Consider the following 55,737-nt stretch of genomic DNA (forward strand, 5'->3'; position numbering starts at 1 on the left):
TGGTCGTCCTTGCAAACGGCCAGACAAACCACCCCCACCCCCCCCCCCCCCCCCCCCCCCCCCCCCCCCCCCCCCCCCCCCCCCCCCCCCCCCCCCACCCCGCTCGTGCTACGCCTGGCCGTCCGCGAGTTCGGTCAGCCGGAGACGCCGGGAGCGGGCCATAGGACCGCAGCCGCTGGAACGCCTCGTCAGCCGCGATCCCGGCGCGCTCGGCGAGTGCTCCTTTGGCCTGTTCGATGACCACTCGGCTGTGCAGGGCGTTCTGCAGCTGGGCTTCGTGGAGAACGTCGCCGACAAGACCGGCATCCTCGACCACCGGGTCCAGGGCGACCTCGACCGCTTCAAGAAGTTCGTCGAGGTCCGCGACGGCCAGGAGACCGGCGCCTGGCGCGGTGACGTCGATCGCCCCGCCCAGCGCCGATCACTCCCCCCGGAGCGCCGGCGCGGGGCATCGCTCCCGGCAAAGCGGGTACTCCTCAGTCATGACAGACGAAAATCATGGTGCCGACCGCCCACAGCCGCCCGAACCCGATCCCGAACCCCGGACTTTGGACCGCGGCCTGGCCCCGCAGTCGGAGGCCCCAGAGATCACCTCGACCCACCCTCTCGACCGCGGACTCGCCCCACCTGACGACGAAGAGTGAGCGGCCGGGCGCGGCTCATCGGCGGGCAGCGAGCTCACGGCCGGTGCGGAAGAACCGGACGACGGCGTCCACACCACCGAGCTCGGCCGTCGTCCGGGTCGCCCCGAAGGCCATGTTCCAGAACTCACCCCGGCGGGGCTCGAAGGGCCCGACGTAGGCGTAGGGCTCGGCGACGTGCTGGTCGCCGGGCGAGACGCCGTAGTTCACCTGGTCGAGGGTGATCGCGACGTCGAAGTGTTCCGGCCACAGGATCGGCGTGCTGCCGGGCGCGAACTCACGGAGCGCGGTCCCCGGCGGCGAACGCCGCCACCAGCGTCTTCACCGCCTCCGCGTCGAGAGCCATCACCTCGCCCGTCCGCCCGCCCGGACCGCCGCCGTACACCCCGGCGGGCTCGCCGGCCTCGACGAATTCGTCGAGCTCGTCACGGCGTTCCTCGACGACGCTCTCGACTCCGCCACCGAAGCCCGCTTCATCGAGCACCTCGCCCTGTGCGAAGGCTGCGAGCGCTACCTCGACCAGTTCCGCACGACCATCGACGAGCTGGGCCGCCTGCCCGCGGAGACCCTCTCCCCCGAAACGCGTGCGGCCGTCCTCGGCGCTTTCCGCGACTGGCACACCTCCTGACGGACGTCGTCACGGTCTTGCGCCCTGGCTCTCGCGCTGTACTGTACAGGTATGAACAGGCTTGGACAGGTTCACTTCGGGAAGCGGGACCGGCTGATCGCCGAGCTCGCCGGGCAGATCCGCTCGGGCCGGCTCGCGCACGGGGCGCGGCTGCCCGGCGAAGTCGAGCTGGCCGGGCAGTACCAGGTCAGCCGGGGCACCGTGCGGAGCGCGCTGTCCGAGCTGCAGCGGCGGGATCTCATCGCCACCCGGAGCGGGATCGGCTCGTTCGTCACCTTCGACGGCGTCGAGCTGGACCAGTCCGTCGGCTGGGCGACCGCCCTCGCCGGGTCGGGCTTCGCCATCGGCACCGAGCTGCTCGGCATCGAGCGGGTCGCGGACGCCGCGCTGACCGAGCGGTTCGCCGTACCGGAGTTCGTGGCCGTGCGCCGGTTGCGCCGGGACCGGGAAGCCGGCCCCGTGTCCTACGAGGTCGCGCTCGTGCCCGCCACCGGCACGCTTGCCGACCTGCCCGAGCGCGGTTTGGTGCGCGGCTCGCTCACCGCCACCCTCACCGACGCCGGCCTCGTCGCCACCGGCGGTGACCAGTGGCTCGGCGCCGAACCGCTCGCCTCCGACGCCGCCGCGCTGCTGGAGCGTCCCGCGGGCACGCTCTTCCTGCTCGCCACGCGCACGAGCACCGACGCGAACGGCGGGCTGGTCGAACACGTCGTGAGCCTGCTCGACCCGGCCCGGTTCCGCTTCCACCTGGGCTTCGGTGACCGGTGACCACCCGCGACCGCGCCCTCGGCGCCTTCACCGGACTCGCCCTCGGCGACGCGCTCGGCATGCCCACCCAGTCGTTCTCCCCGGCGCAGATCGCCGCCCACTACGGCGTGGTCGACACCCTGCTCGACGCCGTGCCCGAACAGCCGATCGCGCCGAACCTGCCCGCCGGCACGATCACCGACGACACCGAGCAGGCCGTCCTGGTCGCCGGGCTGCTGCTCGACGGCCACGGCCGGATCGACCCGCACGTCTTCGCGAAGGCGCTGCTGGACTGGGAAGCCGACATGATCCGGCGCGAACTGTCCGACCTGCTCGGGCCGTCCACCAAACGCGCCCTGCAGCTGCTGGAGTCGGGCACCCCGCCGGAGCGGGCCGGCCGGTTCGGCACCACCAACGGCGCGGCCATGCGCGTCACGCCGATAGCCATCGCCACTCCGCCGGAGCTCGGCTCGCTGCTCGACGCCGTCGTCGCAGCCAGCGAGCTGACGCACAACACGAGTCTCGGCATCGGTGGTGCCGCCGCGGTCGCCGCCGCCGTGTCGGCCGGCATCGACGGCGCGGCCCTGCCGCAGGCGCTGGACTTCGCCGAAGAAGCCGCGGCCGCGGCGGCGCCGCGAGGCCACTGGAGCGCCGGCGGCGAGATCGCCGCGCGGATCCGGTGGGCCCGGCGCTGGGTGCGCGGGATGGACGCCGACGAGCTGACCGCCGCCGTCACCGGCGTGATCGGCACCTCGGTCGCCGCCCAGGAGTCCGTCGTCGCGGCCTTCGCGATCGCCGAAGCGCTGGGCGACCGGCCAGAGAAAGCGCTTACCTTCGCCGCTGGCGTAGGCGGCGACACCGACACCGTCGCCGCCATGTGCGGGGCGATCCTCGGCGCCCGGCACGGCCTGGCCGGACTCCCGGCCGACCTCGTCGAAATCGTGCGGAAAGTCAACCGCCTGGACCTCGAACCCGTCGTCGACGGGCTGCTCGACCTGCGCAACTCGGCCCAAAGGAGTCGCCGATGACCACCACCGAAACACCCGCCGAAACCGACGGAGCCCTGGAAACCCGCGGGATCGAGCCCGTACCCGAAGCCGAACGCACCGGCCACCCCATGCAGCTGTTCTGGGTCTGGTTCGCGGCGAACATCTCGATCCTCGGCCTGCCGCTGGGCGCGACGCTCGTCGCTGTCTGGCACCTCGCGTTCTGGCAGGCCGCGATCGTCGCCCTGCTCGGCGCGGTCGGCTCGTTCGCGATCGTCGGCGCCGTCTCCATCGCCGGCCGCCGCGGCGGCGCGCCCGGGCTGACGCTTTCCCGCGCGGTCTTCGGGGTACGCGGCAACGCGGGCCCGACCGTGGTCTCGCTGATTTCCCGGCTGGGCTGGGAAACCGTCAACACGACGACGGCCGCGTTCGCACTGCTGTCCTTGTGCGCCATCGTGTTCGGCACCGATTCCCGGGCCAAGTCGGTCCCCGTGCTCACGATCGCCTGCATCGCGGTCTTCGTCGTGTGCACCGTGATCGTGTCCGGGCTCGGGCACCGCGTCCTCGTGGCCGTCCAGCGCTGGGCGACCTGGATCTTCGGGGCACTCAACATCGTCGTCGGCACCGCGCTGGTGACCACTGTGGACTGGCACGCGGTCGGCTCGGCGTCGCCGGCCTCGCTCGGCGCGATGATCGCCGGGATCGGCACGATCGCGGCGGGCACCGGCATCGGCTGGGCCAACGCGTCGGCGGACATGTCGCGCTACCAGCACCCGGCCGTGCGCGCCGGCTCCCTCGTCGCCTCCGCCGCCGTCGGCGCCGGAATTCCCCTGGTGTTGCTCATCTCGCTGGGCAGCCTGCTGTCGGCGGGCGACCCGGCGCTGGCGCAGGCCGGTGACCCGGTCGCCGCGATCCGGGCGATGCTGCCGGCCTGGATGGCGGTGCCGTACCTGATCGCCGCGTTCGGCGGGCTGCTGCTGTCGAACCACCTGTCGGTGTACTCGGCCGGGTTGACCACGCTGACCCTCGGCGTCCGGATCAAGCGCGTCTACGCCGTTGTCGTCGACGTCGTGGTGACCACCGCGGGCGCGATCTACTTCATGCTGGTCGCCGACAACTTCTACGACCCGTTCATCGCGTTCATCAGCCTGCTGGCCGTGCCGATCACCGCGTGGGTCGGCGTGTTCGTCACCGACATGACGCGCCGCCGGACCTACGACCCGGACGCCCTGATGGACATGCGCCGCACCAGCCGTTACTGGTACCGCGGCGGGGTCGAGCCGCGGGCGCTCGGGGCGTGGGCCGTGGCCATCGTAGTGGGCTACCAGTTCACGACCGCGGGCTCGGGCGACGACGTCTGGTTCACCGGGCTCTTCGCCGGCAGCTGGCCCGGCCAGAACGGTCTCGGCTGGGTGATCACCTTCGTCGTCGCCGCCGGCCTCTACGGCCTGTCCGGCGGCGCGCGGCGCGGAGCCGGCCGATGACCGGACGGCTGGTCCACACAGGACAGGTCGTCGTGGACCTGGTCATGCGCGTCCCGGCCCTGCCCGCGCCCGGTGGCGACGTCCTGGCCGCGGACACCGCGCTCCACGCGGGCGGCGGCTTCAACGTCATGGCCGCCGCCGCCCGCTCGGGTGCGCGGGTCGTCTACGCCGGGGCGCACGGCACGGGCCGGTTCGGCGACCAGGCGCGAGCCGCACTCGCCGGCGCGGGCGTCGAAGTCGTCCAGCCGGTCACCGCCGAGGTGGACACCGGCGTGTGCGTGGTGCTCGTCGACGACTCCGGCGAGCGGACGTTCGTGACCGCCACCGGCGCGGAAGGCAGGCTGCCACCGGACGGGTTGTCCGGCGTGCGGACGACCGCGGAAGACCTGGTTTACGTCACCGGCTACAGCCTCGCGCACGAGTCGAACCGGGCCGCGCTGCGCCAGTGGCTGCCCGGTCTCGACGGGCCGCGCGTGCTGTTCGACCCCGGACCACTGGCCGCCGATGCCGGCGATCTCGCCGCGGTCCTCCCCAGCGTGGACATCCTGTCCGCCAACCTGGCCGAGGCCCGCGCGCTCAGCGGCGAGACCGACGCCCGCGCGGCGGCGAAGGCGCTCGCGTCCCGGCTCCCGGCCGATGCGGCGGTCATCGTGCGCAACGGCGCGGACGGCTGCGTGCTCGCCCAGGACGGCACGGTCACGGTGGTACCGGGCTTCCCGGTCACTCCGGTGGACACCAACGGCGCCGGTGACGCCCACTGCGGCGTCCTCGCCGCCGCGCTGCTGACCGGCGCGGACCTGACCACCGCGGCGACCCGGGCGAACGCGGCCGCGGCGTTGTCGGTGCTCGAGCCCGGTCCGGCCACCGCGCCCCCGGCCGAGCGGATCGACCGGTTCCTCGCCTCGGCGCGCAGATGAACAACGCGGTCACCTGAAACAGCGGCTCGCGGTGCCGGGGAGGCGGCCACCCGGATGCGACGCGAGTCACCTCGAGCGAGTTCAATAGCGGTCACACCCTGACCGCTATTTGGGGCACAGTCAGGTCAGTCGCTCGCACTAACCGCAGGAGGATCCCATGGCCGTCAGCACGCTCACCCACCTCAACTTCACCGGCAACGCCCGCGCGGCGCTGGAGTTCTACCAGACCGTGTTCGGCGGCCAACTGATGATCATGGAGCACGGCGCCCAGCTCGGGGACGGCGTTGACGGCCGCGACACCGGCTACGTGCCGATGGCCGCCGACCACCCCGACGCCGACCGTGTCGCCTTCGGCATGGTGGTCGCCGAAAACGGCTTCCGCATCGCCGCCTACGACGTCCTCGGCACCGCCGGCACGGACGCGACCGGAGGCATCGCCGCGCCGGCCGGCCCGGCTTCACCGCGCACCGGCGGAGTCACCCACACCGAGCCGTTCTTCGTGCTGCTCAACGGCGACTCCCTCGACGAGCTGACCCCGCTGTGGCAAGGACTGTCCCAGGACGGCACCGTGATCGCGGAGCTCGGCCCCGCGCCGTTCGCGCCGGTCTACGGCATGGTCACCGACCGGCTCGGCGTCACCTGGGTCTTCGGTCTCACCCAGGGTGGCTGATCCGGGTCCGGCCGACGCGCCGCGGTAACACCTTCGGGTGACTTGTCGCCGGTCGGGTGGGAGAAGCCCGTTCGGGTGGGCATTCCCTTCCGTTGCGACTTCGCGCGGCGAGAGAGGTGCCCATGTTTCCCGAGGACGAACGGCGCGCGCTCGAGCGGATCGAAGCCGAGCTCTCGGCCACCGATCCCGCCCTCGCCGACCGGTTCTGCCGGCGACCCGACCGGTGGCGGTGGTTCTTCGTGCTGCTCGCGGTCACCGGCGTGTGCGCGCTCGTCGTGGGAGTCCTCGTGGGCAGCGGAAGCCTGACGGTCGTGGGGATCGTGACCATCGGCGTGCTCGCCATCGAGCACTTCTCCCGGCGGCCCGGCAAGCCTGACGGGTGACCTCGGACCCCCACTCCACCGGCGATGAGGTTCAGGCTTCGAACCCCGCCGGCGGCCGCACCACCCGCGCGGCGCCTGGTTCGCTCCTCCGGGTGGGTAGCGCTGACCAACCGGCGCGGCATCGGCGTCCTGGTGAGCGGCGAGCCGCTGCTGGAGGTCAACGCCTCGCTGGGGTGCACAGACGCATGACGAATACAAGTTGTTCGCCGACCGCGACCTCGCCATGACGGCAGGCCGGGCGGTTAGGCGGGCCGGCTGGTCAGCTCCGCGGCACCGAAGGAGACGTCGAAGCGGTCGCACCAGATGCTCACGCTGGTGTAGCCGGCCAGGTCGGTGCCCGCCGGCAGGGCGTAGTTCTGGTTCCCCTTGTTGCCCTTGAGCTTGCCGGCGTCGAGGTGCTTGCCGTCGTCGAAGACGTCCCAGCCGTCCTTGCCCGGCCGCACCGGCGCATCGGTGAGCCAGACGTGGACGTCGGGGCCGCTGCTGGTGGCGAGGTCTTCCAGGCGCAGCACGAGTGATCCGTCGGCCGCGCGCAACACGCGGACCGTCCCGGTGGTCCGGTGCTCGTGACTGATCAGCGTGCCGGCCGCGACCTCGACCGGCGAGGCCGCCGATTCCTTGACAGGCGCAGCAGGCTGCGACACCGGCGCGGCGGCCGGAAGGCTTTCCTGCACCGTCTCGTCCACCCAGAGCCGCCACGGCTGGAACCAGTACAGGCCCGCCGCGACCGCGACCAGGCCCGTCACCAGGAGGCCGATCAGCCAGGGCCGGGCGCGCCGGCGGGTCGTGCCGTTCATCTCGTTCTCCTCCGTCGTCAGCGATGACCTATTCAACGGGACGAATCGCCCACATGTGCGCCGGCGCGCGGTTACCGATCTCTTACGGACGCCCCGGGAACACGCGGTCGATCGACGTGCCGGTCAGCTCATCCAGCCAGCACGCGCCGACTGAGCCGCAGCGCGTTCGTGGTGGGCCTCCGCTCGGCGGATCGCCGCGAACGACTCCTCCACCAATCTCGTCCACTGTGGAGTGTGGCGCGGATGGCGCCGTGCTTCGCCCCGCGCTTCGGCGGCCGCAGCGAGCTCCTGGTACGCCATCGCGTGGTAGTCGGCGACGTCGGCGAGACACCGCTGCAGCTTGCCCCGGCACAGACCGTCGGGCTCGGCACCGGTTTCCAGCTCGACCGCCAGGCCGCGGTGTGCCCCCGCCGCTTCCCGGACCCGTTCCGCGTCCAGGCGCAGCCTGCGGACCTCCGGGAGCTCCGCGGTCGCAGAGGTCTCGTTCACCGCTACGTCGGTCGTCATGCCGTGGTCACCTTCCTTCCGGTTCGCTCGGATTTCACCCTGACACGAGAAGGAGGACTCCCAACTGACAACTGCCTTACGATCGCGTCAGCCTGACAAACTATTCGTCTATGCAACAATTTGACTGCTGATAGGATGCGGAAGATGCCGACGCGAGTACTGCTCGTCGAAGACGACGCCATGATCAGCGAAGCCCTGAGCCTCGCCCTGGAAGACGAAGACTTCGCGGTCACCACCGCGGCCACCGGCGAAGACGGCTTGGAGCTGCTGGAGACGACCACCGCCGACGTCGTCCTGCTCGACCTCATGCTGCCCGGCATCGACGGGCTCACCGTCTGCCGCGCCGTCCGCGAGCGCGGCGACCTGCCGATCATCGTGATCACCGCCCGGACCGACACCCAGGACGTAATCGCCGGGCTCGAGGCCGGCGCCGACGACTACGTCACCAAACCGCTCGTGGCGGGCGAGCTCGCGGCCCGTATCCGTGCCCTCCTGCGCCGGGCGACGCCGGACCGTCCGGCCCGCTTCACCCTCGGCGACCTCGAAATCCGGCCGGACGAGGAAGCCGTCCACCGCGACGGCGTCCCCGTGCACCTGACGCGCACCGAGTTCCGGCTGCTGGCCGAGCTCGCCGCGGCCGAGGGCAAGGTCGTCACCCGCGAGCAGCTGCTGCAGCGGGTGTGGGGGCACGACTACATCGGCGACACGCGGCTGCTCGACGTCCACATCAGACGGCTGCGCCGCAAGGTCGAGCCCGACCCCGACTCCCCCACTCTGGTGCTGACCGTGCGGGGCAGCGGCTACCGCATCACCTCCGAGCCGTGATCCGCCGGCTTTCGCTGCGCTGGCGGGTCGCGGCCGCGTTCGGCATCGGCCTCGCGCTGGTGATGACCGTCCTCGCGGTGGCGACCTGGAACCTGACCACCGGTTACATGCTCGACCAGCGCGAACAGAGTGTCACCCGCCAGTCGGAGGTCAACGTCCGCCTCGTGATCACCGCGCTGACCGAGCACGCCGACGACCTCGACGAACTGCTCACCGGCCTGGCGACCGGCCCGGACTCGTCGATCCTGCTGTCCCGCCCGGCCGGCTGGCTCACCAGCGGCCGTCAGGTCGATCCGAGCGTGGTCCCCGCCCGCCTGCTCGACGAAGCCCACCGCGGGGTGTCCGCCCGGCAGCGGTTCACCGCCGACGGAATCCCCGTGCTGGGCGTCGCAACACCGGTCGGCCCGGACAGCGTCTACGTCGAGCTGTACCCGCTGCTGGAGCTGGATCGCACCTTCCGCTACCTGAGCACCCTGCTCGTCGCCGGCACCGTCGCGGCCGCGCTCTTCGGGGTCGGGCTCGGCGCCTGGTCCGCGCGCCGGGCGTTGCGCCCGTTGACCGCCCTGACGGCCGCCGCGTCCCGCGTCGCACGAGGAGACCTCGCGGCCCGGCTGCCCGACCAGTCCGACCCCGACCTGGCGCCGCTCGCCGCGAGCTTCAACACGACTGCCGGGCAGCTGGAACAGCGCGTGCGCCGGGACGCGCGGTTCGCCTCCGACGTCTCCCACGAACTGCGCTCCCCCCTGACCACCATGGTCAACGTGACCGAGGTGCTCGAAAGACGGCAGGACGCCATGCCCCCGACGGCGCAACGCGCACTGCGGCTGCTGAGAGCGGAACTGCGGCGGTTCCAGCGCATGGTCGTCGACCTGCTCGAGATCTCACGAGCCGACCAGGACGAGGCCGACAGCGCCGTCGAGCTGGTCGACCTCGGCGAGCTCGTCCGCAACGTCGTCGAGAGCAGACCCGCTTCCGCAGTGCGCATCGAGACCGATCCCGCCACGCCGCTGGTCTCGGCCGACCGGCGCCGGATCGACCGGGTCGTCGCCAACCTGCTCGACAACGCCGGCCACTACGGCGGCGGTGCGGTCGCCGTCACCGTCCACCGCCACGAGGGCCGCGCCCGGATCACCGTCGACGACGCCGGCAGCGGAGTCCCGCCGGCCCTGCGCGAACGGATCTTCGAACGGTTCGCGCGCGGCCTGCGCGCCGCCGGCCGCGACCAGCACACCGGCAGCGGCCTCGGGCTGGCCATCGTGGCCGACCACGTGCACCGCCACGGCGGCCGGGTCTGGGTCGAAGGCCGCCCCGGCGGCGGTGCCCGCTTCGTCGTCGAACTCCCGGAGGCCACGACATGAGGACCGCCCTGGCACTGCTGATCGCGGTGTGCGTCGCGGGCTGCGGGGTCACCACCGAAGACGAGCCGGAACCCATCACGACCCCGGTGCCGACCGCCACCCCGACCGTGACGAGCAGGGCCGCCCCGCCGACGCCGTGCCCGCCCGAATCGTCAGCCAGTCGTCAGGTGCAGCCATCGCCGACGCCCACACAATGAGGGCATGACCGTCCAAAGCCACCAGGCCGACCCCATCACCGACGAGGTCAGCACCTGGCTGACCGGTGAGTTCGCCTCGCTGCTGCCCGCGGCCGACATCACCGCGATCGTCCGGTCGGCCCGCACCGACCTCGAAGGCCAGATCGTGCCCGAAGCGATGGGCGAGATGCTGCACCGGCTGGCCCGGTTCCGCGTCCTGCGCACGCTCGAGCACGCATGACCGCCTACCGCCAGCACTGCCCGGTCGCCTCCGCGGCCGAGGTGCTCGGGCAGTCGTGGACCCTGCTCGTGGTCCGCGAACTGCTGCACGGCAACAGCCGCAGCAACGAGATCGCCCGGGGTGTGCCGGGCATGTCGTCCGCGCTGCTGGCCCGCCGGCTCAAACAGCTCGCCGAAGCCGGCGTGGTGACGCGGCTGTCGTCCACGGGCGAAGGACGGTTCACCCTCACCTCGGCCGGCCGCGCCCTCGCGCCGGTGATCGAGCAGCTGGGTCAGTGGGGCCGCCGCTGGATGCCGCCACCCCGCAGCGGTGACCTGAAGCCGAACCTGCTGCTGCTCGACATCTGCCGAGGCATCGATCCCGCCCGGCTCCCCCGGCAACCGGTCTCCCTGCACCTGAGGTTCGCCGAAACCCCGCCACCCCGCTGGTGGTGGCTGGTCCTGTCCCCGGAAGGGGCTTTGCCCACCGATACGGATCCGCGGCTGCCCACGGCGGCCCGGATCGACTGCACGGTGTCCGCCCTCGCCGGGGTCTGGCTCGGCCATCGGACCTGGCGGGACGCACTGGCCGACCGTGCGATCCGGTTCGACGGAACCCGCGAAGCGGTCCGGAACACGATCGCCTGGCTCGGCCGCAACCGCTTCACCGATCCTGCGGCAATTGTTTCTTCAGTAAACAGAACGGTGAAGCAACAGTTTGACTGAACCAGACAAGGCCGGAATCCGTGTTCCCGGGAAGACACCGAACTCCCCGGAGACTCACGATGAAGACCCGGAAGTCATGGATCGTCCTGTGCGCCCTCGCGGCCACGGCGTGTGCCCCACCCAACGCCCAGGTCGTCACAGCTCCCCAAGTCCCGGCGGTGACCGGTCAAGCGGCAGCGTCGGCCCCCGCGACACTGACCGAGGGCAACCTCACCTCGACGCCGTTCGGGCCGGTCAGCCCGGCCGGGAAGAAGCTGCTCACCCTCGTGCAGCAGACCAGCCTCCGCGAAATCACCACGTCGACGTGGGCCGAGCAGCGCTCGGCCAACCCGGCGGTGCAGGAGGTCGCCCGGGTGATCATCACCCAGCACAAGGACCTCGAATCCCGGGACACCGACATCAGCACCCGGACGGGGCTGGCCGTTCCCACCGAGCCCGCTCCCGACATGCAGGCCGGGATCGACCGCATGCGCGGCGAGTTCGGGGACGAGTTCGACCGGGACTACGTGAACACCCTGCGCAAGGCGCACGCCGAGGCGCTGATCCTGGTGTCCACGGTGCGCGCCGACACGCGCAACTCCCTGGTCCGCCCGTTCGCCGACCTGGCGGGCGGCTACATCAAGACCCACATCAACCTGCTCGAGAAGACCGGCGACGTCGACTACGCCCAGCTTCCGGTGCCGGGCCTGTGATCCACGCATTTTTGCCGCGTGCACCAGTTGACTCCTCTCTGCCGGTCGTCCCGCTCACCCGGGCCGGACGGAGCGACCAGGCAGATCGTGGAACCACGGCGCGGCTGATCGGCGGGTCCGGGCCGACGTCGGGCACACTGGTGGGTATGCCTCGCAGCTCCCCTGCCCTCGACGCGACGGACGTCGACGCTGTCACCGACGCCGTGCTGACCGCGTCCCGCCTGCTGGTGGCCGTCTCGGCCCGCTCGATCGCCGCCGCCGGCGACGCGATCACGCTGCCGCAGTTCCGGCTGCTGGTGGTCCTGCAGACGCGGGGACCGTTGAAGCACGCCGATCTCGCGGACTACCTGCAGGTGACCCCGTCGACCGCAAGCCGGATGGTCGATCGCCTGGTCACCGTCGGCATGGTCGACCGGCAGCACAGCACCGTCTCCCGGCGGGAGATCGTGCTGGCCCTGACCCGCGAGGGCACGAAGGTGGTCCGCCAGGTGACCGCGCGCCGACGCAAGGAGATCGCGAAGATCGTCGCCCGGATGCCGGACGAGGCCCGGCACGGCCTGGTCGACAGCCTCACCGCGTTCGCCGAGGCCGGCGGCGAGCCTCCCGCGTCGGCCGTCGCCCCCGAAGCCGTCTGGACCTGACCGCGGTCACCGGAACCGCGGCGCGGTCAGGCCGACGGCGTAGCCGGACAGCAACTCGATCAGTCCTGGTCCGTCACCCGGCAGGGCCGGGGCCGGCGCCGCGATCACCTTCGTCCCGAGCCGGGCGACCACCGCCGACGGGTGGTGGACCGTGTTCTCCAGGCAGACTTTCCAGCCACGCCCGGCCGACCAGATCAGCATGAGGTCGCGCTCGGGGTGGTCGGCGCAGCGTTCCTGGAGCGCGAGGTAGGCCGCGGGGCGGTCACCCTTTCCCGGCCGGCGAGCCGGCTCCGGCGACAATTGCCGCGAGAAACATTTGCGGCAGGCTACTCACCGAAGAAGTGCGTTGCGGCGATGGCGGTGTTCACGACGCCGCCGCCGGGGTGAGTGCGGAGAGCACCGCCTGGTGGGTGAGCCACCCCGTCAGCCGGTGGTCGTCGTCGAGGACCGGCAGACCGGTGCCGGGCGCGTTGGTCAGGGCGGTCAGGGCATCGGCGAGAGACGTTTCGCACGTCACCAGCGGTGGCAGTTCGGCCAGGTCCCCCACCGTGCCGTCGTGGTCGTCGCCCAGCGCCTCGGCCACAGCCTGCGCCGTGACACAGCCTTGGTAACGGCCGTCGCCGTCGACGACGGGCAGGATTCCGTGCCCGGACACCGCGAGCGCGTGCGCGGCCCGCTCCAGCGGGATGTCCGCGGCCAGCGGCTCGGGCAGCGGCTCGGCGACCGCGTCGACGGTCGTCGTGGCCAGCCTGCGCTCCTGCGGGTGCCGGTCCAGGTCGACACCGCGGCGACGCAGCTTGAGCGTGTAGATCGTGTCCCGCGACAACGTCCGGCTCGTCACCGTGGCGATGACGATCGCCGTGAGCATCGGCAGGATGATCGTGTACTGCCCGGTCAGCTCGAACAGCACGATCACCGCGGTGATCGGCGCCCGGGCCGCTCCCGCGAACGCGGCCCCCATCCCGATCAGCCCGTAGACACCCGGCGACGCGGTCAGCGACGGCAGCCACGCGTGCACCACGATCCCGAACGCCGTGCCGCCCATCGCGCCGATGAACAGCGACGGCGCGAACACCCCACCCGAACCGCCGATCCCGATCGTCAAGCTCGTCGCGACGATCTTGCCCACCAGCAACAACAGCAGGAACCCGATCAGGTACTTGCCTTCGACGGCGTTCTGCAGCACCGGGTAGCCGACTCCGTACATCTGCGGTAGCACCAGCAGCAACCCGCCGAGGAACACACCGCCGACGGCCGGACGCAGCCACTCCGGCCCGCGCCACACCCAGTCGCAGAAGTCCTCGATCCAGTACAGGACCCGCGTGAACAGGACCCCGCACGCACCCACGACGACCCCGAGCACGACGAACAGCAGGTATTCCACCGGGTTGCGCAGGGTGAACGGGGGCAGGTCGAGGAACGGGGTGTTCCCGAACGCCGCCCGGCCGACGACGCTCGCGGTCACGCTCGCGAGCACCACCGCGCCGAACGACTCGGCGGCGAAGTCGCGCAGGATCAGCTCCATCGCGAAGAACGGGCCCGCCAGCGGCGCGTTGAACGTCGCCGCGATCCCGCCCGCGGCACCGCACGCGACGAGCACCCGCAACCGAGACTCCGGCAGGCGCGTCACCCGGCCGAGCGTCGAGCCCAGCGCCGAGCCGATCTGCACGATCGGGCCCTCCCGCCCGACCGACCCACCGGAACCGATGGTCAGCGCCGACGCCAGGGCCTTCACGGCACTCACCTGCGCCGGGATCCGGCCGCCGCGTTCGGCGACCGCGTACATGACCTCGGGCACGCCGTGACCGCGGGCTTCCGGCGCGAACTTGTACACCAGCGGCCCGTAGACCAACCCGGCGACCACCGGCGCCAGCAGCAGGAACCACGGCCCCAGCTCGGGGAACCACGGGTGCGCGGCGCGGCCGGCATCGGCGTAGTCGGCGTGGCCGGAGAACAGGTGGGTGAACGTCGTGATCAGCCATCGGAACACGATCGCGCCCAGTCCCGCGCCGGCGCCGATGAGCACAGCGAGACCGACCAGGCCGGACCGGCTCTCCCGCAGCCACCTCCCGACCGGCTGCCGGACCGGAACCGGGACCCGCCTGACCGACACGCTGTTACCTGAAGACACTATTGCATTATGCAACACTTGCTTCAGTCACACGACAGGACCCCCGGAGCGGCGAGCCCACGACGGGATCGGTGACGGCCACGCGGGCGAGCTCGTAACCCCGCCACCATGTCGCTTCCGCTCGGGCCGGAGCCTTTCGGCACCTCGGGTCCGCGCCCCGACCCCCATGGCGCGGTCCTCGCTCACGCCTGCCGCGCCGGATCCGCCGGCGCCCGGAGCCCACTGCTCAGTGGCTCTCCCGGGACCCGACGATTTCCTTGCGTTCCTCAGCTGAGGACGAAGTAGCGCAGCCAGAGGTAGGGCGCGGCGATCAGCACGGTCAGCAGCGTCACCTGTGCACCCTTGCGGGTGAACTCCCAGAACGAGATCGGGCTCCCGGACCGCGCCGCGATGCCGAGCATCACCACGTTGGCGCTCGCGCCGATCGCCGTCATGTTGCCGCCGAAGTCCGCGCCCAGTGCCAGCGACCACCAGAGCGCCTCCGAGTGCCCGGGGTCCGAGATGTCCTGGGTGAGTGCGAGGACGAGCGGGCTCATGGTGGCCACATAAGGGATGTTGTCGATCACGCCGGACAGCAGCGTGGAGACCACCAGGATCAGCATCACCGCGAAGAGCGCGTTGCCGCCGGTGGCGTCGGCCGCGAGCTTGGCCAGGTTCCCGATGACCCCGGTCTTGACCAGCGCGCCGATCATCACGAACAGCCCGGCGAAGAACAGCAGCGTCTCCCACTCCACCCCGGCGAGGTAGTCCTTCGGTTCGGCCCGCGAAATCAGCACGAGGATGCCGGCGCCCAGGAGGGCCACCACGGACGGCTCGAGGGGGAACACCGAGTGCCCGACGAACCCGGCGAACACCGCGAGCAGCACGACACCGCACTTGACCAGCAGCCCCCGGTCCCGGATCGCCTCCCGCTCGTTCAGCCGCATCACGTCGGCCACCCGCGCCGGATCCACGGCGAACGAGCCGCGGAACACCCAGCGCAGCGCCGCCGTGAACGCGAGGACCTCGATGGCCACGATCGGCGCGAGGTTGAGCAGGAAGTCGTTGAACGACAGGCCCGCGCGGCTGCCGATGATGATGTTCGGCGGGTCCCCGATCAGCGTCGCGGCGCCGCCGATGTTCGACGCCAGCACCTCGGCGATGAGGAACGGGACGGGCTTGATGTCCAGCCGGTCGCAGACCAGCAGCGTCACCGGGGCGATGAGCAGCACCGTCGTGACGTTGTCCAGGAACGCCGAGGCGATCGCGGTGATCAGCACCAGCAAGACCATGATCCGCAGCGGCGAGCCCTTGGCCCGCTTGGCCGCCCAGATCGCCAGGAACTCGAAAACGCCGGTCCGGCGCAGCACACCGACGATGATCATCATCCCGAACAGCAGGAAGACGACGTCCCAGTCGATCCCGGTGTCGTGGGAGTAGAACGCGTCCTCGGCGCCGGTCACCCCGAACGCCAGCACCACCCCGGCGCCGGCCAGCGCCGCCACCATCTTCGGGATCTTTTCGGTGGCGATGAAGACGTAGGCGACCACGAAGACCGCGATGGCGACCACGGCGGTCATCGGACCACCGCCGTGGTCAGCGGGGGGTGAGCGCCAGCTCCAGCAGCCGCGACGCCGAGATCACGCCGAGCAGCCTCTTGTCCTCCATGACCGCGACCAGCGGGCAGCGCAGGCGGGCCATGATCGCCGCGACCTCCACGATCGTGTCGTCGCCCTGCACCCGGGGCAGCTCCGCCGGCTTCTCCGGCAGCAACGCCCGGACCGTCTTGCCGCCCAGCTTGTCCGCCGCCCGGTCGGCCATCGACTCGTCCAGCACCCCGGCCAGCGACGGGTCGTCCTGCACGTACCGGGGCACCAGGAACTGCACGACCTGCGACGCGGGCAGGATCGAACACGGGCAACCCGACGCATCGGTCACCACGATGCCCGGCAGCCGCTGCTCGGCCAGCAGCTTCGCCGCGGCGAGCGCATCCGAGTCGACGTCCACGACCGGGTACTCCTCGGCCATCTCCACAGCGTGCATCAGCCCAGCGTACGGCGCGTGGACCGGGTTCGTACGGCACCGTCCGGCGCTCCTGTCGATTTCTTGACGGCCGGTGGAGTGCGAGCGCCATGGAGTTCCGTCCTCGAGCCGGGTCCTCCGCCCGCACCGGGCGAAGGGCCGACCAGACTTCCCGGCACACCTGGCCGTAAAGATGCCGCATGGACGTCTCGGGGGCAAACCGGGGCCGGCAGGACGACCACCATCCGGATGCTGCGCCAGGCGGATCGGGCCGTCAGGAGAACGGGGAACGGCCGACGGAGTTCCCGACGGCGCCGGGCGCCGGCGGGGGGTCGTCGATGACGTTGACGTAGCGGTACGCCTGGTAGTTGCCGTTCGCGTGGCTGTCGAGGGTGGCGTCGTTGATGTTGGCCGTGGCGCGCTTCACCGGGGTCGCGCCGAACGAGTAGTACTCGAAGTTCCCCTTGTCGTCGAGCCACTTGTGGAACAGCAGGACGTGTTCGGTGGTCGAGTTCAGGATGTCCCCGGCCTGGAGCTCGGAGCGGTCGATCTTCTCGCCGTAGTAGGGCAGCGTGTAGGTGCTCGCGCTCCAGCTCAGGTGCCAGGCCATCGAGACGTACCCGGAGCAGTCGCGGCGGTAGACGCGCCCGTCACCCGGCCCGGGTGAGAAACCGTTGTCACCGGGGGCGAAGTTGTCCGGGTCGTAGTACGGCCCGGGCTTGTGGTCGACCCAGTACTGCGCCCGGGCGATGATCTCCGACCGGGTGATCTTGACCTCGTTCTCGGGGTCGCACTTGTTGCCGTCCGCCTTCTGGCAGTCCAGGCCGGTGCGGTCGACCTGGTTCACCGGGTCGTTCGCGGCGTAGGCGTACCGGTTGAGGCCGACGGTGGCCTCGCCGTCGATGGTGGGGTCGGGCGAGATGAACCGGCCGAGCTGCGGGTCGTAGTAGCGGGCGTTGAGGTACACCAGCCCGGTCGTGTCCTGGCGTTCGGCGATGAAGCCGCGCGCCTCGAAGGGCAGCGTCCCGCCGGCCGACAGGACCTCGCCGAACGGCCGGTACTTCTTGCGGTGGACCTCCACCCCGGCCGCGTCGGTCTCGGCCTGCACCGAGCCCTGGATGTCGGTGTGCACCCAGTACTTCGTCCCGCCGTCGACCCGGGCCACCGGCGTGCCCTCGATCGAGACGTACTTGGTGGTCGTGCCGGCGGTGACGTTCACCTCGTAGTCGACGCCGAGGTAGCGGCGGGTGACCCCGCCCTCGACCGTCTGGAGGCGGGTGTCGTCGGCGTCGTAGGTGTAGGTCGACATGACCCCGCCCTTGACGACCGAAGCGAGCAGCCCGTCACCGTTCCAGGCGAGGGTGCGGCCGGCGCCGGAGATCATGTTGCCCGCCGCGTCGTAGGTGTAGGTGCTCCCCCCGGCGGTGGTCACCGCGTGCGGGCGCGCCGGATCGTAGGCGTAGGCACCGGTCCGGGAGTTCGACGCGATGTTGCCGGCCGCGTCGTAGGCCAGGGACTGGTTGTTCGCCGGGGCGGCGTCGTCGGTCGCGCTGGTGAGCCGGCCGCCGTCGTCGTAGGTGTAGGTCCAGCTCTCGTCGGGGAACGGGCTGGTGACCTTCGTGATGTTGCCGCTCGCGTCGCGGGTGAACTCGTTGTCCTGGACGACGTTCGCGCCCGACTTCGTCTCGATGCCGGTGAGCCAGCCGCGTTCCGGGTCGTGTGGGCGGGTGGTCGTGGTGCCGTTGGCGTTGACGATGGCGGTCACCTTGCCGTCGGCGTTGTAGGTCGCCGAGGTGACGTAGCCGGGGATCGCCGTGAGCCGGCCCGCGCTGTCGTAGCGCAACGGCGCCGCCGCGGTCCCCTGCGTGTCCCCGTCGGGGTAGGTGGTCCACAGCTTGCGGTCGCCCGCGTCGAAGCCGTACCGGAACTCGTAGCTCGTGCCGCCCACGGTCCGCACGGTTTTGACGGTGTGGCCGAGGACGTCGTAGTCGAACGTCCGGGTGCCGGCCGCGTCGGTGTTCGCGGTGACCTTGCCGACGTTGGCATAGCCCGCGCGGACCTGGTCGTAGGTCCAGGACACCGTCGCCGCGGACGCGGTGCCCGCGTTGGTGGTCTTGGTGGTTTTGCGCCCCAGCTTGTCGTTGGTGAACGTCGTGCGCTGGTTGTTCGCGTCGGTCTGCGCGACCGCGCGGCCGGCGTCGTCCCACTCGTAGGTGGTGACGCCCTTGTCCGGGTCCGCCACCTTCGTCTGCCGCCCGAACGAGTCGGTGGTGTAGGTGATGACGGCCCCGGCCGGATCGGTGGACTTCGCGAGGTTGCCCCGCAGGTCGTAGACGTACCGCGCGATCGCGGGCTTGCCGCCGGCCGTCTCCTGGCGCTCGGCGCGCTTGCCGTAGGCGTCCAGGCGGTCGGTCGTGGCGTGGCCGTTCTCGTCGGTGCTGGTGGTCGACCACGGGGCGTAGCTCGTGGTCTGGACCGCACCATCCGGCAGCGTGGTCCTGGTCGCCCGGTCGAGCCCGTCATAGGCGGTGAGCGTCGGGTACGTCACCGGCTGCGCGGTGCCCGCCACCCAGTAATAGGGCGCGGTCTTCGACGCGACCTGGCCACGGGCGTTGTACGCCGAGTCGACGTGGATATCACCGGTCGCCGCGTCCGGGCCCTTCGCCACGGTGCGGTACGGGCGCTGCAGGCCGTCAACGTAGCGGCGGCTCCACCGCGGCGCGTTCGTCCCGTCCGCGGCCGGTGTCTCGACCTGCTCGTACTGCTTGGCCGGATCGCCGACGTCCACCCACTGGTGGCGTTCGAACTTGCCGCTGGGCTGAGTGGTTTCGGCCGCCCGGCACAGCGCGTCGTAGGTCACCGTGGTCGCCTGCCGGTTGAGGTCGTCCACCCGGGTCGGCGTGCCGCAGACGGGATCCCACGTCGCGCCGACCGTCTGGGAGAGCGCGTTGGTCTCCACGGTCTGGAACACGTGGTACGCCGGGTCGTAACCGAGCGTGGTGCGCCCGCCGAGCGCGTCGATCTCCGCGGTGAGGTTGCCCCACGCGTCGTACTCCTTGCCGGTCCCGACGAACGCGTCCCGGGTCGACAGCCACTGCGCCGACGACGTCGCGTAACCGGCCGCGGGAGCCTGGTCCCACGCCGCGCCGTCGTACCCGGTGCGGGTCTCGGTGAGCTTCGTCCCGCCCGCGCCGGCACCCGCGACGACCTTGACCGAGGCCGGCTTGTTCACGATGTAGGCGGCCGTGTTGGGCACGAACATGGTCACCGTCGTGCGTTCGTCACCCGCCTGCTCGTCGTCGCCGTTCTCGATCTGGGTCACCACTTCGCCGTAGGCGTTGTACGCCCGGCTCGTGGAGGTGCGCTTGCAGTCCGCGCCGGGGCAGACCGCGCTCTTGCCGGTGTAGGCGGTTTCCGTCGTGCCGGTCGGCAGCACCGTCCTCGGCACGGTCGTGCCGTTGGTGGCGTAGTCGGTGGCCGTCGAGCTCAGCAGCGAGCCGTCGCCACCGTGGTTCTCGACGCGCTCCGGCCGGCCGATCGCGGCGAGGTCCTGGCGGAACGTCGTGTCGGCGTACGGGCACTGCGTCTCGCCCGCGTTGCAGGGCTTGGTTTCCCGCTGCGTGCGGAACCCGAGGAACGTGCGCTCCGGGTGGTTGTAGGCCCCGCCGGAGTAGCTGTAGTTCGTGGTCGCGGCGCCGCCCGGGCCGGGGTTGTCGGTCACCGCGGACACCGTCTGGGTGAGCGGTGGGTTGTTCGTGTTCGCCCACGCCGACGACGGCTGGTAGCTCACCGTCGCCTGGTCACCCCACTCGTTGGTGCGGGAGGTCAGCACGTCGGTCGCCGCGCCGCCCATTTTCCAGACGTGGCGTCCCGTGTTGAGGCCGATGTTGGTGCGGTAGAGCTCCACCATCTCCGTGCGCATGTCACCGTTGACGTCCATTTCGAGGAAGTCGCTGGTGCACTTGCCCTTGCTGCAGGAGTAGGTGCCCATCGTCGGGTCGCTCGCGCCGGGTGTGAAGCCGGAACCGGTGGACAGCCAGATGTCGCGTTTCGTCGACGCCCCCAGGAATCCCGGGGAGAGGGCGACCATGTCCATCCGGTGGTCGCCGTTGACGTCCATCGCGAGCTGCTTGGACGTCTCGGCGTAGGCCATGCTCGTGTCGGTGGCGCCCAGTTTGTAGCCGTAGCCGGTGGAGAGCCACGTCCGGCGGGTGTACGTGCCGAGCAGCGGGTAGAGCTCGACCATGTCGACCTTGTCGTCGTCGTTGACGTCCATCATCAGGAACCGGCTGCCGGCGCCGTTGGCGTTCTGCTGGCTCCAGGAGATGCCCGTGTCGGCCGCCCCGGAGACGAAGCCCGTGCCGGTGGACAGCCAGATGTGCCGGTTGCCGGCGCCGAAGAGCGCGGGCGACAGCTCGACGAAGTCGGTTTTGCCGTCACCGTTGACGTCGGCGGCCTCGAACTGCCGATCCGCGTCGTAGGCGATACCGGCGTCGTTGGAGGCGAGCGAGAAGGTGGCGCCGTCCGAAAGCCACGTCGCACGGCAGAAGTTCACCGGGAAGATGCCGCAGGAATACAGCTCCAGGACGTCGGTCTTGCCGTCGCCGTTGACGTCCATCGGGAGGAACCGCGCGTTCGCGTCGTTGCGGCCCTGGGCCGCGCCGGTCGAGCCCGCGGTGAAGCCGGTGCCGGTGGACACCCACAGCTGCCGCGCCATGCCCAGGCCGGAAGGCGAGAACTCGAGCAGGTCGGCCTTGCCGTCACCGGTGAAGTCGCCGGGCAGGTAGCGCGCGTTCTGGTTGAGCGACGTCGCCCCTTCGGTCGACGCGAGCGTGAAGTCGGTGCCGGTGGACAGCCACGTCTTGCGTTGGTAGGACCCGAAGTTCGGCCACAGCTCCAGCATGTCGGTCTTGCCGTCGCCGTTGATGTCCATCGGGAAGTCCTTGGCGTCGTCGCTGGCCCCGGTGAACGCCTTGTTGTCGGCGCCGGAGACGAACGCGGGCGCGCCGGCCTGGTAGGTCGCCGTCACCGGTGGCATCGCGGTGCCGCCCGTGACGGTGCCGGCGGCGTCCAGGACGGCATCGGTGCCGAACTGCTGCACGGCCGACAGCAGTGACCGTCCCGTCGCGTCACTGGTGGCGTAGGTCAGCTTGTACGCGCGGACCCGGCTGCCGCCGACGCTCACGTCGATGGTCTTGATGCGGCCCTGGACGGTCCGGATGCCGCCGTTGCCCATCGCGCGCAGGTCGGTGTCGGTGCGCTGCTCGTAGCGGAACTTGATCGTGGTCCCGTTGTAGGTGACCGAATCGAGGTACTCCCAGCAGCACGCGAACTGGTCGGCCGCCCAGTTGTAGGTGACCGTGTTGCCCTTCGTGTCGACGACCTGGCTCAGGCCCCACCGGGAGACGAGATCGGTCCCGGCGGACAGCACCGGCGCGTAGACGCGCTTGACGCCGTCCTTCTCGGTCAGCGTCCACCGGCCGGCCGCCCCGGTGCCGGTCAGCGCGAACTTCCGGAAGGACTCGTTCTTGGTCGCGTGCGTCCCGCCCGAAGTGCAGCTCGGGCTCACGCTGCCGGCGACGCAGGGCACGAGCTCCTCGCCGTCCGCGAGGTAGACGTCCGAGGCGTCGTACTGGGGCGCGCCCTTGCCGGGCCCGGTCCGCTCGATCTCGCTGAGGCCGCTCAGCGTCCAGCCGACCCCGGCCAGCCCGTTGAGGGCGGACGAGTCGTAGGCCAGGGAGAACTGCGGGGTGATGTCGTGGAAGGCCGGGACCCGGATCGCGATCGAGTCGGTGAACGTCCCGTTCCCGTCGACCCGCCACGACTTGTCGGGCACCTGCGGCTCCGGCGTCTTGGCGACGTCGGCGAGCGAGGTGCGCTCCTTGTCCTTGGCCGGCCCGCCATCGGCCGGCGCGGTCACCGCCCCCGCCGGGCTCACGCTGCCGGCCAGCAGCGCGACGACGACCGGAAATCCGCGCAGCGCGCGGCTGACCCCTACCGACCTCATGGCCTGACCCCCAGGCACTCGGAGCGGACGGGGCTGGCCGTCCGGACGACTGCGCCGCGCGGCCTTGATCCGTCGGCTTGATCGGCTTGAGAGTACATCGCAGTCCGTGCACTTGAAAGGGGTTGTGTCACAACGGAGCTACGGATTGCTACCTCGCCCGTGGCACCTCGATCACGCACAGTCAGTAGTCGACCAGCCGCGGTGCGAGCTGCTTCACTCGGGACCGGTCCCCGGCACGGTGCGCTAGGAACGGGACGGCCGTCCCCGGCCGCCGGCAGTGAGGAAAGGAAGCCATGCCCGAGTTCAACGAGGTGAACCCCGCGGTCATCGCCGAGTTCCGCGCCAACGGCGGCGAGGTCGGCGGCCCGTTCGCCGGTGACACCCTCATTCTGGTGCACCACTTCGGCGCCCGGTCGGGCACCGAACGCGTTTCGCCCCTGGCCTGCTACTCCGAGGGCGAGCGCTTGTTCGTCTTCGCCTGCAAAGCCGGCCTGCCGGAGAACCCGGCGTGGTACCACAACCTGATGGCCCACCCCGAGGTCACGGCCGAGCTGGGCGACAAGACGTTCCCCGTGCGCGCCAAGGAGATCAAGGGCGCGGAGCGCGACGAGATCTACGCCAAGAACGTCGCGCAACGACCCCAGTTCGGCGATTACCAGGCCAACGTCACCCGGCTCATCCCGGTCGTCGAGCTGGTCCGCCGCTAGGTTGTGGAGCCGGGTTCGCCCGGTGCTATCGGGGAGCTTTCCGGCGTGCCAAGTAGTGGTGCCACACCAGCATCGTTCCGATGGTGCGGTACGGGGCCCACTCGCCGGTCGCCGCGGCGATCTCGGTCGCAGGCGTGCTGCGAGGGAGGCCTTTGAGCGTCTTGAATCCGTTCACCGCCGCCAAATCGCCCATCGGGAAGAGATCGAGACGGTGCAGGACGAGAATCAGATAGACGTCGACGGTCCAGTTGCCGATGCCCTTCAATCTCACCAAGCGTTCCCGGATCGCGTCATCGGGCAAGGTGGCGAGTTCGGCGGGATCCAGGTTCCCGTCGGCGATCTCCTGAGCCAGTCCTCGCACGTAGCCGATCTTCTGGCGGCTGAAATACGCCGCGCGCAGCTCCTCGTCGCTGAGCGCGAGGACGTTCTCCGGCGTGATCGTGCCGATTCTGTCGCGGAGCTTTTCCAGTGCGGCCTTGGCCGACGCCAGGGACACCTGCTGTTCGAGGATGAACCACACGAACGACTCGAAGGTGTTGGCACGATCCCAGAACTCCGGGTAGCCGTACTCGCCGACGATCCGGGTCAGCTCGGGATCGTCGGCCGCCACCTTGTCGCACAGGCCGGGCAGGTCGGCCGCGGTGAACGTCCGGATCGTCAGGTCGGTCATGGGTACAGTCTTCACCTCAGGGTGGCGGGTGGGGTCCGGGGCCGCCCGCCACCCGCGATCTCCCCGGGACTCAGCGGGCCAGCAGGTCCCGGATCGCCGCCGCGATCTCGCCGGGAGCCTCCTCGGCCATGAAGTGCCCGGCCCGGGTCAGCCGGTGATCGAGGTCCGGCGCCCACGCCTTCCAGACGCCGGCAGCGTCGTAGCCCAGCCGCGCGCCCCAGTCCTGCTGGACGACCGTCACGGGCATGGCCAGCTGCGACCCTGCGTCCAGGTCCGCCTGGTCGTGCGCGACGTCGATGCCCGCCGATGCGCGGTAGTCCGCGACGATCGACGGCACCGCGGCGCCGCTCGCCCGCAGGTACTCCGCACGCACCTCCGCCGGGATCGCCGCCGGATCGTTGGCCCAGGCGTCGAGGAACGAGCCGAAGAACGCGTCGGCGCTTGCGGCGATCATCGTCTCCGGCAGGCCGGGCGGCTGTGCCATGAGGAAGAGGTGATAGCCGACCGCCGCCGAGACCCCGTGCAGGACGTTCCACATGTCGAGCGTCGGCACGACGTCGAGGATGCCCAGGTGGGTGACGGTCTCGGGGTGGTCCAGCCCGGTCCGGAAGGCGACCAGGGCGCCCCGGTCGTGCCCGGCGAGGGCGAAGCGCTCGTGACCGAGCGCCGCCGCCAGGCTCACGACGTCGGCCGCCATCGTGCGCTTGGCGTAGACCTCCTCCGTGGTGGCCGCCGGCTTGGCGCTGGCGCCGTAACCCCGCAGGTCGGGACAGATCACGGTGTGCTCGCTCGCGAGCCGCTCGGCGACGTGCCGCCACATCACGTGCGTCTGGGGGAAGCCGTGCAGCAGCACGACCGGGCTGCCGCTGCCGCCGACCGCGGCGGCCAGCTCCACACCGTCCGCGCCGGGCAGGCGGAGGTTGTCGAAACCGGGAATGGTGAGCGTCATCGGAGGCCGTCTTTCTCGTCGGGGATCTGACTCGGTCAGCCTGCGCGGCGGCGATCAGCAACCGATCAGTGCGGAGGGGCGCGCCCGCTCACCGGCACCGATGATGGGGGCATGCGAATCGACGTGCTCGGGACCGTGCGGGCGCTGCGCGACGACGGAAGCCCGCTCGAGCTGGGCGGGCCCCGCCATCGCGAGGTGCTGGCCCGGCTCGTCGCCGCCGAGGGCCGGCTGGTGACCACCGACACCCTCGTCGACGACCTGTGGACCGACCCGCCGGCCCGCGCCGTGGGCGCGCTGCGCACCTTCGTCGCCGCCCTGCGCCGCGCCCTCGAGCCCGACCGGCCACCCCGCACGCCACCGCGGGTGATCGTCACCGAGGGGCCCGGCTACGTCCTGCGCCTGCCGCGCGAGGACGTCGACGTCCACCGGTTCGAAGACGCCCTGACGCGGGCCCGGAACGACCCCGCCGCCGGGCCCGACCTCGGCGCGACCCTGGCGGCGTGGCGCGGACCGGCCTACGCCGACGTGCCCGGGTCCGCATGGGCGCTGCGCGAACGGGCCCGCCTGGAAGAGCTGCGTCTCACGGGCGTTGAGCTGCGAGCCGGCATCCTCCTCGACGCCGGGGACGGGGCCGAGCTCGTGGCCGAGCTCGGCGCCCACGTCGCCGAACACCCGTGGCGCGAACCGGCCTGGGGGCTGCTCGCCCGGGCCCAGCACCGCGCGGGCCGCCAGGCCGACGCGCTGGCCACCCTCCGCCGCGCCCGCACGATGCTCGTCGACCGGCTCGGGCTCGACCCCGGACCCGGCCTGCGGCAGGTGGAAACGGAGATCCTCACCGGCGCCACGCCCGCGTGGACCGGCACCCGGCTCGGCCCGCGCACCACCGTGGATCTGGCCCGCACCCTCGCGCTGGCCGGCGGCGACGCGCTCGTCCACTCGCGACGCGACCGCCTCGCCGCGATCCGGGCCGCGGAACGCACCGGGGACCTCCGGCTCACCGCTCGCATCATCGGCGCCTACGACGTACCGGCCATCTGGAGCCGGGCCGACGACCCCGGGCAGTCGCAGGCCGTCGTGGCGGCCGCTGAGCGCACGCTGAGCGCGCTCGGCCCGGACGGACCCGCCGACCTGAGAGCCCGCCTCCTCGCGACGGTCGCCGTCGAAAGCCGCAGCGCCGGCCTGACCGAAGCCGAGCTGAAGCACGCCCGGCAGGCCGCGCGGGAGGCCGAGGCACTGGCCCGTGACCGGGCCGATCCCGCCCTGCTGGTCTTCGCGCTCAACGGCGTGTTCCTGCAGTCCTTCACCCGCCCCGGGCTCGCGGCCGACCGGGACCGGATCGGCGCCGAGATCCTCGAGCTGGCGACCCGGCACGACCTGCCGAACTTCGCCGTCCTCGGCCGGCTCATCCGGTGGCAGTCCGCCTCGGCCTTCGGCGACCTCAACACCGCGGCCGACCATGCGACGGCCGCCGAGCGACTCGCTGCCACGACCGAGGCACCGCTCGTCTCCGTCCTCACGGAATGGTTCCGGGCCCGGGCGGCAGCCGCCCGCAGCACCGAACCGGGCGGCCCGACCGCCGCCGCGGCCGCGGCGCGGTACCGTGCCGCGGAGGACGCGCTGCGGACGGCCGGAATGCCGGGCCTGCACCGCGGTCTGTTCCCCCTCGCCCTGCTGGGGCTTCGGCTGCTGCACGGCCGTTCCGCGCCCACCGACCCCCGGCTCGACTGGGGCCCGTACCGCCCCTGGACGCAGCCGCACGTGCTGCTCGCCCAAGCCCGGACCGAAGAGGCGCGCACCGCCCTCGCCCAAGCACCCGAACCGGCCCGCGACCACATGCAGGAAGCGATGTGGTGCCTCACCGCCCACGCCGCGACCCGCCTCGGCGAGCGCGAAACCGCCGCACGCGCCGCGGCGGCGCTGCGCGACGCCGGCGCGGAAGAGGCCGGCGCCGGCAGCGGGATGCTGACCCTGGGCCCGGTCAAGCGGTACCTGGTGGACGCGGAGACGGGCACGAGCGCGCGTTGACCGTCGTCGCGCAACCACTTCTCCGTGTCACAGGACGCCGGGCTATCTCGTCTCGGGGTTGTAGCCACTGAGACGATCACGGAGGAGCACACGATGGACGCGCGACTGAACTACGTCACCGGCCCGAACCCGAGTAAAGCCCTCAAGTACTTCATGTCGGCGGGCATGGCACTCAAGGACTACCCGCTGCCGGCCGTGACGCAGGAGCTCGTGGCGCTGCGCGTGAGCCAGATCAACGGCTGCGCCGCCTGCATCGACATGCACACCAAGGACGCCGCCGCGGCCGGGGAGACCCCGGTGCGGCTGAACCTGGTTGCGGCGTGGCGGGAGGCCACGGTCTTCACCGAGGCCGAACGCGTCGCGCTGGAGCTGGCGGAGCAGGGGACCCGGGTCGCGGACGCGGCCACCGGCGTCAGCGACGAGGTCTGGGCGCGCGCGACCCGGCACTACGACGAAGAGCAGCTCACCGCCCTGGTGATGCTGGTGTCGTTCATGAACGCGGTGAACCGGCTGAACATCATCACGCGGCAACCGGCCGGCGGCTACGAAGTCGGGCAGTTCCACTGAATCGACCGAATGACGCGAGGGGGAGCCGACGTGAGCAAGGTCGAGGAGTTCGAACAGCTGCGGCCGCTGCTGTTCTCGATCGCCTACCGGATTCTGGGCAGCGTGGGCGAAGCCGAGGACGCGGTCCAGGAAACCTGGCTGCGCTTCGACGGCTCGGCGACCCGGCCCACGTCGGCCAAGGCCTTCCTGTCCGCCACGGTCACGCGGATCTCGATCGACGTGCTGCGCTCCGCCCGGGTCAGGCGGGAGGAGTACGCCGGGCCGTGGCTGCCCGAGCCGCTGCTCACCGATCCCTATCAGGATCCGGCGCGCTCGGCGGAACTGGCCGACTCGGTGTCGATGGCGGCATTGCTGCTGCTGGAGCGGCTCAGCCCGCTGGAGCGGTCGGTGTTCGTGCTGCGGGAGGTGTTCGGCTTCGGCTTCGACGAGGTCGCCGCGGCGGTGGAACGGTCGGAGGCGGCGTGCCGGCAGCTGCTGGTGCGGGCGCGCCGGCACATGCAGGCCGGACGGCCGCGGTTCGAAGCGGACCGCCGGGAGCGCCAGGAGCTGGCGGCGCGCTTCTTCGACGCCCTCCGCGAAGGCGATGTCGCCCGCCTGCAGGATCTGCTCGCCGCCGACGTGTCGATGGTCGGCGACGCGGGCGGCAAGGCCCCGCAGCTGGCCAGGGCCGTCATCGGAGCCGGGAACGCGGCCCGGCTGCTCGCCTCCGTCGTCCCCCGGCTGACCGAGATCGACGTGACCTTCGAGCCGCACGAAGTCAACGGCCAGCCCGGAGCGATCTTCGGCGACCGGGACGGCAAGGTGCTCCTGATCCTGGCCCTCGAGGTGCGCGACGGGCAGATCCAGACCATCCGCTCGGTGCTCAACCCCGACAAGCTCGGCCACCTCGGGCCGGTCGCCGACGCCTGGGCCGTCGACCGTGCGGTGAAGCAGGTTCGCCGGAAGTCCTCCGCCGGCGGCTAGGACCAGGCACTCATGGAACGCGCCGTTCAAGACGCCGGCTGGGCCGTGATCGTCGTGGTCGGGGTACAGGCCAGTCCGAGTTCGCGCAGGTCACCGCCATCGTGACGACCTGCCCTCCGCCGGCCGTCACCGAGCCGGGCAGCTCGCGATAGGCCTGGCGGGTCGTGCCGAGGTCGTAGGCGGCGAGCTGGGTGTCGCCCAGGCTGCCCCGTACCGAACCCCGGTCATCCATCTGCGGCCCGGACACCCCGGGGTACGCCGTGCCGGTGATGGTCAGCCGCGTCGCGGCGGGGTGAGCCGCACCGCCGAAGCGCCCTGCCCGTGACGGTCACACCACCTCCCTCGGAGCGAGCCCGGCCTTGACCGTCGCACGCTCTCGTCAGCGGCCGGCCGCGCTGGTGGTTTCGGCGCCGCGGGACTGGCGCTCAGCGTCCGCGCGGTCGTCTGATGTGCGACGGAAGGGAGCGGCCAGCGTCGCCACGATGTGGCGTCGGTTGCGCAGCAGAGCGGCCAGCGCGATCGCTGCGTAGACCGCGGACAGGACGTATCGGGCGGCTTGCCCGGGAATCGTGAACTGCACCGCGAACAACCCGAGCAACGTCCACGCGGCCCAGCGGGGGAACCGCAGGGCCAGCAGCGCCGCGACGCCGAGCAGGGTTTGCGTGGCGGTCAGGAGGAACTCCTCGACCTGGCGCCCGTCCAGGTGGAGGGCAGCGCCTCCGCCGCCGGCCAGGTAGGCGATCGGGAGGCTGCCGACGAGCAGGGTCCACTGGTTGACCTTGCTGGAGATCAGGGTGCCGATGGCGTCGTCACACCTGCCGCGGATCGCGAACAGGATCGCCACGATGAACTCGGGTGCTTCCGAGGCCAGCGGAGCCAGCCACTGCACCAGCAGGAATCGGTCGATGCCCAGCTGGGTGCCGGCGGCGATCAGGTTGTGCGCGAACGGCTCGGCGCAGGCGAGGATGACCGCGGCGGCGAACACGAACAGCGTCACGACCAGGATCCGGCGCGAGCGCTTGGGCAGGGCGCCGATCGTGGCGGCCGGGCCGACCAGGTGCGGCTCGGCCGCCTCGGCGCGGGATACTTTCCACAGGTAGAACCCGAAGAACCCGAGCAGCGCGAAGCCCAGCAGCAGGGGGATCTGCCCACTCGCGGGAATCACGAAGGCGACGACCGAGGCGATGGCGAGGAAGCCGAGTTCGACGCGATAAGGCGAGTCCAAGGTCAGCTCGCGCACCGTTCTGCCGGTGCGCCTCTTCGCGATCGCCAGGCCGATGAGCACCACCAGCGACCATCCCAGGCCGAGCAGCAGCCGGTTGGAACCCGTCATGTTGGCCGCGGCGTAGGCGACGTACTCGGGGTTCGACCCGGCGGTGTAGGCGAAGTACAGGTCCACGGCGTACTCGGGCAGAACCGCGATGACGGCGAGGATCGCGATCGCCAGCCCGCCGGAGATGTCGGCCTGCGCCGCCTCGGCGGCCCAGGCCAGGACGAACGACGCGGCAACCACGGCCGTGCCGAACACCAGCAGCCCGATCACCGGACTCGGCTCGGCTCCGGTGACGCGCAGCGTCAGGGCCGGGATGACCAGGGCGACGCAGAGCCCGATCGGGCGCAGCAGCTTGGCGAACATGGAGCGGTTCCTTTCCTGGACGCGCGTACGCCTCGCCGCGACGTCCAGGGGTCTCGGCCAGGCACGGACAACCGGCCGAAGGTCTCGCCCACCCGCACGGAACGGGTGCCACCGCCGGAGAACCGGGTTCTCAGTGTGTCGACAGTGGACTCGCGGGCTACTCCCCTTCGGAACAACCACCACACCGTGACCGCCGGCATCGGGTTACCGCAACCGTTGATCAAGACCGCCGAATCCCGGATGTTCGCTTTCGGCAGGTCCACGGCGCGGTTTCGGCAGGGCGAACCGGCAGCGACTGCGAACCTCAACCGGGCGCTCCGCCGGGCGAGTTCGTGGTCGGCGATCCGCAGAGTCGGTCCGTCGCCGTGGTCGGACCGCGGTGCGGGCCGTCGCCGCGACCGCACACAACTGTGCGTCGGATCACCCATGCGCACGGTCGGTGGGGTGTTGCAGCCGCGCTTCGTGTCATCGCGGACGGCGGCACTCTCCGACCAGGCGTTCCAGCGGCGGATCCGGCAGCTGAGCCCGAGTGGCTACTGGGCGGTTGTACAGCCGTCGATCGCCAGGGCCGCCCCGGTGAGGAAGGTTGCCTCGTCGGTGAGCAGGTAGGCGACGAAGCCGGCGACCTCGCGTGGATCGGCCACTCGTCCTGCCGGGTTGGGCGCGAAGAGCTCGCTCGCGGGGCGTTCCGGTGGTGCGTCGAGCAGTGCCCGGTAGAGGGGTTGCCGGTGACGAGCGCGTTGACTCGCACCCCGCGGCCGGCCCACTCCAGCGCCGCTGACCGGGTCAGGCCGACGACGCCGTGCTTGGCGGCGGTGTAGGCGGGCATGCCGGGAACCGCGGACACCCCCGCGGTGGAAGCGTTGTTGACGATCGCCCCGCCCCCGGCCGCGTGGATGGCGGGGAGCTGGTGTTCGAGGCCGTGGAACACGGTGGTCAGGTTCAAGTCGAGCTCTGCGCGCCAAGCTTCGGCGGCGATCCGGTCGAGTGGTCCTCGCGCGACCACGCCACCAGCGTTGTCGACCGCGGAGTCCAACCGGCCGAACTCGGCCACCGTGGTGTCGACCGCCGCCGCGACATCGTCTTCCACGGTCGCGTCACAGCGGACGAACAGCGCCCGCCCACCACGCGCGACGATGTCGGCGGCCAGCCCCTCGCCGAGCTCGACGCGCCGGCCCGTTCCCGGTCGGACATCGTTGTGTCGGACATCGTTGCGCTCCTGTCTGGGCCCCGCCGCGCGGCGCCGTGGTCTGTCGGCCGGAACTCCGGTTCGGCACCGCCGATTCCGGCTGGCACCAGTTCTAACGTGGGCGCTTCACCGAAAGCGCCTTCGACGCGCGCAGCCTCGGGTACTCGGGCAGCCGCGGCTCGTGCTTCTGGGTCGTGATCACCGCCTTCTCCACGACGGGGCGCAGCACACCGGAGGTGACGACGCGGTGGAGCGCCCGGGTGACGACCAACCCGGCCGACGTCATCGGGTGCATCAGCCGGGGCATGCCGGGCGCGAGAGCTTGCGCGCTGTCGACGTAACGGCGCAGAAGGCGCTCGTAGCGGGCGAAGGCGCCGGTGGGGGTGCCACCCGGTTCGCGCAGGCTGCGGCCCAGCTCGCCGGCGAGCACGTGCGCGCCGACCAAAGCCAGCGTGGTGCCCATTCCGGTCGGCCCGGATCCCCACGCGGCGTCGCCGAGCACCCCGATCCGGCCTTCGCTCCACCGCGACATCACCACCTGCCCCCACCGATCGGTGTAGAACTCCTCGGGCCGGGCCGCGAACCCGTCGAGGATGCGCTCGGTCTGCCAGCCGGCCCCGCGGAAGCGCTCACGCAGGTGGTCGATCTGGGCTTCCGCGGGCAGTGCATCGAACTTCTCCGACCGAGCGGGGAAGCTCAGGCTGGCGCGGATCGTGCCGACGTTGTCCGGGCGGGCGTTGACCACCCGCCCCTGCGTGGTGGTCATGAAGTACCACCAGTCGTCGTCCTCCGGACGGCGGTCGATCGTGCCGAAGGCGACGTTCAACCCCTTGTCCCGGTACGTGGTCTGCTCGGGCAGGAGCAGCCGCCGGGTGCGGGAGGTGCGCCCCTCGGCGAGGAGCAGCAGCTCGAACCGCTCGCGGACACCGGAGTCGAACCGCACGTCGACCCCGGTGGCGTCCTGCTCGGCGCCGGCGACGAAATCGCCGTAGCGGATCTCGACGTCGTCGGCGATGCTCCCGAGCAGGATGCCGGCGAGCTCACCGCGCAGGATCTCCAGCTCGGCCGTGGGGCCGTCGCGGCCCTCCTGGCGCGCGACCTCGGCGTAGACGTGACCCGTCTCGGTGATGAAGCGGGTGCCGGCCTCCCCGGTGAGCCTGCCGAGCACGGCGTCGCGGATCCCCATGCGGTCCACGATTTCGTGGCCGAGACCGCGGATGTCGATGTTTTGCCCGGCGGTGCGGCGGCGCGGGGACCGTTCGAGGACGACGGGCTGGAAGCCCTCGCGCACCAGCCCCCAGGCGAGGGCGGGGCCGGCGATGCTGCCGCCGGTGACGAGGACGCGGGGACGGGCCTGATCGGACACGAAGACTCCTTCATCGTGAACTAGTTACATCATCAAGCTACTTCACTGGATGATATGTTGCCACGCGAACGAGGAGGTTTCATGGCCGACGAGCGAGCACCCGACCAGCGCGTGGTGCCCCAATTGCGGGAGTTCGCCGCCGCCGGCGACGAGCTGGGGAGGCTGTTCGCCCGTACCAAGCGGATGCACACCACGGACGCCGCCGCCATGGTCGCGATCCTGACCGCCGAGGACCAGGGCGCCCCCCTGACGCCGGCCCGCCTCGCCGAGCACGTCGTGCTGACGACCGGAGCCACGTCATCGCTGCTCAACCGGCTCGAAGAGGCGGGACACATCATCCGCACCCGCGGTCACAGCGATCGCCGGGTCGTCACGTTGCACTCGACGCCCGCTATTCACGCCGCGGCCGACACGTTCTTCGCCGGGCTGGCGCAGCGCCAGAACGCCGTGCTGGCTGAATACACCGAAGGGGAACTGACCCTGGTCGAGTCGGTCGTCGACCGGCTGACCGCGGTGATCAAGGATTTCGTGGACCACCCGCCGGATGGCGCCTGACCAGGTCGAGCCGGGCACAGCTCCGTCCGCGATCGCCGATCGAGTAGCTGACGGTCACGGGTGAGCATCCTCTGCCGAGGCCGGCCGGGCGGAGCCGGCTCGAGGCCGAAGCCCCTGACCGCGTCGTGCCAGGGCGACCTGGGAGAAACTTGGAGGCGCATTGGCGTGAGATGCCCATCTGGGCGGCGACGTGGGCGGGACGTCGGTGCGGGGACGGGTCCTTCTGCTCGGCGGACGTGTTGGCCAAACTCCACGTCCTCCCGCTGAAAGACCCGCCCTCGCTTCAGGCCCTCGCCCGCGTCACCGACGTCACGACCCGCCGCACCTAGCTGGTGATCGCTTTGTAGGCCAAGAAAACACCCACTGCCGCGAAGCCGAGGCCGAGGGAGCCGAGCGCGACGCCACCCGCGACGGCAGCCGCGCCTCCCGTGGCCGCGAGAGAACCGCCACCTCCGAGAAAGACGCTTGCCATCTCAAACGCACTCCCGGCGCCCATGGCCAAGCCCCAGGGCAGCATTCCGTTGGTCTCGGCGCCAGTGGGATCGCTGTTGTTGACGGGGTCGGACTTGCTGTAGGCGTAGCTGTTGTCTTCCTGGTGCGTGGGGTCGGGCTGGTTGAACCGCGCGAATGTCGTGTCGTAGTAACGGTAGCCCAGGAGGTACAGGTTGTTCTTCAGCTGGTAGGCGCCGATGTAGCGGATGGGGTTGGTGGCGGCGATGGCGGCGTCACCGGTGACGGTGAGCTGGCCGTAAGCGTCGTACCCGTAGTTGGAGACCTTGTTCCCCTTGGTGTCCAGCAGGGCCACGACGCTGCCCTGGTAGTCGGTGATCAGGTTGTAACGCGCACCGTCGGCGGTCTTCTCGGTGACGACCTTGCCTTTCGAGTCGCGGTTGTAGTTCGCCGTCTTGCCGTCCAGTACCTCGGAGGTCAGGCCGAGCGCGGTTTGGGTGAACGCGTGCTGGTAGCTGGTGGTACCGGGCTTTTCGGTGATCCGGTTGGGCTGGGTGTTGTCAAGGGTGTTGTAGTGCGCGGCGAAGCCGCCGTCGCCGGAGATGAGCTGGTTGGTGGCGCTGTAGGCGACGTTGCCGGTTCCGTTGCCAGTGAGGTTGCCGTTGTCGTCGTAGGTCCACTCGCGCCCGTTGCCGGCCGTGGCCTGGTTCGCGGCGTTGACGGTGAACGTGACGTCGTTGCGGCTGGTGACGTTGGCTGCCGTGTCCACGGTGTAGGAGTTCCCACCGGATCTGGTGAGACGGTTCATCGCGTCGTAGACGTAGTCGGTTCCGCCGGTGTCGGTCGTCTTCTTCCGGAGCAGTCCCGAGTCGGTGCCCTTGGTGGTGGTGTAGCTGTAGACCTGGTGCATGATCTGGGTGCCGCTGGTGTTCTTCACGACGTAGCCGGTTTCGCGGTTGGACTTGTCGAAGGTCACCGTCTGGGTACCTGCGCCGGGGAACGTGGTGGAGGTCCGGTTGTCGGCGTTGTCGTAACCGAAGGTCGTCTTCTGTCCTTGCGGGTCGGTCATCGACGTGTTCCGGTTCGCCGCGTCGTAACCGTAGCCGGTCACCCCGTGGGTGTCGTCGAGGCTGGTGAGGTTGCCGACGAAGTCGTAGCTGTAGCGGACAGTCTCGTCGACACCGGTGTCGCTGTCCTGGCGGCGCTGCGTGGTGATCGAGTCCGACACCCATCGATCGAAGGTCGACGTCAAGGTGACGGAACCGACCTGGGAGTACTCGAGAGCACCGTCGTGGGTGTAGCTGTAGGTGGCCAGGAGCGTGCCACGGGCGCCGTTCCCGGTGTCCTGGTCGACCTCGACGACGCGGTCGAGCTTGTCGTAGTAGTAGTTCAGCTGCACGCCGTTGCCCTGCACGACCGCGGTCGGGCGGGCCAGGGCGTCGTAGTGGTACGTGGTCTTGCCGAGCGGCGCAGGCGGGGTGATCGCGGCGAGGTTGCCCGCGGAGTCGTAGTCGAACGACGTGGTGTGCCCGTTGCCGTCGGTGCTGGCGTGGACGGTGCCGTTGACCTGGTTGTAGGTGTTGACCTTGAGGTCCTTGTTCAACCCGTCCGAGTGCGCCTTGGTCAGGTTGCCCGCCGGGTCGTAGGTGGCGCTGGACTTGTTGCCCTCGGTGTCGGTGTAGTTCGTCGGCAGGCTCGGGTTGCCCGCGTCGCCGTAGCCGACCACGTTCTTCGCCCCGGTGGGCAGGGAAGACCCGATGAGGTTGTGGTGGGCGTCGTAGGTGTTGGTGGTGTTGTTGCCCAGACCGTCGGTGGTGGTGTCCACGTCGCTGTTGGCGGTCCACTTCGTGGACTTCGCGTGTCCCAGGCCATCGGTGGCTTTCGTTTGCCGCCCGGAGGTGTCGTACTCGAACGTCGACTTGTTGTTGTTCGCATCGGTCTCGGTGGTCTTGTGGTCACCGTAGGACCAGCGCGTGGTCAGCGGGCCCTGCGCCTTGTTGGTGCTCACCAGTGCGGTGAGCCGGTGCTGGTCGTCGTAGGTGAGCTCGTAGCGCACCCCGCCCGGGGTGGTGTAGGTGGCCAGCTGGCCGTTGTTGGTCCAGGTCTGCTTGGTCACCTGGCTGTCCCGGTCGCTGAACTCCACGAGCCGGCCGGCACCGTCGTAGGTGTAGGTGCCCGCGACGGTGCCGGTCGGGTCGGTGATCTTCGTGACGCGGCCGTTGCCGTCGTAGCCGAAGGTGGTGACCCGTCTCTGCGAGTCCGTCACCGACGCGGTCGTGCCGTCGCTGTAGTAGTTGTAGGCGTTCTGGTTGCCGTTGCGATCGGCCTGGCTGGTCAGCCACCCCTTCGCGGAAAACGACCACACCTGGTTCTTCTGCTTCGCCGTCGGTTTGAACGCGAGCGTGTAGGTCCCGCTCGTCGCGTTCTTCGTCAGGGTCGCCCCGACACCAGGAGCATCCGCGTAGGAACCGTCGGAGTTCCGGGTGAACGTGGCGCAGTACCCGGAATCCCCGTGCAGCACGACATCGCTGCCGCTGAACGACAGGCCGACGTCCTGCCCGACCGACACGGTGGTGCCCACGCCGAACGCGCCGCGGTTGGCGCGCGAGTTGTAGGTGTGGTCGACCGAGAGGTCGATCCCGGTCCCCTTCATCGTCAGATCCCGCGTGTCGACCACCACGTTGCCGCTGTAGCCGTCCACCAGCAGGCTGGACCGGTCCGTCAACCTCCGCTGTTCCAACGGGTACGACGGCAGAATCCCCACCTGTGTGTCCACGCAGTCCGCCACGTTCGCCTGCGGAACCGCCCGCGGCGTCGGCGCTCCCCACTGCACATCCGGCGGCGCACCACCCGAAGCCTTGCGGTTCACCGTCGTCGGCGCGATCCACGCGTCCTTCGACACCGGCGTCGTGTGCACCGTCCCATCCGGACGGTGACCGTCCGGCGCGGCCGACACCGGAGCCGGCACCGTCAAGGCGGCGGTCACCGCCAAAACCGTCGCCCCAGCGGTCGCGCGCAACGCGGCGCGCGAGGATCTGCTCGTTTTCATCGTTCTCCCTCATCGGGCGGTCTCTCCGGGTGCTCGGTCCGCGACCGGGCGGCGTAGCGCGCGTCAGGCCGGTCCGGCACCCGGCTCCGGCAGAGCACGACGAGCACAACGAAGAAACCGCGTTTCATGGTGAATCCCCCGAAGACGTGCCGGCGTGGTTGCCGCGCGGGCACTTCCGAAACGTTAAACGCAGGTGAATCCCCCACCCAGGATTCGATGGAGCCTTAATCGACGCTCGCCCTATGCTCGCCCCATGACGTCACCGTGGTTGAGCGCGTCCGACCTCAGCAGGTTGCGCTTCGCCCAGTCGCCGCTGATCGAGCTGGTGGAAAGCCTCTGGCTGCTCGCGGTGGGCCGGGGCCGTCCGCCGTTGCGCGACTGGCACCGGCGGGCGCGCGGACGCGTGTCCGCCGCGGACCTGGCTCTGCTGAGCGCGGTCATCCCCGGGCAGCCGATGATCGCGGACTTCCTGGTCACCGAGCAGGCGACGGACATCGAACAGCAGCTGGCCGGCCTCGCCGCGGGCCCGCCGGAGGTGATGCACGCCGACCTCGCCGAGGTGTGGGCCGGCCTGGTGCCGCCCTCGATCCTGCGCGAGCTCACGCCGAGCCGGGTTGCCGACGCCCTGCACGCGTACTGGACGGCCGTGGTCGAGCCTGGCTGGCCGCTGATCCGCGCCGTGCTGCAGGACGACATCGCCTACCGCACCCACCGGTTCACCGCGGGTGGGACGGCGGCGGTGTTCGCCGACCTGCACCCGGCCCTCGCCGCGGGCACCCCGGCCTCCCTGCCGGAGTCGGCGCAGGCCGGAATCCGGCTGGTCCCCTCGGTGTTCGCGTGGCCCGCCCTGCTCGTCGCCCCGGGCCGGGCGGGCCCGGTGAGCCTGGTCTACGGCGCCCGCCGCGCGGAAACCCTGTGGGAGGCCGACGGCGATCCCGGCGACGACGCGGTCCGCGCCTTGCTCGGCCGCACGAGAGCAGCCGTCCTGAGCCGCCTGGTGCTGCCGATCACGACGTCCGAACTGGCGGATCAGCTGGGCCAGAGCCCGGCCACGGTGAGCCACCACCTCGGTGTCCTGCGCCAGGCGGGCCTGGCGACGGCGTGGCGCTCGGGCCGGTTCGTCCGGTACCAGCGCACCCCGCTGGGCAGCAGCGTCCTCGTCGCCGGGGGTGGCACGCTGCCGGGCCCGGCTTAGTCCTCGGTCGCGGCGAGGAGGCTCGTCGCCACTGCAGAGCGCTGGTGAAGCACCTGACGTCCGGTGCGGTACGACGTCACCAACCCGGCCCGGCGGAGCACGCCCAGGTGCTGGCTGACGGCAGGGGCGCTCACGCCCACCAGCGCGGCGAGGCCGGACGTCCCGCTCGGGTGTTCCAGCCTGCGCAGGATGTCCGCACGGGTGCGGCCGAGCAGCGCGCTCAGCGGGTCCGCCGCGCTGTGGGTTCCGTCCCAGACCGTGGCGGCGGCGCGGCAGCCGTACGTGATGTCCGCGGGGTGGCCGGGCTCGACGGTGCAGATCAGTTCCGGCCACGAGAACACCGACGGCACCAGGCACAGCCCGGCGCCGGCCAGCCGGTGGTCGACGTGGTGGTGCGGCTTGTCGATCACCAGCGTCGCCCCGACGACGCTGAGCTCGTGGTGCAGGTCGGCCAGCATGCCGTCGAGCCCGTCGGCCGCGAGCCTGGTGGCCCGGTAGGCGACGTCGTCGCGCAGCACGGACTTCATCCGCCGCCAGTGCGGCTCGATGAGCAGTGTCCAGTAGCTGTGCAGCACGTCGGCGATCCGCCGACCGGCGCCGTGGTCGGCGAGCAGTGCGGCCAGCTGCGGTGGCCGCCGGCCGGGCCAGACTGCGAACAGGTCGTCGCGGAGCCGGTTGCCGGGGTAATCGGCGATCGCCTGCAGGTGCTCCTCGATCGTGACCGCGTGCCCCGGCCGCTTGACCAGGAAGTCGGCGATCATCCCGCCCCGGGGGAGCACCAGCGCCAGCAGTTCCGTGTCGAGGACGCGGACCCGGTCCCGTGATTCGGCGTACCACTCCCGGTGAGGCGGCCGCGGCGAACCCGAGAACAGCATGCGCCCGCTCTGGACCACTTCCACCAACGGCGAGAAGTCGAACCGCGTCCGTTCCAGGTCTTCCGTGGCCAACCGCAGCCGGATCATGTGGCAGATGGTAGGTGACGTCGGTCGCCGCCACCGGTCGCCGTGATCAGGCCCCGGCGAGCAACCGGTCGAGCACCCGGTCGAGACCGAAGGCGAACAGCTCGTCGTCCGGCCACCCGGCATCGACGAACCCGGACGTGCTGAGAGTCGGGTAGCGCTCGGCGGATTCGAGGATGTGCGCGCGCACCTTGGTGATCGCGGCCGGGTTCTTCAACCGGCGCCAGGTGGCGTCCGCCAGCGACGCTCCGAGCACGAACCCGGCCAGGGTGCGGGTTGCGGCCGCGAGCTCCAGCCCGGTCAGCCCGGCCTGGACGAGCTTCGCCTGGATGAACTCGGTGCGTGCCAGCACGTGGGGTCCGAGCAGCGGGCGGCCGAGCAAGGCGGGCGACCACGGATGGGCGAGCATCGCGGCGCGCCAGCCGACGAGCAGCGTCCGCAGTCCTTCGAGGGGCTTCGAGTCGGCCGGAGGTACCGGTACTTCGCCCACGATGTGATCAAGCGCGAGGTCGAGCAGGTCTTCCTTGGTCGAAACGTGCCAGTAGAGCGCGGTGGACGTCACCTCGAGCCGTTCGGCGAGCTTGCGCATCGTCAGCCGATCCGCGCCCGCCGCGTCGAGTTCGGCGATCGCCGCGGTGATGATCCGCTCCAGGGTGAGCGGTGTGTTCCGCCTCGGCGGTCGCGGCGGCTCGTCCCGCAGCCAGAGGACGTCGTCGGTCATGTCCGAGCACCTTACGCACCGGCAGTTGACTTATCATTGGTAAGTTACTATAACATTGATAAGTCAACCCCGTGAGCAATCGAAGGTCCCATGACATCCCCGGCCATTCCGAACCGCCGGCTCGCGCTCGGTGTCCTGAACCGGGCGCGGCTGACGGTCACCCTGGACACCACGACGACCGTCAACGGGGTGGTCACCGCCTACGCACTCGTGTTCGGCAGCTTGCTGCCGGGAAGCCGTCTCGGCGACCTCTACGCCGCAAACGCCGGTTCACCACCGGCGTGTTCGCTTCGCCGCCGCGCGTCCGTTCTCGGCGGCGCCGCGCGCAACCTCGTCCTCCTGCCGGTCGCTCAAGGCGCCTTCGCTGCCATCCTCGCCCCCGGCCTTGGATCGCAACCGAGACGCGTCCTACCTCACCGTCGGGATCTCCGTAACCGGCGGCTTGGCGGTGTTCCTGTTCGTCACCCGCTACTTCGCCATGCTCTCGGCCGATCTCTTCCGCGGCGGTCCGCTCCCGGTCGCCCCTGGCCCTGTCCTCACCCACTGACCGATCCGAGGAGACACATGTTCACCGACAAGGAAATCCGGTACCTGCACGACCAGCCCCTGTGCCGGGTGGCCACCGCCCAGCCCGACGGCACCCTCCAGGTCAGCCCGGTCGGCTTCACCTACAACCCCGACACGCAGACCATCGACCTGATGGGCCTGCACCTCCGCAAGAGCCGCCGCTTCCGCAACGTCGCCGACAACGGCCGCATCGCCCTCGTCATCGACGACGTCCCCAGCACCGACCCCTGGCGGGTCCGCTCCCTCGAGATCCGCGGCCACGCCGAGGCGCTCACCGACGTCGAAACCCCCGGCCACCACGACAACGCGATGATCCGCGTCCACCCGAAACGCATCATCGCCATCGGCGTCGAAGACTGGGACGTCGACTACACGAAGCAGACCCCGAACAGCCGCAACGTCTGACAGGAGACGATCACCGTGAAAGCCATACAGTTCCAGCAGTACGGCGGCCCCGAAGTCCTCCAGATCGTGGACCTGCCCGACCCGCACCCCGGCCCCGGCCAGGTCCGGATCTCCGTCCGCGCGGCCGGGATCAGCGCCAGCGACACCAAGATCCGCCGCGGCGAACTCAGCTTCGGCGCCACCCTCCCCCAGACCACCGGCGCCGACGTCGCCGGCATCGTCGACGAAATCGGCGACGGCGTCACCGACGTCACCGTCGGCGACCGGATCTTCGGCATCTCCGACAACCAAGCAGCCGCCGCCGAATACGCGCTGCTGACCTACCGGGCGCCGATCCCGCCGTCGCTCGGGTTCGCCGACGCCGCCGGGATCCCCGCCGCCCTCGAAACCGCCACCCGCGGCCTCGACCAGCTCCACGTCAGCGCCGGCACCACCCTGTTCGTCAACGGCGCCTCCGGTGGTGTCGGCACCGCGACCGTCCAGCTCGCCCTCGCCCGCGGCGCCCGGGTCATCGGCTCCGCGAGCGCCCGCAACAGTGGTTTCCTGAGCACCCTGGGCGCGAAACCGGTGGTCTACGGCGACGGCATGACCGACCGCGTCCGCGCGCTCGCTCCCGACGGCGTCGATGTCGCCCTCGACGTCGCCGGAAACGGCGTGCTCCCGGAACTGATCGCGCTCGCCGGTGGCGAGGCGAAGAACGTGATCACCGTCGCCGACTTCGCCGGCGCCGAAGCCCACGGCGTGCACTTCAGCAACGGCTTCGCCGACGGCAACGCCTTCCACGCCCTCGCCACCATCGGCGAGCTCGTCGAAGCCGGCAAGTTCTGGCTGCCGGTCGAACGAACCTTCCCGCTCGCCGACATCGCCGAAGCCCACCGCGCCGCCGAAACCGGCCACGTCCGCGGCCGCCTGGTCCTCATCGTCAACTGAAGGAAATCCCATGAACGACAACGAATCCGCACCGCCGACCTCGTGAGCACTGGTCACGGGCTCGGCCAGCGGGATCGGGGCACCGACACCCGCACGACCATCGGACTCCGCACCGGTCACCGCAACTACCCGGCGCACTCCCGGAGTCGCCCGCAGCAAGCGAGCGAGACGACGGCGGACACCCTCGCGCGCGTCGCAGACCAGAATCGCGGACATTCCGGGTTCAGGCGACGCGGGCACCGGTCGTGGTGGTGAAACGCAGCTCGACCCGGGTGGGCAGGGCGTCCAGGTCGAGAGCCTGGCACAGTCGCGGCACGCCCTCGTCGCGGATGCGGTCGCGGATCGCGGCGGGGTCGCCGTCCTGCTCGACCGAGACGACCGCGAGCAGCTCGGGGCGGTCGCGGGACCCGGTTAGGGATGCCGTCGCGGTGCGGACGCCCGGGTAGCCGCGCAGCTCCTCGGTGAACGGCGCGACCGCCGCGGTCGTGGCGAGCTCGGTGCTGCCCGCGTCGGGATCGGCCTCGAACCGCCAGGTGCGGTTGCCGGGTTTGCGGACCAGCTGCGCGGCCAGCCACCGCAGCCCGGCCAGCGCGACGACGATCCCGGCGGCCGCGGTCACGTACCACGCCCAGGTCGGGGGCAGCGCGGTGCCCGGCACGACCGGCCGGTCCGCGCCGAGGACGGGGAGCCAGTGGAAGCGGATCGCGGCCGGAATCGCGCCGGCGGCAAGCAAGAGCAGCCCGAGGATTGCGAGCAGGGTGCGGTTGAGTCCGGCGGGACGGTTCACGACGTGCTCCTCACTGCGCGGAGACGGACCTTGACCTCGGGACGGCGGACCGGGCCGATCCGGTCCAGCCGCTCCGCGACCGCGACGCGGACCGCGTCGGCGATCCCGTCGGGGCGGGTGCGCCGGGTCTGCACCCGGACCCGGACGCTGCGGCGCCGCACCTTCAGCCGCACCTTGTCCACGCCGTCGACCCGCGCCGCGGCCGCCCGGAGGGTGGAGCCGAAGCTGTGGCGCGAAGCACCCGCGTCCAGGTCACCCCGCAGCGGAAGCACGATGAGCTTGCCCGGCAGCATCGCCGCGAGCACCAGGACCAGACCGAGCAGCGCGACGGCCCCGCCGGTGATGACGACGGGCAGGTCGGCCCAGTGCAGGTCGTGCAGCCGCCGCGCGGTGGCGCCGTAGTCCAGCCACGGGCGCTCGCCGACGATCATCTGGATGGCCACGACCGCGGCGAGCGCGCCTGCCGCGACCAGCACCAGGGCGGTCAGGGCGGCCGGGGTGCTGCGGCGGGGGCGGCGTTTCACGAGACCCTCCTCGAGGCCGTGGCCGGCGGGTGCAGCGCGGCGACGGTGATGTCCACCCGTTCGACGGCGAGCCCGGTCAGCTCGCCCACCCGCGCACGCAGGTGGGCCCGCGCCTGTTCGGTGGTGCGGGTGACCGAGGCCGGGTAGGTGATGGAAAGCCGGGCGGCCAGCCGGACCCGGTCGCCGTCGACCTCGGCGTCGACCTTCACCGAGCGGCCGGTGTCTTCGCCACCGAGCGCGACGCCCAGCACGCGCCCCGCGGCGCCGCCGACGTCGTCGATCTCACGGGCGGCGTGCGCGGCGATCCGTTCGACCGCGTGGCCGGCGATGACCAGTGCACCCCGCTCTTCGGCGGGCACGGTGGTGGTCACGGCTCAGCCCCGGTCCCGGCCGAACAGCTGGCCGAGGTCGATCTTGCCGTCGAGGTGACGGCCGATCAGGAACCCGATCGCGCCGAGCACGAGCACGGCCAGGAACGCGCCGAACCCGCCGAGGGCGAGGGCGAGGCCGAGCGCGAGACCGGTCAGCAAACCTGTCCTGGTGGCATTCATGGGAACCTCCGTCAAGAAGTGGTGGGTGCGGCCACGTCGCCGACGAACACGCGCAGGGGACGGTCGAGCGGGCCGAGCGCCGAGCGGATCGCCGCCGCCGCCACGGAGGCGGTCACCGGGTAGCGGAGCACGACGCCAACGGTCACTTCGTCGTCGGCGACGCGGACCCCCGCGACGCGCCGGCCGGGCAGCAACGTCGCGATTTCCCCGATCCGGCCGCCGTGCGGGCCCGCCACTCCGGGCAGGCCCGCCACCACGGCGGCGATCGTGACGGCGTCGGGTGTCACTGCACCCGGCCGGTGTCGGCGCCCTGCTCGTCGGCGTCGTCGCCGGGCAGGTTGAGGTCGCCGACGGAAATGTTGACCTCGACCACCTCGAGGCCGGTCATCCGCTCGACGGCGGTGATCACGTTGCGCCGCACCGAGCGCGCGAGGTCGGCGATGGACACGCCGTACTCGACGACGACCTGCAGGTCGACCGCGGCCTGCTTCTCACCCACCTCGACCGAAACGCCCTGCCCCGCCGACGCGGTCGCGCCGGGGATGCGCTCGCGGATCGCGGAGAAGGCGCGGGCGGCGCCGCCGCCGAGGGAGTGCACGCCGGGCACCTCGCGGGTGGCCAGGCCGGCGATCTTCTGCACCACGGTGTCGGCGATCGTGGTCGCGCCCTGGCTGGTGACGAGGGCGCCGGTCGTGTCGGTGGTGGTGGCGGGGGTCTTCGTGGTCGTCTCGGCCATGGTGTTCCTCCTTCGTCGGGTGAACCGTTGTGCCGGAAAGACCCTGGGCGGGCCGGAATCGTCACGGCCTCGTTCGAGTGAACACGGTCACGCGACCGGGGAAATGACGAATGGGCCGCCTCGGTGTCTTGCTGGGTACGGCCGTCCACAGGGGACGGTGACCGGTACGGGAGGAGTGAAGACATGTCGTTGGGCGACAAGATCGGGAACAAGGCCGAGGACTTCGGCGGCAAGGCCAAGGAGACGGCGGGGAAGGTCACCGGGGACGACGAACTGCGTGCCGAAGGCCAAGCCGACCAGGCCAAGGCGGGACTGAAGGACGCGGTGGAGAACGTCAAGGACGCGGTCGGCGACGCGGTCGACAAGGTGAAGAACGTCCTGAAGAAGGACTGAGCCCGCTCGGGACCAATGGCCGGCGTGGCAAGAGGGAGCGCGCCGGCCACCACTCCATGAGCGGCGAGCGCGCTTCCGCTCGGACGAAGGCGGTGTCGAGCCCTTCGGCGGCAACCGCGAGGTACCGGTGCCCGTCCGCAGGCACCTCGATTTCGCACGACGCGGCACCGCCGAGCGAGGCTGTCGTCTTCATCGAGCTTGGGCGCTCGCCGGCGTGCGGTGTGTCGCGGTGTAGCGACGAGCGCGCCACTCCGTCGCGCCGATGAGCCCGGCCAAGGTCGCCGGCGCCAGTACGTTGGTCGCCACGACAGCGGCGGTGAGCGGGACGGTGTAGATCAGCAGGACCGCCGAAACCCCTTCGGCGAGCAGCCCGGCGGTCCACAGCAGAGTCAGCCGGCGGTGCAGCGCCCGGAATCCGGCCTCGGCGCCCCAGCGGCGGTCGAAGCCCGCCGGATCACCGCTGAGATCACGGCGAATCCGGGCGATGAGCGGCCGGCGGTTCACCAGTGACAGCGCGGCGAACACTCCGATCGCGCCGGTGACCACGAAGTCTTTCGCCAGCTCGAGCCGCGGATCGCCGGTGACCACCGCCACCGCGAGGCCGAGCGTGAAGCGGACCAGCACCAACACCCCGAGAGCGGTCAGCTCGCGCCGGCGGACGTACTGGACGGCCAGCACGACGACCGACACCCCCGCCGCGCCCACCAGCGCCCACACCGGCGTCCAGCCCACGGTCGTGAGCACCAGGTAGGCCCCGACAGGCACGCCGACGTTCTCGGCCACCGCGGCGAACAGCCGCAGCCACGAGCGGCTCATGAATGCGCGGTGCGTGCGGCGATGAGCTTGTACAGCAAGGCATTGAGCATTCCCGCCTCGTACGGAGCCAGGCCCAGGGCGGCGGGTTCGCCGGCCGCGCGCAGATCTGTTTCGGCGGCGGCCAGCACCTGCTGCCCGGCCTCGGTCAAGCGCACCGGCAGCGGACGTCCGCGACCACCGGGACCACGCCGCTGGAGCAGGTCACGCTCGGCGAGCTGGGTGATGACCGCGGTCATGCTTTGCGGGCGGATCAGCACCCGGCGGGCGAGTTCGGCCTGCGTCAGGTCGGGTGCGGCGGACAGCTGGGCGAGCACCCCGAACTGGACCGGGGTCAGGCCGTGGCCGGCGAACAGCTCGTACAGGTCGCGGGAGACCACGTGGTAGGCCTGCACCACAGCCCAGGCCGGAATGTCAGTCAGGTCGGACACACCGACCACACTATCAGAAATTAGATACTTTTTGCGGAACCATCAGCCAGTCTTGCCTGAGACTATCAGTTTATGGATACTTGTCGGATGTCACACGTGGTGATCATCGGGGCGGGAATAGGTGGGCTGGTCCTGGCGCAGGGGCTGCGAGCGGCGGGGGTGCCGGTGTCCGTGCACGAGCGCGACACCGACCTCGCGGCCACCGGCGGGTATCGACTGCACCTGAACCCCGGGGCGCTGGCGGCGCTGCGCCGACGTCTCCCCGCTGCGGTGTACCAGGCCGTGCTGGCCAGCGCGGCGCCCGGAACCTCCTTCCGCCAGTTCGCGGTGCTGGACCACCGGTTGCGCACGCTGGCCCGGATCCCGCGTGGCGAGGACGGCGAGCACGTCATGATCGGCCGGGTCCCGCTGCGCCTGCTGCTGGGCCACAGCCTGGCCGACACGCTGGTGCTGGGGTCGACGTTCGAAGCGCTGGCGCACAACGACGACGGCACGGTCACCGCCACCTTCGCCGACGGCACCAGCGAGACCGCCGACGTGCTCGTCGGCGCCGACGGAGCGCGCTCGCGCGTTGCGGCCGCGCTCGCCGGACACCCCACCGCCCGCCTCCTGCCGGCCTCCGGCTCGGCCGGACGCGCCGCTCTCACCCCGGAGCTGCGCGCGGGACTGCCGGCCGACCTGCGCGCCGGGCCGGCGTTCGTGCTCGGGCCCGACGGCACCGTGCTGTTCCTGGCGCTGCACGACCCGGCCACAGCCGCGATCGCCGCGGACGCCTGCCGTGAAGTGCCCGCGGTGACAGAATCGCCGTACGTGGCGTGGGGCATCGTCGTCCCGGCGCCGCTGCACGGCACCGCACTGGCCGGCGTCGAGGCCCTGGCCTCGGCACGGGAACGCCTGGCCGGGTGGGCGGGCTGGCTCACCGGTCTGCTCGAGGCGTCGGAGACCGGCACGATCACGCAGTTCCCCTACTACGCGGCCGACCCGGACACCGATCCGACCCCCTGGCCGACGCGGGCCGCAACCGCGCTCGGCGACGCCGTGCACGCCGTGCCTCCCACCGGCGGCCGGGGCGCGGCCACGGCCATCCGCGACGCCGACCTGCTCGTCACCCACCTGCTCGGCAACCCGGGGTTCACCGCCGTGCCCGTAGCCCTGCACGACTTCCAGCAGGCGATGGCCGCCTACGCGCCCGCGGCGGTGCGAGAGTCCGTCGCGCCGCTGCGCTGGCAGCGGCGGCTCACCTCCCGGGTCGGACGTCCTCTGCTACGGACGCTGCTCCCCGTCGCCGGCGCCGCGGCGAGCGCCGTGGCCGCGATGTCGGCGGCACGTGCGGAATCCACCCGCCGATGACTCGGCGTTCCCCCCGCCGCGCGGCAGCGCGCGGTCGTGGCCTCACGGGTACGCGCCGGACAGCCGGAGTCCACGAAGTCCGGCCCGCCGTTCCCTTAACCGTCGGAGGGCCCATTGGACGCTTCCGCCCCACTTCAGCCGACAAACCGTGAAATGGTCTCCAACATTCGATGCTGTCAACAGTTAATCAACTTCACCCGCATATACATCAATAAGTCACCGCACTTTCCGGTCGTAACAACATCGATCGCGCGGCCGACTGAGCCGGAGAGGTCTGCAGGTCAAGCAGCGGCGGCAGCCCGAAGTCTTTGCCCGGAGGCGCAGAGGGGGCGTAATGCAGTCGCGCGTTTTCGACCTCGGAGCTGTCCGGAAAGATTCCGTGGTGACCGTCGTGCTGGAAGCGTCGGCGAACGTCAGGCTCATGACCAAGGCGAATTTTCGGGCCTACCAGAAGAAACAGTTCTACAAAATGCTCGGCGGTGTCGCCCTCACTCCGATGTTCAAGCTCACGATCCCGTCGAACGGGCACTGGGTCGTGGTCATCGACGTCCACGGGCTGACCTCACCCCTGTCGCGAACCCAAGTCCAAGTCGACGAAAAGCTGTGACAGCGCTGAGGCGCTGCGCACCCGCGTACGTCAACGGGTGCGCAGCCTCCCGGCCGGACCAAGTAGCGGCCGGAACAGCGGGTCCTCCTGCTCAGGTGGCTTCGACTTCGAGCGGAAGACGTTTGACACCGACGATCACCGCCGGGTTCTGGAACTCGACGTCGTCGTCCGAGGCGATGGAGAGATCGCGGTAGCGCTCGAAGAGCACCTCGAACGCCACCCGGCCCTCGAGCCGGGCCAACGGAGCGCCGAAGCAGAAGTGGATCCCGTGCCCGAAGGTGAGGTGCGGGTTCGGGCTGCGGCGCGCGTCGAACTCACCGGGGCGGTCGAAGCTCGCCGGGTCGCGGTTGGCCGCGGCCAGGTCGGCCATCACGATCGAGTTCGCCGGGATGACCTGGCCGCCCAGTTCGACGTCCGAGGTCGTGCGCCGGCCCAGTTCGGGGAACGGCGGCAGCATCCGCAGCACCTCCTCCAGCGCGGTCGGCAGGCCGGTGGGGTCGGCACGCAGCGCGGCCGCGGCGTGCGGGTTCCGGTCGAAGCTGACCACGGCGTTGCCCACCAGCGCGGTCGTCGTGATGTGCCCGGCCACCAGCAGCAGCGCCACGAACCCGACGATCTCCTGGTCCTCCAGGCGTTCGCCGTTGAACTCCGCCTGCACGAGCCGGCTGGTCAGCCCGTCGCCGGGGTGGGCGCGGTGCTGCCGGATGTGGTCGAGGATGTAGGCGTTCATCTCCCGGATGGTCGGGGCGATCGCGTCCAGCGCGCGCTGGATGTCGGCCATGTCGGCCGACTCCCCCAGCTGGTCGCCGCTGAAGAGCACCTGCGCCCACCGGGTGAACAGGGGCCGGTCGGCGATCGGGACGCCGAGGAGCTCGGCGATCACGATGATCGGCAGCGGGTAGGCGAGCGCGTCGACGACGTCGATGCGGGCCGCTCCGGCGACCTCGTCGAGCAGGTCGTGCGTGATGGCCCGGATCCGGGGTTCGAGCCCGGCCACGACCCGCGGGGTGAACGCCTGGCTGACCAGGGTCCGCAGCTTGCGGTGGTCCGGCGGGTCCATCCCGACGAAGTTGCCCTTGCGAAAGGTCTCGAAGTCCTCTTGGACCGGGGTGAGGCCACTGAAGTCCGAGGAGAACGTGGCCGGGTCGGACAGCACACGGGAGACGGTCGGGTGGTCCAGCGCCCGCCAGACGCCCCGCTCCCCGTCGTGGTGCACCGGGCCGCCGCGGTCGCGCAGTTCGGCCGAACGCGCCAGGAGGTCTTCGAACGCGAAGGCGAGGTCGGGTTCCTGAGTGGTCATGGCTTCCTCTCGTCGGTCGGCGGGGCGTCGGCGGGGCGTCCGCCCACCGGCTGGGGTTCGGCGGGCAGGGCATCGACGCGGGGAAAATGGCGCAGGGTGGGGCTCGCGGTGACGACCAGGGTCACGAGGGCGATCCCGGCGGTGCACAGCAGCACGGCGCCCCCACCGGGAACGGCCTGCACGACCAGGCCGCCGAAAGCCGGGCCGGTCGCGGCCGACACCCCGCCGATCACGCCCATCACGCTGGTCAGCCGCCCGCGCAGCCGGTCGGGCGTGAGCAGCAGCTGGTAGGTGCCGATCGTCGTGTTCGCGGTGGGCGGCAGCAGGGCCATCGCGACGAACAGGGCGCCCATCAGGTAGCCGTCGTCGATGACGGCCGCGAGCGGCGTGAGCAGGGTCAGCACCCAGAAGACGCTCATGATCGAGACGTACGGGCTGAGCCGGCGCTGCAGCCAGGGCGCGATCAGCGAGCCCACGACCCCGCCGACGCCGAGCATCGCGGCCATCACGCCGATCTCGCCCGAAGTGATGCCGCGGTCCCGCGCCAGGACGACGACCACGATGTAGTAGGCGCTGAAGAAGAAGTTCAGGCTCACCGCGCACAGCACGGTGACACGCACATGCCGCTCGCCCCACACCCAGCGCAGGCCCTCCACCATCTCCCGGCCCAGGTGCCCTTCGCCGCGCGGCACGGGCTCGTGGCGCGGGGCCCGCACGAAGCACAGGGCGACGAACGAGATCGCGTGGGCGAGCACGTCGAAGGCGAACGGAACGGCCCGCGCGAGACCGAAGAGGAACCCGCCGACCGCGGTGCCCGAAAGCTGGCCGAAAGCACCACGCGCCGAGTTCATCGCCACCGCGGTGGGCAGCTGGGCCGCGGGCACGATCCGAGCCAGCGTCGCGCCTTCGGCCGGGCCGAACAGCGAGCGGCAGCAGCCCATCACCGCCGCGACCGCGATCAGCTGGGGGATGCTCACGACGTCCCACCAGACGGCGGCCACCAGGCTCGCCACCGCCAGCGAATAGACGGCCTCGCAGCCGAGCATGAGCTTCTTGCGGTTCCAGCGGTCCGCCAGCGCGCCGGCGGGCAGCCCGGCGACCAGCTGGGCCATCGCGTCGACGCCGAGCACCAGCCCGGACAGCGCCGGTGAGCCGGTCACCGCGAGCACCAGCAGCGGCAACGCGATGACCGACGCGGCGAAGCCGGCTTCCGACAGCGCCTGGCTGCCCCACAGCAGTCGGTAGTCCCGGTTCCGGGACAGCGGCGACGCGGTCATCGGCGCCCGTCCCGGCTGTCGGCCGCGATCTGCCGCAGGGCACCGGCGAAGTCGGCAGCGACCGCTTCGACGGTCTGCCGGTCATGGCGGCCGGGCTGGTGGATCAGGGAGAACACCAGCTCGCCGTCCTGGACCGCGCCGACCAGGTCGAGCAGGAACGGGCGGTGCTCGGCCGGGTCGTGGTCGTGGCCGAGTGATCCGTGCAGGGCGGCGTAGAGGCTCTCCGACGTCGCTGTCCCGGCGGCCCCCGAGCCGTCCCACTGACCGAGGTAGTTGAACGAGATCTCGGGCTGGGGCCCGGTTTCGGTCAGCTGCCGCCGGACGTCCGGGGTGCCGAGGTGGCGCAGCGCGCCGTAGCCGAAGCCGTTGCCCGGGATGGCCCTCAGCTGCTTGCGGACGGACTTGACCAGTGTCCGCCAGTCCGCGCCACTGTCCACGGAGAGGGCCACCGGGTACAACGTGGTGAACCAGCCGGCGGTCCGGGTCAGGTCGACGCCGTCGAGGACGTCTTCGCGGCCGTGGCCCTCCAAGGCGATCGACACTTCCGCGCGGCCGGTCCACCGCGCCAGTGCCCAGGCCAGCGCCGCCAGGAGGACGTCGTTGACGCGGGTGCGGTAGGCCGCGGGCGCCGACCGCAGCAGGGCGTTGGTGTCCTCGGCGTCGAGGACGACGGTGACTTCGTCCGTTCCGGCGGCGTCGCCGTCGTGGTCCACCGGCAGCGCACCGGCGACGGGAAGGCCCGTCCAGTAAGGGATTTCGTCGTCGAAGCCACCGGCGCGGACGTGCTCGGCGAGCCGGTGCGACCAGTCGCGGAACGACGTCGTGCGCGGCCCGAGGTCGACTGGGGCGCGCCGGAGCACCTGCCGGTAGGCGGCGTCGAGGTCGTCGAGCAGGATGCGCCAGGAGACCGCGTCGACCACGACGTGGTGCGCCGCAAGGAAAAGCTTCGGGCGCCAGCCCGGTTCAGCGGTGACCAGGACGGCGCCGAGCAGCGGGCCGCGGGTCAGGTCGAACCCGGCGTGGACGGCGTCGGCGATCCGCTCCAGCGCGGCCGGGCGGTCGGCCTCGGCCACGGCGGTCAGGTCGTCGTGGCGCAGCTCGGGCCCCGGGTCGAGCCCGGCGTTGTGCTGGCGCCACCCGTCGGCGGTGTGCTCGAACCGCATCCGCAGGGCGTCGTGGTGGGCCCACACCGCGGCCAGGGCCTGCCGGAGCGCGTCGGCGTCGAAGCCGTCGGCCAGGTCGACGAGCATGGACTGGTTGAAGTGGTGGGGGTTCACGGTGTGGCTGCCGAAGAACCAGTCCTGGATCGGGGTCAGCGGCACCGGCCCGACCACCGGTCCGTCGGACTCCGTCACCTCGGAAACCGCGGTCGCCTGCGGGGCCAGGGTGGCGATGGTCTGGTTCAGGAACATGTCCTTCGCGGACAGCCGCAGTCCGGCCTGCCGGGCCCGGGACACCACCTGCATGCTGAGGATGGAATCGCCGCCCAGCTCGAAGAAGTTGTCCTCCGTGCCGACCCGGTCCAGGCCCAGCACCTGCGCCCACACCTCGGCCAGCACACGCTCGGCCGGCGTCACCGGCTCGACGTGCCGGGCGGCGGGCTCGACCGCGGCGGTGACCACGGGCAGGGCCCGCCGGTCGACCTTGCCGCTCGGGCCGAGCGGGAGCGCGGCCAGCGGCTGGAACGCCGAGGGCACGAGGTGCCCCGGCAGCGACCACCCCAGGAACTCGCGCAGGTCGGCGGAGCCGGGCACGTCGTCCGGTGACGCCGCGACGAAGCACGCGACCAGGCGCTTGTACCCGGACTCGTCCTGCTGCACCGCGGCGACGGCGGCGCTGATGCCGGGGTGGCGCAGCAGCGCCGACTCCACCTCGCCCAGTTCGATCCGGAAGCCGCGGACCTTCACCTGGTCGTCGGCCCGGCCGGTGAACTCGAGCACCCCGCCGGCGGACCAGCGGACGACGTCGCCGGTGCGGTACATCCGCTCCCCCGGCGCGCCGAACGGGTTGGCCGGGAACCGGTCCGCGGTCAGGCCCGGCCGGTCGAGGTAACCGCGGGCCAGGCTCGGCCCGGCGACGTACAGTTCGCCCGCGACGCCGATCGGGACCGGTGCGAGCGCGTCGTCGAGAACGTAGACGCGGGTGTTCGGGAGCGGCCGGCCGATCGGCGGCGGCACGCCCGGGGTGAGCGGGTCGCTCCAGGTCGCGACGACCGTCGACTCGGTGGGGCCGTAGGCGTTGATCATCCGCCGGCCGGGGGCCCAGCGGTCCACCAGCTCCGCCGGGCAGGCGTCGCCGCCCACGACGAGCGTGCGCAGGTGCGGCAGGGGCATCTCGGGGAGGGTGGCCAGCGCGGCGGGCGGGATCAGGGTGTGGCTGATTTCGTGCGTCGTGAGGAACTCCGCGAGCGGCTCCCCCAGCAACGGCCCGGGCGGGACGACGACGAGCGCCGCGCCGGCGGGCAGGGCCAGGCACAGCTCCAGCACAGCGGCGTCGAAGCTCGGCGAGGAGTACGCCATGACCCGGTCGCTTTCGGTGACGGCCAGGTGCTCGGCTTCCGCGTCGGCGAAACCGGTCAGCCCGGCATGGGTGACGATCACACCCTTGGGCCGGCCGGTCGACCCGGACGTGTAGATCACGTAGGCAGGGCTGTCCGGCCGCGGCGGGGTGAGCCGCACTCCCGGATCCGCGGCGAACGCGGCCGGGTCGTCGAGGACGAGCACCGGGACGCCGTCGGGCACGGGCGGGGCGAGGGCGTCGGTCGTGAGCACCAGGGCCGGGCGGGCGTCGGTGAGCATGTAGGTGATGCGTTCGAGCGGGTAGGTCGGGTCGACTGGCAGGAACGCCGCGCCCGCCTTCAGGACGGCGAGCTGCGCCACGACGATGTCGGCCGACCGGGGCAGGGCCAGCGCGACGATCCGTTCCGGGCCGATGCCGCGCGCGGCGAGGACCTGGGCCAGCCGCCCGGCGCGGGCGTCGAGCTCGGCGTAGGTGAGGATGCCGTCCTCGGAGACGACCGCGGTCGCGTCCGGGTGCCGCCGGGCCCGGGCCTCGACGCGTTCGGGCAGGGTGCCGGGGGCGACTGCGCGGCCGGTGTCGTTCCACGTGCCGAGCAGCAGGCGGCGTTCGTCCTCGCCCAGCAGTGGCAGCTTCGACAGCGGCCGGGCGGGGTTTTCGGCGATGCCGGCGAGCAGGACGCCCAGGTGCTCGGCGAGGTGGTCGATCGTGCCGGCGTCGAACAGGTCGGTGTTGTAGGTCAGGGCGGCGTGCAAGAGGCCGTGGTCCGGCTGGAACTCCAGGGTCAGGTCGAAGTTCGCGGCCGTCGCGGGCTGGACGACGTCTTCGGCCTCGAGCCCGGGCAGCCGGGCCGGCTCCCGCGGGCTGTTCTGCAGCACCACCATGGTCTGGAACAGCGGGGTGCGGCTGGGGTCGCGGCCGGGCTGGACCGCGTCGACGACGCGGTCGAACGGCAGGTCCTGGTGGTCGAACGCCGCGCGGACGCCGGCGCTGACCTCGTCGAGGAAGTCCGTGAACGGTTGCCCCGGGCGGACCCGGGACCGCAGCACCAGCGTGTTGACGAAGAACCCGACGAGGCTTTCCAGCTCGGCGCGTTCGCGGCCGGAGGTGACCGTGCCGACGGCGACGTCGTCCTGACCGGCCCAGCGGCCGAGCAGCACCTGGCAGGCCGCGACGAGGGTGGTGAACAGCGTGGTGCCCCGCTGCCGGCTCAGCTGTTCGAGCCGGGCGGTCACCACCGCCGGGACGACCAGCTCCCGGGTCGCGCCGCTGGTGGTGCGCACCGGCGGGCGCGGCCGGTCGGTCGGCAGCTCCAGCGGGGTGAGGTCGCGCAGGCGCCCGGTCCAGTAGTCGACCTGGCCCGCCAGCACCCGCTCGGCGAGCAGACCGCGTTGCCAGGCCGCGAAATCCGCGTACTGCACGGGCAGCGGCGGCAGCTCGGGCGCCTCGCCGCGCAGCGCGGCGGTGTAGCGCAGGCCGATCTCTTCGGCGATCAGGCCGTTGGACCAGCCGTCGGTGACGATGTGGTGCACGGTCACGGTGAGCACGTGCTCCTGTGGGGCCAGCCGGATCAGCTTGACTCGCAGCAGCGGGCCTTCCCGCAGGTCGAACGGCTGCTCGCCGTCGGCGCGCAGGACATCGGCCAGGGCCGCTTCCCGCGTCTCGGCGGGGTGGCCGCTCAGGTCGGTGACGGGCACCGGCACGGGCGCCGCCGGGTGCACGACCTGGACGCCGTGGCCGTCGCTCGAGGCGAACGTGGTGCGCAACGGCTCGTGCCGGGCGACCAGGCCGGTGAACGCCTCGCCGAGCGCGTCGACGACCAGCTCACCGTGCAGGCGCACGGCCGTGCTCGTGACGTACTCGGTGCCGCCGGGCTCGAACTCGTCGAGGAACCACAACCGCTGCTGGGCGAAGGACTGCGGCAGCGGCCGGTCGCGGGGCACGGCGGGGATCGGGCCGGTGGCGGTGCGGGCGGCGCCGACGGTGTCGATCGCCGCGGCGAGCCGGGCGACCGTCGGGTGCGCGAACACCGCGCGCGGCGACATCGACACGGCGAATTCGGCCAGGAGCCGGGACACGAGCCGGATGCTGAGGATCGAGTCGCCGCCGAGCTCGAAGAAGTTGTCCTGCGCCCCGACCCGTTCGGCACCGAGCAGCCGCTCCCAGATTTCGGCGACGGTCTGCTCGGTCACGGTGGCGGGCGGGACGTGGACCCGCTGGGCCGGGATCGGGCCGTCCGGCGCGGGCAGCGCGCGGCGGTCCACCTTTCCGTTGCGGTTCAACGGAAGTACCGGCAGCACCAGGACGACCGCGGGAACCATGTATTCGGGCAGGCTCTCGGCGGCGTGCGCACGCAGCTCGGCCGGGTCGGCGGTCCGCCCCGGGGCGGCGACGACGTGGGCCACCAGCCGGCGGGTGCCGGCGGCGTCGGTGTGGACGGTCGCGATCGCCTGCGCGACCGCCGGGTGCGCGGCCAGCACGGTCTCCACCTCCGCGGGCTCGATCCGGAACCCGCGCAGCTTGACCTGGTCGTCCGAACGGCCGAGGAACACCAGGTCGCCGTCGGCGTCACGGCGGACGACGTCACCGGTCCGGTACATCCGCTCCCCCGGCGCGCCGAACGGGTCGGCGACGAACCGGTCGGCGGTCGCGCCCGGACGGCCGAGGTAACCGCGCGCCAGGCCGGGCCCGGCGAGGCACAGCTCGCCCGGTGCGCCGGCCGGCAGCGGCCGCAGGTCGCGGTCGAGCACGTAGGCGCGGACGCCGTCGAGCGGACGGCCGATGGGGATCGGCTCGGGCACGTCCGCGGTCAGCCGGAAGGACGTGGCGAAGGTCGTGGTTTCGGTGGGGCCGTACCCGTCGACCACGACGAGGCCGGGGCAGGCCGCTTGGACCGCCCGCACCGCGGCCGGCGGGACGACGTCGCCCCCGGTCCAGACTTCGCGCAGACCACGCAAGGCGTCCGGGGCGTCGTGGGCGACGAGCCGGAACAGGCCCGCGGTCAGCCACGCC

The 55,737-nt window shown here is 71.5% G+C and carries 53 protein-coding genes and 1 pseudogene (1 of these 54 cut by a window edge); 25 read left to right on the forward strand and 29 right to left on the reverse strand.

What is annotated here, in order from left to right; genetic code table 11:
* A partial coding sequence (locus tag ACZ63E_RS25550; RefSeq protein WP_465339093.1) for an ANTAR domain-containing protein occupies positions 1-316 on the reverse strand: 316 nt, incomplete at its 3' end.
* 343 nt (positions 317-659) lie between these two features.
* Complete coding sequence (locus ACZ63E_RS25555) at positions 660-851, reverse strand: hypothetical protein (RefSeq protein WP_465338623.1); 192 nt, start codon at positions 849-851, stop codon at positions 660-662.
* Between the two features lie 10 nt (positions 852-861).
* Here ACZ63E_RS25555 and ACZ63E_RS25560 point away from each other — a divergent pair, with 10 nt between their 5' ends.
* The 7 genes from ACZ63E_RS25560 to ACZ63E_RS25590 all read left to right on the forward strand — a co-directional run bounded on the left by ACZ63E_RS25560 (position 862) and on the right by ACZ63E_RS25590 (position 6,456).
* Positions 862-1,269: an anti-sigma factor family protein gene (locus tag ACZ63E_RS25560; RefSeq protein WP_465338624.1), complete on the forward strand. Its 408-nt coding sequence runs from the start codon at positions 862-864 to the stop codon at positions 1,267-1,269.
* Between the two features lie 51 nt (positions 1,270-1,320).
* Positions 1,321-2,037, forward strand: coding sequence for a GntR family transcriptional regulator (locus ACZ63E_RS25565; protein ID WP_465338625.1), 717 nt, complete (start codon positions 1,321-1,323; stop codon positions 2,035-2,037).
* Positions 2,034-3,044, forward strand: coding sequence for an ADP-ribosylglycohydrolase family protein (locus ACZ63E_RS25570; RefSeq protein WP_465338626.1), 1,011 nt, complete (start codon positions 2,034-2,036; stop codon positions 3,042-3,044). Before ACZ63E_RS25565 ends, ACZ63E_RS25570 begins: the two co-directional genes overlap by 4 nt.
* A complete protein-coding gene (locus ACZ63E_RS25575) occupies positions 3,041-4,486 on the forward strand; it encodes a purine-cytosine permease family protein (protein ID WP_465338627.1) in 1,446 nt (481 codons plus the stop codon). Before ACZ63E_RS25570 ends, ACZ63E_RS25575 begins: the two co-directional genes overlap by 4 nt.
* Positions 4,483-5,403, forward strand: a complete 921-nt coding sequence (locus tag ACZ63E_RS25580; RefSeq protein ID WP_465338628.1) for a PfkB family carbohydrate kinase — start codon at positions 4,483-4,485, stop codon at positions 5,401-5,403. Before ACZ63E_RS25575 ends, ACZ63E_RS25580 begins: the two co-directional genes overlap by 4 nt.
* 157 nt (positions 5,404-5,560) lie before the next feature.
* Positions 5,561-6,073, forward strand: coding sequence for a VOC family protein (locus tag ACZ63E_RS25585; protein WP_465338629.1), 513 nt, complete (start codon positions 5,561-5,563; stop codon positions 6,071-6,073).
* 122 nt (positions 6,074-6,195) lie between these two features.
* A complete protein-coding gene (locus tag ACZ63E_RS25590) occupies positions 6,196-6,456 on the forward strand; it encodes a DUF3040 domain-containing protein (protein WP_465338630.1) in 261 nt (86 codons plus the stop codon).
* A gap of 242 nt (positions 6,457-6,698) precedes the next feature.
* Here ACZ63E_RS25590 and ACZ63E_RS25595 read toward each other — a convergent pair whose 3' ends face one another.
* Both ACZ63E_RS25595 and ACZ63E_RS25600 read right to left on the reverse strand, forming a co-directional pair.
* On the reverse strand, positions 6,699-7,253 hold the full coding sequence (locus tag ACZ63E_RS25595; protein ID WP_465338631.1) for a DM13 domain-containing protein: 555 nt from the start codon (positions 7,251-7,253) through the stop codon (positions 6,699-6,701).
* Between the two features lie 123 nt (positions 7,254-7,376).
* On the reverse strand, positions 7,377-7,760 hold the full coding sequence (locus ACZ63E_RS25600) for a hypothetical protein (RefSeq protein ID WP_465338632.1): 384 nt from the start codon (positions 7,758-7,760) through the stop codon (positions 7,377-7,379).
* Positions 7,761-7,904: 144 nt separating this feature from the next.
* On the opposite strand from ACZ63E_RS25600, the gene ACZ63E_RS25605 reads away from it, so the two are divergent.
* The 6 genes from ACZ63E_RS25605 (at position 7,905) to ACZ63E_RS25630 (ending at position 12,397) form a co-directional block, all read left to right on the forward strand.
* Positions 7,905-8,585, forward strand: a complete 681-nt coding sequence (locus ACZ63E_RS25605) for a response regulator (protein ID WP_465338633.1) — start codon at positions 7,905-7,907, stop codon at positions 8,583-8,585.
* Entirely contained in the window at positions 8,582-9,943 is a 1,362-nt protein-coding gene (locus ACZ63E_RS25610) for a sensor histidine kinase (protein WP_465338634.1), read from the forward strand. Before ACZ63E_RS25605 ends, ACZ63E_RS25610 begins: the two co-directional genes overlap by 4 nt.
* Positions 9,944-10,144: 201 nt before the next feature.
* Positions 10,145-10,360 (forward strand): hypothetical protein, encoded by a 216-nt coding sequence (locus tag ACZ63E_RS25615; RefSeq protein ID WP_465338635.1) that lies wholly within the window; start codon positions 10,145-10,147, stop codon positions 10,358-10,360.
* Positions 10,357-11,064 carry a winged helix-turn-helix transcriptional regulator gene (locus ACZ63E_RS25620; protein ID WP_465338636.1) on the forward strand — a complete coding sequence of 236 codons (708 nt, stop codon included), beginning with the start codon at positions 10,357-10,359 and terminating at the stop codon, positions 11,062-11,064. The genes ACZ63E_RS25615 and ACZ63E_RS25620 overlap by 4 nt, the downstream gene beginning before the upstream one ends.
* A 59-nt stretch (positions 11,065-11,123) precedes the next feature.
* Complete coding sequence (locus ACZ63E_RS25625) at positions 11,124-11,756, forward strand: DUF4142 domain-containing protein (RefSeq protein ID WP_465338637.1); 633 nt, start codon at positions 11,124-11,126, stop codon at positions 11,754-11,756.
* Between the two features lie 146 nt (positions 11,757-11,902).
* Positions 11,903-12,397, forward strand: coding sequence for a MarR family winged helix-turn-helix transcriptional regulator (locus ACZ63E_RS25630; protein WP_465338638.1), 495 nt, complete (start codon positions 11,903-11,905; stop codon positions 12,395-12,397).
* 6 nt (positions 12,398-12,403) lie between these two features.
* On the opposite strand, the gene ACZ63E_RS25635 is transcribed toward ACZ63E_RS25630, so the two are convergent.
* The 5 genes from ACZ63E_RS25635 to ACZ63E_RS25655 all read right to left on the reverse strand — a co-directional run bounded on the left by ACZ63E_RS25635 (position 12,404) and on the right by ACZ63E_RS25655 (position 22,536).
* Entirely contained in the window at positions 12,404-12,697 is a 294-nt protein-coding gene (locus ACZ63E_RS25635) for a DUF6292 family protein (RefSeq protein WP_465338639.1), read from the reverse strand.
* 64 nt (positions 12,698-12,761) lie between these two features.
* Positions 12,762-14,510 (reverse strand): chloride channel protein, encoded by a 1,749-nt coding sequence (locus ACZ63E_RS25640; protein ID WP_465338640.1) that lies wholly within the window; start codon positions 14,508-14,510, stop codon positions 12,762-12,764.
* Positions 14,511-14,794: 284 nt separating this feature from the next.
* Positions 14,795-16,087 carry an ArsB/NhaD family transporter gene (locus ACZ63E_RS25645; protein ID WP_465338641.1) on the reverse strand — a complete coding sequence of 431 codons (1,293 nt, stop codon included), beginning with the start codon at positions 16,085-16,087 and terminating at the stop codon, positions 14,795-14,797.
* 16 nt (positions 16,088-16,103) lie between these two features.
* Positions 16,104-16,550, reverse strand: coding sequence for a CBS domain-containing protein (locus ACZ63E_RS25650; protein WP_465338642.1), 447 nt, complete (start codon positions 16,548-16,550; stop codon positions 16,104-16,106).
* Positions 16,551-16,803: 253 nt separating this feature from the next.
* Entirely contained in the window at positions 16,804-22,536 is a 5,733-nt protein-coding gene (locus ACZ63E_RS25655; RefSeq protein ID WP_465338643.1) for an RHS repeat-associated core domain-containing protein, read from the reverse strand.
* A gap of 293 nt (positions 22,537-22,829) precedes the next feature.
* Here ACZ63E_RS25655 and ACZ63E_RS25660 point away from each other — a divergent pair, with 293 nt between their 5' ends.
* Complete coding sequence (locus ACZ63E_RS25660) at positions 22,830-23,243, forward strand: nitroreductase/quinone reductase family protein (RefSeq protein WP_465338644.1); 414 nt, start codon at positions 22,830-22,832, stop codon at positions 23,241-23,243.
* 25 nt (positions 23,244-23,268) lie between these two features.
* Here ACZ63E_RS25660 and ACZ63E_RS25665 read toward each other — a convergent pair whose 3' ends face one another.
* Positions 23,269-23,913, reverse strand: a complete 645-nt coding sequence (locus ACZ63E_RS25665; RefSeq protein ID WP_465338645.1) for a DNA-3-methyladenine glycosylase family protein — start codon at positions 23,911-23,913, stop codon at positions 23,269-23,271.
* 70 nt (positions 23,914-23,983) lie between these two features.
* Positions 23,984-24,862 carry an alpha/beta fold hydrolase gene (locus ACZ63E_RS25670; RefSeq protein WP_465338646.1) on the reverse strand — a complete coding sequence of 293 codons (879 nt, stop codon included), beginning with the start codon at positions 24,860-24,862 and terminating at the stop codon, positions 23,984-23,986.
* 111 nt (positions 24,863-24,973) lie between these two features.
* On the opposite strand from ACZ63E_RS25670, the gene ACZ63E_RS25675 reads away from it, so the two are divergent.
* From ACZ63E_RS25675 to ACZ63E_RS25685, 3 genes are all read left to right on the forward strand, one after another.
* Positions 24,974-26,887, forward strand: coding sequence for a BTAD domain-containing putative transcriptional regulator (locus ACZ63E_RS25675; RefSeq protein WP_465338647.1), 1,914 nt, complete (start codon positions 24,974-24,976; stop codon positions 26,885-26,887).
* A gap of 93 nt (positions 26,888-26,980) precedes the next feature.
* Positions 26,981-27,454, forward strand: coding sequence for a carboxymuconolactone decarboxylase family protein (locus ACZ63E_RS25680; protein ID WP_465338648.1), 474 nt, complete (start codon positions 26,981-26,983; stop codon positions 27,452-27,454).
* 30 nt (positions 27,455-27,484) lie between these two features.
* On the forward strand, positions 27,485-28,417 hold the full coding sequence (locus ACZ63E_RS25685) for an RNA polymerase sigma-70 factor (RefSeq protein ID WP_465338649.1): 933 nt from the start codon (positions 27,485-27,487) through the stop codon (positions 28,415-28,417).
* A 379-nt stretch (positions 28,418-28,796) separates the two neighbouring features.
* Here ACZ63E_RS25685 and ACZ63E_RS25690 read toward each other — a convergent pair whose 3' ends face one another.
* From ACZ63E_RS25690 to ACZ63E_RS25705, 4 genes and pseudogenes are all read right to left on the reverse strand, one after another.
* Complete coding sequence (locus ACZ63E_RS25690) at positions 28,797-30,053, reverse strand: sodium:proton exchanger (protein WP_465338650.1); 1,257 nt, start codon at positions 30,051-30,053, stop codon at positions 28,797-28,799.
* Positions 30,054-30,586: 533 nt separating this feature from the next.
* Positions 30,587-30,820, reverse strand: a complete 234-nt coding sequence (locus ACZ63E_RS25695; protein ID WP_465338651.1) for an SDR family oxidoreductase — start codon at positions 30,818-30,820, stop codon at positions 30,587-30,589.
* Positions 30,772-31,218, reverse strand: a pseudogene (locus ACZ63E_RS25700) (SDR family NAD(P)-dependent oxidoreductase); the annotation flags it as partial. The pseudogene ACZ63E_RS25700 and the gene ACZ63E_RS25695, both read right to left, overlap by 49 nt.
* Before the next feature lie 136 nt (positions 31,219-31,354).
* On the reverse strand, positions 31,355-32,608 hold the full coding sequence (locus tag ACZ63E_RS25705; RefSeq protein WP_465338652.1) for an FAD-dependent monooxygenase: 1,254 nt from the start codon (positions 32,606-32,608) through the stop codon (positions 31,355-31,357).
* An 81-nt stretch (positions 32,609-32,689) separates the two neighbouring features.
* Here ACZ63E_RS25705 and ACZ63E_RS25710 point away from each other — a divergent pair, with 81 nt between their 5' ends.
* Positions 32,690-33,163 (forward strand): MarR family winged helix-turn-helix transcriptional regulator, encoded by a 474-nt coding sequence (locus ACZ63E_RS25710; protein ID WP_465338653.1) that lies wholly within the window; start codon positions 32,690-32,692, stop codon positions 33,161-33,163.
* A 325-nt stretch (positions 33,164-33,488) separates the two neighbouring features.
* Here ACZ63E_RS25710 and ACZ63E_RS25715 read toward each other — a convergent pair whose 3' ends face one another.
* Positions 33,489-36,662: an RHS repeat-associated core domain-containing protein gene (locus ACZ63E_RS25715; RefSeq protein ID WP_465338654.1), complete on the reverse strand. Its 3,174-nt coding sequence runs from the start codon at positions 36,660-36,662 to the stop codon at positions 33,489-33,491.
* A 253-nt stretch (positions 36,663-36,915) separates the two neighbouring features.
* On the opposite strand from ACZ63E_RS25715, the gene ACZ63E_RS25720 reads away from it, so the two are divergent.
* Positions 36,916-37,857: an ArsR/SmtB family transcription factor gene (locus ACZ63E_RS25720; protein ID WP_465338655.1), complete on the forward strand. Its 942-nt coding sequence runs from the start codon at positions 36,916-36,918 to the stop codon at positions 37,855-37,857.
* Here the strand turns inward: ACZ63E_RS25720 and ACZ63E_RS25725 are convergent.
* Both ACZ63E_RS25725 and ACZ63E_RS25730 read right to left on the reverse strand, forming a co-directional pair.
* Positions 37,854-38,819, reverse strand: coding sequence for an ArsR/SmtB family transcription factor (locus ACZ63E_RS25725; protein ID WP_465338656.1), 966 nt, complete (start codon positions 38,817-38,819; stop codon positions 37,854-37,856). The two genes, ACZ63E_RS25720 and ACZ63E_RS25725, sit on opposite strands and share 4 nt — an antisense overlap.
* Before the next feature lie 46 nt (positions 38,820-38,865).
* A complete protein-coding gene (locus ACZ63E_RS25730; RefSeq protein ID WP_465338657.1) occupies positions 38,866-39,537 on the reverse strand; it encodes a TetR/AcrR family transcriptional regulator in 672 nt (223 codons plus the stop codon).
* A 385-nt stretch (positions 39,538-39,922) separates the two neighbouring features.
* Between ACZ63E_RS25730 and ACZ63E_RS25735 the strand changes: the two genes are divergently transcribed.
* From ACZ63E_RS25735 to ACZ63E_RS25745, 3 genes are read left to right on the forward strand one after another with little or no spacing between them, the layout of a single operon-like run.
* Positions 39,923-40,084 (forward strand): hypothetical protein, encoded by a 162-nt coding sequence (locus ACZ63E_RS25735; protein ID WP_465338658.1) that lies wholly within the window; start codon positions 39,923-39,925, stop codon positions 40,082-40,084.
* A 17-nt stretch (positions 40,085-40,101) separates the two neighbouring features.
* On the forward strand, positions 40,102-40,509 hold the full coding sequence (locus ACZ63E_RS25740) for a PPOX class F420-dependent oxidoreductase (protein ID WP_465338659.1): 408 nt from the start codon (positions 40,102-40,104) through the stop codon (positions 40,507-40,509).
* A gap of 15 nt (positions 40,510-40,524) precedes the next feature.
* Positions 40,525-41,439 carry an NADP-dependent oxidoreductase gene (locus ACZ63E_RS25745; protein WP_465338660.1) on the forward strand — a complete coding sequence of 305 codons (915 nt, stop codon included), beginning with the start codon at positions 40,525-40,527 and terminating at the stop codon, positions 41,437-41,439.
* A 223-nt stretch (positions 41,440-41,662) separates the two neighbouring features.
* Here ACZ63E_RS25745 and ACZ63E_RS25750 read toward each other — a convergent pair whose 3' ends face one another.
* The 6 genes from ACZ63E_RS25750 to ACZ63E_RS25775 are packed head-to-tail and all read right to left on the reverse strand — an operon-like array spanning position 41,663 to position 44,037.
* Complete coding sequence (locus ACZ63E_RS25750) at positions 41,663-42,226, reverse strand: alkaline shock response membrane anchor protein AmaP (protein ID WP_465338661.1); 564 nt, start codon at positions 42,224-42,226, stop codon at positions 41,663-41,665.
* Positions 42,223-42,750, reverse strand: coding sequence for a DUF6286 domain-containing protein (locus ACZ63E_RS25755; protein ID WP_465338662.1), 528 nt, complete (start codon positions 42,748-42,750; stop codon positions 42,223-42,225). The genes ACZ63E_RS25750 and ACZ63E_RS25755 overlap by 4 nt, the downstream gene beginning before the upstream one ends.
* Positions 42,747-43,121, reverse strand: a complete 375-nt coding sequence (locus ACZ63E_RS25760) for an Asp23/Gls24 family envelope stress response protein (RefSeq protein WP_465338663.1) — start codon at positions 43,119-43,121, stop codon at positions 42,747-42,749. Before ACZ63E_RS25760 ends, ACZ63E_RS25755 begins: the two co-directional genes overlap by 4 nt.
* A 3-nt stretch (positions 43,122-43,124) precedes the next feature.
* Positions 43,125-43,301: a hypothetical protein gene (locus ACZ63E_RS25765; RefSeq protein ID WP_465338664.1), complete on the reverse strand. Its 177-nt coding sequence runs from the start codon at positions 43,299-43,301 to the stop codon at positions 43,125-43,127.
* Positions 43,302-43,312: 11 nt separating this feature from the next.
* Positions 43,313-43,588 carry a hypothetical protein gene (locus ACZ63E_RS25770; RefSeq protein ID WP_465338665.1) on the reverse strand — a complete coding sequence of 92 codons (276 nt, stop codon included), beginning with the start codon at positions 43,586-43,588 and terminating at the stop codon, positions 43,313-43,315.
* Entirely contained in the window at positions 43,585-44,037 is a 453-nt protein-coding gene (locus ACZ63E_RS25775; RefSeq protein WP_465338666.1) for an Asp23/Gls24 family envelope stress response protein, read from the reverse strand. The genes ACZ63E_RS25770 and ACZ63E_RS25775 overlap by 4 nt, the downstream gene beginning before the upstream one ends.
* Before the next feature lie 183 nt (positions 44,038-44,220).
* Here ACZ63E_RS25775 and ACZ63E_RS25780 point away from each other — a divergent pair, with 183 nt between their 5' ends.
* The gene (locus ACZ63E_RS25780; protein ID WP_465338667.1) at positions 44,221-44,430 is read left to right on the forward strand and encodes a CsbD family protein; all 210 of its coding nucleotides are present in this window, start codon (positions 44,221-44,223) and stop codon (positions 44,428-44,430) included.
* Positions 44,431-44,619: 189 nt separating this feature from the next.
* Here the strand turns inward: ACZ63E_RS25780 and ACZ63E_RS25785 are convergent, their stop codons facing one another.
* Entirely contained in the window at positions 44,620-45,246 is a 627-nt protein-coding gene (locus ACZ63E_RS25785) for a VC0807 family protein (protein WP_465338668.1), read from the reverse strand.
* Complete coding sequence (locus tag ACZ63E_RS25790) at positions 45,243-45,674, reverse strand: MarR family winged helix-turn-helix transcriptional regulator (protein ID WP_465338669.1); 432 nt, start codon at positions 45,672-45,674, stop codon at positions 45,243-45,245. The genes ACZ63E_RS25785 and ACZ63E_RS25790 overlap by 4 nt, the downstream gene beginning before the upstream one ends.
* Before the next feature lie 87 nt (positions 45,675-45,761).
* Between ACZ63E_RS25790 and ACZ63E_RS25795 the strand changes: the two genes are divergently transcribed.
* Positions 45,762-47,024: an FAD-dependent oxidoreductase gene (locus ACZ63E_RS25795; RefSeq protein ID WP_465338670.1), complete on the forward strand. Its 1,263-nt coding sequence runs from the start codon at positions 45,762-45,764 to the stop codon at positions 47,022-47,024.
* A gap of 334 nt (positions 47,025-47,358) precedes the next feature.
* A complete protein-coding gene (locus ACZ63E_RS25800; RefSeq protein ID WP_465311043.1) occupies positions 47,359-47,631 on the forward strand; it encodes a DUF1883 domain-containing protein in 273 nt (90 codons plus the stop codon).
* Positions 47,632-47,722: 91 nt separating this feature from the next.
* Here ACZ63E_RS25800 and ACZ63E_RS25805 read toward each other — a convergent pair whose 3' ends face one another.
* The 3 genes in view from ACZ63E_RS25805 to ACZ63E_RS25815 are tightly spaced (each overlapping or abutting the next) and all read right to left on the reverse strand, a layout consistent with a single transcriptional unit that may run on beyond the window.
* Positions 47,723-48,931: a cytochrome P450 gene (locus tag ACZ63E_RS25805; protein ID WP_465338671.1), complete on the reverse strand. Its 1,209-nt coding sequence runs from the start codon at positions 48,929-48,931 to the stop codon at positions 47,723-47,725.
* Positions 48,928-50,208, reverse strand: coding sequence for an MFS transporter (locus tag ACZ63E_RS25810; RefSeq protein ID WP_465338672.1), 1,281 nt, complete (start codon positions 50,206-50,208; stop codon positions 48,928-48,930). Before ACZ63E_RS25810 ends, ACZ63E_RS25805 begins: the two co-directional genes overlap by 4 nt.
* On the reverse strand, positions 50,205-55,737 hold the 3' portion of the coding sequence (locus ACZ63E_RS25815; protein WP_465338673.1) for a non-ribosomal peptide synthase/polyketide synthase. 10,559 nt of this gene lie beyond the right edge of the window; 5,533 of the gene's 16,092 nt are visible here — the last part of the coding sequence; its start codon lies off the right edge, out of view — the gene reads right to left on this strand; its stop codon occupies positions 50,205-50,207. The genes ACZ63E_RS25810 and ACZ63E_RS25815 overlap by 4 nt, the downstream gene beginning before the upstream one ends.

It is taken from the genome of Amycolatopsis sp. NPDC104819, from assembly GCF_055583145.1.

Bases quoted from the DNA above. Each gene is read 5' to 3' on its own strand.
- ACZ63E_RS25805 (WP_465338671.1), bottom strand. From the start codon at position 48,931: ATGACCACTCAGGAACCCGACCTCGCCTTCGCGTTCGAAGACCTCCTG.
- ACZ63E_RS25580 (WP_465338628.1), top strand. From the start codon at position 4,483: ATGACCGGACGGCTGGTCCACACAGGACAGGTCGTCGTGGACCTGGTC.
- ACZ63E_RS25595 (WP_465338631.1), bottom strand. From the start codon at position 7,253: ATGAACGGCACGACCCGCCGGCGCGCCCGGCCCTGGCTGATCGGCCTC.
- ACZ63E_RS25785 (WP_465338668.1), bottom strand. From the start codon at position 45,246: ATGAGCCGCTCGTGGCTGCGGCTGTTCGCCGCGGTGGCCGAGAACGTC.
- ACZ63E_RS25690 (WP_465338650.1), bottom strand. From the start codon at position 30,053: ATGTTCGCCAAGCTGCTGCGCCCGATCGGGCTCTGCGTCGCCCTGGTC.
- ACZ63E_RS25605 (WP_465338633.1), top strand. From the start codon at position 7,905: ATGCCGACGCGAGTACTGCTCGTCGAAGACGACGCCATGATCAGCGAA.
- ACZ63E_RS25625 (WP_465338637.1), top strand. From the start codon at position 11,124: ATGAAGACCCGGAAGTCATGGATCGTCCTGTGCGCCCTCGCGGCCACG.
- ACZ63E_RS25660 (WP_465338644.1), top strand. From the start codon at position 22,830: ATGCCCGAGTTCAACGAGGTGAACCCCGCGGTCATCGCCGAGTTCCGC.
- ACZ63E_RS25810 (WP_465338672.1), bottom strand. From the start codon at position 50,208: ATGACCGCGTCGCCGCTGTCCCGGAACCGGGACTACCGACTGCTGTGG.
- ACZ63E_RS25590 (WP_465338630.1), top strand. From the start codon at position 6,196: ATGTTTCCCGAGGACGAACGGCGCGCGCTCGAGCGGATCGAAGCCGAG.
- ACZ63E_RS25600 (WP_465338632.1), bottom strand. From the start codon at position 7,760: ATGACGACCGACGTAGCGGTGAACGAGACCTCTGCGACCGCGGAGCTC.
- ACZ63E_RS25655 (WP_465338643.1), bottom strand. From the start codon at position 22,536: ATGAGGTCGGTAGGGGTCAGCCGCGCGCTGCGCGGATTTCCGGTCGTC.
- ACZ63E_RS25730 (WP_465338657.1), bottom strand. From the start codon at position 39,537: ATGACCGACGACGTCCTCTGGCTGCGGGACGAGCCGCCGCGACCGCCG.
- ACZ63E_RS25675 (WP_465338647.1), top strand. From the start codon at position 24,974: ATGCGAATCGACGTGCTCGGGACCGTGCGGGCGCTGCGCGACGACGGA.
- ACZ63E_RS25650 (WP_465338642.1), bottom strand. From the start codon at position 16,550: ATGCACGCTGTGGAGATGGCCGAGGAGTACCCGGTCGTGGACGTCGAC.
- ACZ63E_RS25670 (WP_465338646.1), bottom strand. From the start codon at position 24,862: ATGACGCTCACCATTCCCGGTTTCGACAACCTCCGCCTGCCCGGCGCG.
- ACZ63E_RS25780 (WP_465338667.1), top strand. From the start codon at position 44,221: ATGTCGTTGGGCGACAAGATCGGGAACAAGGCCGAGGACTTCGGCGGC.
- ACZ63E_RS25800 (WP_465311043.1), top strand. From the start codon at position 47,359: ATGCAGTCGCGCGTTTTCGACCTCGGAGCTGTCCGGAAAGATTCCGTG.
- ACZ63E_RS25565 (WP_465338625.1), top strand. From the start codon at position 1,321: ATGAACAGGCTTGGACAGGTTCACTTCGGGAAGCGGGACCGGCTGATC.
- ACZ63E_RS25575 (WP_465338627.1), top strand. From the start codon at position 3,041: ATGACCACCACCGAAACACCCGCCGAAACCGACGGAGCCCTGGAAACC.
- ACZ63E_RS25795 (WP_465338670.1), top strand. From the start codon at position 45,762: ATGTCACACGTGGTGATCATCGGGGCGGGAATAGGTGGGCTGGTCCTG.
- ACZ63E_RS25740 (WP_465338659.1), top strand. From the start codon at position 40,102: ATGTTCACCGACAAGGAAATCCGGTACCTGCACGACCAGCCCCTGTGC.
- ACZ63E_RS25615 (WP_465338635.1), top strand. From the start codon at position 10,145: ATGACCGTCCAAAGCCACCAGGCCGACCCCATCACCGACGAGGTCAGC.
- ACZ63E_RS25665 (WP_465338645.1), bottom strand. From the start codon at position 23,913: ATGACCGACCTGACGATCCGGACGTTCACCGCGGCCGACCTGCCCGGC.
- ACZ63E_RS25645 (WP_465338641.1), bottom strand. From the start codon at position 16,087: ATGACCGCCGTGGTCGCCATCGCGGTCTTCGTGGTCGCCTACGTCTTC.
- ACZ63E_RS25585 (WP_465338629.1), top strand. From the start codon at position 5,561: ATGGCCGTCAGCACGCTCACCCACCTCAACTTCACCGGCAACGCCCGC.
- ACZ63E_RS25775 (WP_465338666.1), bottom strand. From the start codon at position 44,037: ATGGCCGAGACGACCACGAAGACCCCCGCCACCACCACCGACACGACC.
- ACZ63E_RS25720 (WP_465338655.1), top strand. From the start codon at position 36,916: ATGACGTCACCGTGGTTGAGCGCGTCCGACCTCAGCAGGTTGCGCTTC.
- ACZ63E_RS25680 (WP_465338648.1), top strand. From the start codon at position 26,981: ATGGACGCGCGACTGAACTACGTCACCGGCCCGAACCCGAGTAAAGCC.
- ACZ63E_RS25725 (WP_465338656.1), bottom strand. From the start codon at position 38,819: ATGATCCGGCTGCGGTTGGCCACGGAAGACCTGGAACGGACGCGGTTC.
- ACZ63E_RS25710 (WP_465338653.1), top strand. From the start codon at position 32,690: ATGGCCGACGAGCGAGCACCCGACCAGCGCGTGGTGCCCCAATTGCGG.
- ACZ63E_RS25620 (WP_465338636.1), top strand. From the start codon at position 10,357: ATGACCGCCTACCGCCAGCACTGCCCGGTCGCCTCCGCGGCCGAGGTG.
- ACZ63E_RS25630 (WP_465338638.1), top strand. From the start codon at position 11,903: ATGCCTCGCAGCTCCCCTGCCCTCGACGCGACGGACGTCGACGCTGTC.
- ACZ63E_RS25715 (WP_465338654.1), bottom strand. From the start codon at position 36,662: ATGAAAACGAGCAGATCCTCGCGCGCCGCGTTGCGCGCGACCGCTGGG.
- ACZ63E_RS25765 (WP_465338664.1), bottom strand. From the start codon at position 43,301: ATGAATGCCACCAGGACAGGTTTGCTGACCGGTCTCGCGCTCGGCCTC.